Origin of the sequence: Enterobacter sp. Ap-1006 (assembly GCF_011752835.1) — a bacterium.
GTDB lineage: Bacteria > Pseudomonadota > Gammaproteobacteria > Enterobacterales > Enterobacteriaceae > Cedecea.
The window spans coordinates 1-55,384 of the sequence record NZ_VWWU01000003.1; the positions used below are offsets into that span (position 1 = coordinate 1).

General features: G+C 56.0%; 59 protein-coding genes and 1 other annotated feature (1 of these 60 cut by a window edge). Of the genes, 23 read left to right on the forward strand and 36 right to left on the reverse strand.

The features are described 5' to 3' along the window. From F3J28_RS08145 to F3J28_RS08160, 4 genes are all read left to right on the forward strand, one after another. The coding region (locus F3J28_RS08145) for a ChuX/HutX family heme-like substrate-binding protein (RefSeq protein ID WP_286178053.1) at positions 1-307 on the forward strand (307 nt) is incomplete at its 5' end. Further along, the gene (locus tag F3J28_RS08150; protein WP_166874845.1) at positions 304-1,119 is read left to right on the forward strand and encodes a heme/hemin ABC transporter substrate-binding protein; all 816 of its coding nucleotides are present in this window, start codon (positions 304-306) and stop codon (positions 1,117-1,119) included. The genes F3J28_RS08145 and F3J28_RS08150, both read left to right, overlap by 4 nt. Before the next feature lie 35 nt (positions 1,120-1,154). Then, positions 1,155-2,114: a FecCD family ABC transporter permease gene (locus F3J28_RS08155; protein WP_166876484.1), complete on the forward strand. Its 960-nt coding sequence runs from the start codon at positions 1,155-1,157 to the stop codon at positions 2,112-2,114. After that, positions 2,111-2,890, forward strand: coding sequence for a heme ABC transporter ATP-binding protein (locus tag F3J28_RS08160; protein WP_166874848.1), 780 nt, complete (start codon positions 2,111-2,113; stop codon positions 2,888-2,890). The genes F3J28_RS08155 and F3J28_RS08160 overlap by 4 nt, the downstream gene beginning before the upstream one ends. On the opposite strand, the gene selO is transcribed toward F3J28_RS08160, so the two are convergent. From selO to F3J28_RS08250, 18 genes are all read right to left on the reverse strand, one after another. Continuing rightward, positions 2,891-4,336, reverse strand: coding sequence for a protein adenylyltransferase SelO (selO, locus tag F3J28_RS08165; protein ID WP_166874851.1), 1,446 nt, complete (start codon positions 4,334-4,336; stop codon positions 2,891-2,893). A 64-nt stretch (positions 4,337-4,400) separates the two neighbouring features. Next, positions 4,401-5,183 (reverse strand): EAL domain-containing protein, encoded by a 783-nt coding sequence (locus F3J28_RS08170; RefSeq protein WP_166874854.1) that lies wholly within the window; start codon positions 5,181-5,183, stop codon positions 4,401-4,403. Positions 5,184-5,300: 117 nt separating this feature from the next. Continuing rightward, positions 5,301-6,275 carry a LacI family DNA-binding transcriptional regulator gene (locus tag F3J28_RS08175; RefSeq protein ID WP_008456550.1) on the reverse strand — a complete coding sequence of 325 codons (975 nt, stop codon included), beginning with the start codon at positions 6,273-6,275 and terminating at the stop codon, positions 5,301-5,303. A 125-nt stretch (positions 6,276-6,400) separates the two neighbouring features. Beyond that, entirely contained in the window at positions 6,401-6,862 is a 462-nt protein-coding gene (locus tag F3J28_RS08180) for a C40 family peptidase (RefSeq protein WP_008456552.1), read from the reverse strand. Between the two features lie 76 nt (positions 6,863-6,938). Then, positions 6,939-7,676: a vitamin B12 ABC transporter ATP-binding protein BtuD gene (btuD, locus tag F3J28_RS08185; RefSeq protein WP_502706904.1), complete on the reverse strand. Its 738-nt coding sequence runs from the start codon at positions 7,674-7,676 to the stop codon at positions 6,939-6,941. Between the two features lie 10 nt (positions 7,677-7,686). Then, entirely contained in the window at positions 7,687-8,238 is a 552-nt protein-coding gene (locus tag F3J28_RS08190) for a glutathione peroxidase (RefSeq protein ID WP_039292394.1), read from the reverse strand. Positions 8,239-8,264: 26 nt separating this feature from the next. Then, entirely contained in the window at positions 8,265-9,245 is a 981-nt protein-coding gene (gene btuC / locus F3J28_RS08195) for a vitamin B12 ABC transporter permease BtuC (RefSeq protein ID WP_166874860.1), read from the reverse strand. A 102-nt stretch (positions 9,246-9,347) separates the two neighbouring features. Beyond that, positions 9,348-10,307, reverse strand: coding sequence for a bifunctional helix-turn-helix transcriptional regulator/GNAT family N-acetyltransferase (locus tag F3J28_RS08200; RefSeq protein WP_166874863.1), 960 nt, complete (start codon positions 10,305-10,307; stop codon positions 9,348-9,350). 134 nt (positions 10,308-10,441) lie between these two features. Continuing rightward, complete coding sequence (ihfA, locus tag F3J28_RS08205) at positions 10,442-10,741, reverse strand: integration host factor subunit alpha (RefSeq protein WP_001229265.1); 300 nt, start codon at positions 10,739-10,741, stop codon at positions 10,442-10,444. A 4-nt stretch (positions 10,742-10,745) separates the two neighbouring features. Further along, on the reverse strand, positions 10,746-13,133 hold the full coding sequence (gene pheT, locus F3J28_RS08210) for a phenylalanine--tRNA ligase subunit beta (protein ID WP_166874866.1): 2,388 nt from the start codon (positions 13,131-13,133) through the stop codon (positions 10,746-10,748). Positions 13,134-13,147: 14 nt separating this feature from the next. Beyond that, positions 13,148-14,131, reverse strand: coding sequence for a phenylalanine--tRNA ligase subunit alpha (gene pheS, locus F3J28_RS08215; RefSeq protein WP_154186177.1), 984 nt, complete (start codon positions 14,129-14,131; stop codon positions 13,148-13,150). 60 nt (positions 14,132-14,191) lie between these two features. Then, positions 14,192-14,315: a sequence feature (Phe leader region), on the reverse strand. After that, a complete protein-coding gene (gene pheM, locus F3J28_RS08220) occupies positions 14,266-14,310 on the reverse strand; it encodes a pheST operon leader peptide PheM (RefSeq protein WP_106120997.1) in 45 nt (14 codons plus the stop codon). (Overlaps the previous feature by 45 nt.) A gap of 240 nt (positions 14,316-14,555) precedes the next feature. Next, positions 14,556-14,912, reverse strand: coding sequence for a 50S ribosomal protein L20 (gene rplT / locus F3J28_RS08225; RefSeq protein WP_000124850.1), 357 nt, complete (start codon positions 14,910-14,912; stop codon positions 14,556-14,558). 44 nt (positions 14,913-14,956) lie between these two features. After that, positions 14,957-15,154 carry a 50S ribosomal protein L35 gene (gene rpmI / locus F3J28_RS08230; protein WP_006118955.1) on the reverse strand — a complete coding sequence of 66 codons (198 nt, stop codon included), beginning with the start codon at positions 15,152-15,154 and terminating at the stop codon, positions 14,957-14,959. Between the two features lie 91 nt (positions 15,155-15,245). After that, positions 15,246-15,788: a translation initiation factor IF-3 gene (gene infC, locus F3J28_RS08235; RefSeq protein ID WP_071530481.1), complete on the reverse strand. Its 543-nt coding sequence runs from the start codon at positions 15,786-15,788 to the stop codon at positions 15,246-15,248. A 3-nt stretch (positions 15,789-15,791) separates the two neighbouring features. After that, the gene (gene thrS, locus F3J28_RS08240; protein WP_008456585.1) at positions 15,792-17,720 is read right to left on the reverse strand and encodes a threonine--tRNA ligase; all 1,929 of its coding nucleotides are present in this window, start codon (positions 17,718-17,720) and stop codon (positions 15,792-15,794) included. Positions 17,721-17,977: 257 nt separating this feature from the next. Continuing rightward, a complete protein-coding gene (locus F3J28_RS08245) occupies positions 17,978-18,232 on the reverse strand; it encodes a hypothetical protein (protein WP_008456587.1) in 255 nt (84 codons plus the stop codon). A 124-nt stretch (positions 18,233-18,356) separates the two neighbouring features. Further along, on the reverse strand, positions 18,357-19,115 hold the full coding sequence (locus tag F3J28_RS08250; protein ID WP_008456590.1) for a DUF481 domain-containing protein: 759 nt from the start codon (positions 19,113-19,115) through the stop codon (positions 18,357-18,359). 291 nt (positions 19,116-19,406) lie between these two features. On the opposite strand from F3J28_RS08250, the gene pfkB reads away from it, so the two are divergent. From pfkB to F3J28_RS08265, 3 genes are all read left to right on the forward strand, one after another. Continuing rightward, positions 19,407-20,336, forward strand: a complete 930-nt coding sequence (gene pfkB / locus F3J28_RS08255; RefSeq protein ID WP_166874869.1) for a 6-phosphofructokinase II — start codon at positions 19,407-19,409, stop codon at positions 20,334-20,336. A 99-nt stretch (positions 20,337-20,435) separates the two neighbouring features. Beyond that, positions 20,436-20,717 carry a type V toxin-antitoxin system endoribonuclease antitoxin GhoS gene (gene ghoS, locus F3J28_RS08260; protein WP_166874872.1) on the forward strand — a complete coding sequence of 94 codons (282 nt, stop codon included), beginning with the start codon at positions 20,436-20,438 and terminating at the stop codon, positions 20,715-20,717. Between the two features lie 98 nt (positions 20,718-20,815). Then, entirely contained in the window at positions 20,816-21,676 is an 861-nt protein-coding gene (locus F3J28_RS08265) for a fructosamine kinase family protein (RefSeq protein WP_166874875.1), read from the forward strand. Between the two features lie 36 nt (positions 21,677-21,712). Here the strand turns inward: F3J28_RS08265 and F3J28_RS08270 are convergent, their stop codons facing one another. After that, a complete protein-coding gene (locus tag F3J28_RS08270) occupies positions 21,713-22,249 on the reverse strand; it encodes a YniB family protein (RefSeq protein WP_166874878.1) in 537 nt (178 codons plus the stop codon). A 168-nt stretch (positions 22,250-22,417) separates the two neighbouring features. On the opposite strand from F3J28_RS08270, the gene hxpB reads away from it, so the two are divergent. The 3 genes from hxpB to F3J28_RS08285 all read left to right on the forward strand — a co-directional run bounded on the left by hxpB (position 22,418) and on the right by F3J28_RS08285 (position 25,322). After that, a complete protein-coding gene (hxpB, locus tag F3J28_RS08275) occupies positions 22,418-23,086 on the forward strand; it encodes a hexitol phosphatase HxpB (RefSeq protein WP_166874881.1) in 669 nt (222 codons plus the stop codon). Between the two features lie 121 nt (positions 23,087-23,207). Next, the gene (locus F3J28_RS08280; protein ID WP_008456602.1) at positions 23,208-23,798 is read left to right on the forward strand and encodes a metal-dependent hydrolase; all 591 of its coding nucleotides are present in this window, start codon (positions 23,208-23,210) and stop codon (positions 23,796-23,798) included. A 132-nt stretch (positions 23,799-23,930) separates the two neighbouring features. Continuing rightward, entirely contained in the window at positions 23,931-25,322 is a 1,392-nt protein-coding gene (locus tag F3J28_RS08285) for an L-cystine transporter (RefSeq protein ID WP_085542739.1), read from the forward strand. Positions 25,323-25,368: 46 nt separating this feature from the next. Here the strand turns inward: F3J28_RS08285 and cedA are convergent, their stop codons facing one another. Both cedA and osmE read right to left on the reverse strand, forming a co-directional pair. Next, complete coding sequence (gene cedA, locus F3J28_RS08290) at positions 25,369-25,605, reverse strand: cell division activator CedA (RefSeq protein ID WP_008456606.1); 237 nt, start codon at positions 25,603-25,605, stop codon at positions 25,369-25,371. A 150-nt stretch (positions 25,606-25,755) separates the two neighbouring features. Next, entirely contained in the window at positions 25,756-26,097 is a 342-nt protein-coding gene (osmE, locus tag F3J28_RS08295; RefSeq protein WP_166874884.1) for an osmotically-inducible lipoprotein OsmE, read from the reverse strand. Between the two features lie 267 nt (positions 26,098-26,364). Between osmE and nadE the strand changes: the two genes are divergently transcribed. The 3 genes from nadE to cho all read left to right on the forward strand — a co-directional run bounded on the left by nadE (position 26,365) and on the right by cho (position 29,079). Continuing rightward, positions 26,365-27,192 carry an NAD(+) synthase gene (nadE, locus tag F3J28_RS08300; RefSeq protein WP_166874887.1) on the forward strand — a complete coding sequence of 276 codons (828 nt, stop codon included), beginning with the start codon at positions 26,365-26,367 and terminating at the stop codon, positions 27,190-27,192. 66 nt (positions 27,193-27,258) lie between these two features. After that, positions 27,259-28,149 (forward strand): aromatic amino acid DMT transporter YddG, encoded by an 891-nt coding sequence (gene yddG / locus F3J28_RS08305; protein WP_166874889.1) that lies wholly within the window; start codon positions 27,259-27,261, stop codon positions 28,147-28,149. Positions 28,150-28,215: 66 nt separating this feature from the next. Next, complete coding sequence (cho, locus tag F3J28_RS08310; RefSeq protein WP_166874892.1) at positions 28,216-29,079, forward strand: excinuclease Cho; 864 nt, start codon at positions 28,216-28,218, stop codon at positions 29,077-29,079. A 30-nt stretch (positions 29,080-29,109) separates the two neighbouring features. Here the strand turns inward: cho and hutH are convergent, their stop codons facing one another. From hutH to F3J28_RS08350, 8 genes are all read right to left on the reverse strand, one after another. After that, the gene (hutH, locus tag F3J28_RS08315) at positions 29,110-30,654 is read right to left on the reverse strand and encodes a histidine ammonia-lyase (protein WP_166874895.1); all 1,545 of its coding nucleotides are present in this window, start codon (positions 30,652-30,654) and stop codon (positions 29,110-29,112) included. 262 nt (positions 30,655-30,916) lie between these two features. Further along, on the reverse strand, positions 30,917-31,462 hold the full coding sequence (ves, locus tag F3J28_RS08320) for an environmental stress-induced protein Ves (RefSeq protein ID WP_008456615.1): 546 nt from the start codon (positions 31,460-31,462) through the stop codon (positions 30,917-30,919). A 473-nt stretch (positions 31,463-31,935) separates the two neighbouring features. Then, positions 31,936-32,421 (reverse strand): ATP-independent periplasmic protein-refolding chaperone Spy, encoded by a 486-nt coding sequence (gene spy, locus F3J28_RS08325; protein ID WP_166874898.1) that lies wholly within the window; start codon positions 32,419-32,421, stop codon positions 31,936-31,938. 334 nt (positions 32,422-32,755) lie between these two features. Continuing rightward, positions 32,756-33,721, reverse strand: coding sequence for a succinylglutamate desuccinylase (gene astE / locus F3J28_RS08330; protein ID WP_166874901.1), 966 nt, complete (start codon positions 33,719-33,721; stop codon positions 32,756-32,758). Between the two features lie 10 nt (positions 33,722-33,731). Further along, positions 33,732-35,063 (reverse strand): N-succinylarginine dihydrolase, encoded by a 1,332-nt coding sequence (gene astB / locus F3J28_RS08335; RefSeq protein WP_166874904.1) that lies wholly within the window; start codon positions 35,061-35,063, stop codon positions 33,732-33,734. Next, positions 35,060-36,538 (reverse strand): succinylglutamate-semialdehyde dehydrogenase, encoded by a 1,479-nt coding sequence (astD, locus tag F3J28_RS08340; RefSeq protein WP_166874907.1) that lies wholly within the window; start codon positions 36,536-36,538, stop codon positions 35,060-35,062. The genes astB and astD overlap by 4 nt, the downstream gene beginning before the upstream one ends. Further along, complete coding sequence (gene astA / locus F3J28_RS08345; RefSeq protein ID WP_039302203.1) at positions 36,535-37,569, reverse strand: arginine N-succinyltransferase; 1,035 nt, start codon at positions 37,567-37,569, stop codon at positions 36,535-36,537. Before astA ends, astD begins: the two co-directional genes overlap by 4 nt. Next, a complete protein-coding gene (locus F3J28_RS08350) occupies positions 37,566-38,786 on the reverse strand; it encodes an aspartate aminotransferase family protein (protein ID WP_166874910.1) in 1,221 nt (406 codons plus the stop codon). The genes astA and F3J28_RS08350 overlap by 4 nt, the downstream gene beginning before the upstream one ends. Positions 38,787-39,230: 444 nt before the next feature. On the opposite strand from F3J28_RS08350, the gene xthA reads away from it, so the two are divergent. Together xthA and F3J28_RS08360 are read left to right on the forward strand one after the other, a co-directional pair. Next, complete coding sequence (gene xthA, locus F3J28_RS08355) at positions 39,231-40,037, forward strand: exodeoxyribonuclease III (protein ID WP_166874914.1); 807 nt, start codon at positions 39,231-39,233, stop codon at positions 40,035-40,037. 78 nt (positions 40,038-40,115) lie between these two features. Continuing rightward, positions 40,116-40,784: a TVP38/TMEM64 family protein gene (locus tag F3J28_RS08360; protein WP_166874917.1), complete on the forward strand. Its 669-nt coding sequence runs from the start codon at positions 40,116-40,118 to the stop codon at positions 40,782-40,784. A 30-nt stretch (positions 40,785-40,814) separates the two neighbouring features. Here F3J28_RS08360 and F3J28_RS08365 read toward each other — a convergent pair whose 3' ends face one another. Beyond that, on the reverse strand, positions 40,815-41,243 hold the full coding sequence (locus F3J28_RS08365; protein WP_008456632.1) for an organic hydroperoxide resistance protein: 429 nt from the start codon (positions 41,241-41,243) through the stop codon (positions 40,815-40,817). 207 nt (positions 41,244-41,450) lie between these two features. On the opposite strand from F3J28_RS08365, the gene F3J28_RS08370 reads away from it, so the two are divergent. From F3J28_RS08370 to F3J28_RS08390, 5 genes are all read left to right on the forward strand, one after another. Next, a complete protein-coding gene (locus F3J28_RS08370; RefSeq protein ID WP_353620576.1) occupies positions 41,451-42,113 on the forward strand; it encodes a TVP38/TMEM64 family protein in 663 nt (220 codons plus the stop codon). Between the two features lie 51 nt (positions 42,114-42,164). Then, positions 42,165-43,322: an ABC transporter substrate-binding protein gene (locus F3J28_RS08375; protein ID WP_166876490.1), complete on the forward strand. Its 1,158-nt coding sequence runs from the start codon at positions 42,165-42,167 to the stop codon at positions 43,320-43,322. Further along, positions 43,319-44,893, forward strand: coding sequence for an ABC transporter permease (locus F3J28_RS08380; protein WP_166874920.1), 1,575 nt, complete (start codon positions 43,319-43,321; stop codon positions 44,891-44,893). Before F3J28_RS08375 ends, F3J28_RS08380 begins: the two co-directional genes overlap by 4 nt. Then, positions 44,893-45,516 (forward strand): ATP-binding cassette domain-containing protein, encoded by a 624-nt coding sequence (locus F3J28_RS08385; protein WP_166874923.1) that lies wholly within the window; start codon positions 44,893-44,895, stop codon positions 45,514-45,516. Before F3J28_RS08380 ends, F3J28_RS08385 begins: the two co-directional genes overlap by 1 nt. Positions 45,517-45,600: 84 nt before the next feature. After that, positions 45,601-46,890, forward strand: coding sequence for a sulfurtransferase (locus F3J28_RS08390; RefSeq protein WP_166874925.1), 1,290 nt, complete (start codon positions 45,601-45,603; stop codon positions 46,888-46,890). A gap of 127 nt (positions 46,891-47,017) precedes the next feature. Here the strand turns inward: F3J28_RS08390 and F3J28_RS08395 are convergent, their stop codons facing one another. Then, positions 47,018-47,644, reverse strand: coding sequence for a CDP-alcohol phosphatidyltransferase family protein (locus tag F3J28_RS08395; protein ID WP_166874928.1), 627 nt, complete (start codon positions 47,642-47,644; stop codon positions 47,018-47,020). Further along, entirely contained in the window at positions 47,645-48,211 is a 567-nt protein-coding gene (locus tag F3J28_RS08400; RefSeq protein ID WP_166874930.1) for a carboxymuconolactone decarboxylase family protein, read from the reverse strand. A gap of 70 nt (positions 48,212-48,281) precedes the next feature. Between F3J28_RS08400 and F3J28_RS08405 the strand changes: the two genes are divergently transcribed. Further along, entirely contained in the window at positions 48,282-48,692 is a 411-nt protein-coding gene (locus F3J28_RS08405) for a pyrimidine (deoxy)nucleoside triphosphate diphosphatase (protein WP_166874933.1), read from the forward strand. Here F3J28_RS08405 and F3J28_RS08410 read toward each other — a convergent pair. From F3J28_RS08410 to selD, 3 genes are read right to left on the reverse strand one after another with little or no spacing between them, the layout of a single operon-like run. Next, the gene (locus F3J28_RS08410; RefSeq protein WP_286178059.1) at positions 48,658-48,903 is read right to left on the reverse strand and encodes a YnjH family protein; all 246 of its coding nucleotides are present in this window, start codon (positions 48,901-48,903) and stop codon (positions 48,658-48,660) included. The two genes, F3J28_RS08405 and F3J28_RS08410, sit on opposite strands and share 35 nt — an antisense overlap. After that, entirely contained in the window at positions 48,860-50,854 is a 1,995-nt protein-coding gene (locus tag F3J28_RS08415; protein WP_166874936.1) for a DNA topoisomerase III, read from the reverse strand. Before F3J28_RS08415 ends, F3J28_RS08410 begins: the two co-directional genes overlap by 44 nt. A gap of 3 nt (positions 50,855-50,857) precedes the next feature. Then, positions 50,858-51,898: a selenide, water dikinase SelD gene (gene selD, locus F3J28_RS08420; protein ID WP_166874939.1), complete on the reverse strand. Its 1,041-nt coding sequence runs from the start codon at positions 51,896-51,898 to the stop codon at positions 50,858-50,860. Between the two features lie 230 nt (positions 51,899-52,128). Between selD and phoC the strand changes: the two genes are divergently transcribed. Further along, a complete protein-coding gene (gene phoC, locus F3J28_RS08425) occupies positions 52,129-52,878 on the forward strand; it encodes an acid phosphatase PhoC (RefSeq protein WP_166874942.1) in 750 nt (249 codons plus the stop codon). A 44-nt stretch (positions 52,879-52,922) separates the two neighbouring features. Here phoC and F3J28_RS08430 read toward each other — a convergent pair whose 3' ends face one another. Then, positions 52,923-53,474 (reverse strand): NAD(P)H nitroreductase, encoded by a 552-nt coding sequence (locus tag F3J28_RS08430; protein ID WP_166874945.1) that lies wholly within the window; start codon positions 53,472-53,474, stop codon positions 52,923-52,925. Positions 53,475-53,706: 232 nt separating this feature from the next. Here F3J28_RS08430 and sppA point away from each other — a divergent pair, with 232 nt between their 5' ends. Further along, positions 53,707-55,384, forward strand: partial view of a signal peptide peptidase SppA gene (sppA, locus tag F3J28_RS08435; protein WP_166874948.1) — the 5' portion only. 173 nt of this gene lie beyond the right edge of the window; 1,678 of the gene's 1,851 nt are visible here — the first part of the coding sequence; it begins with the start codon at positions 53,707-53,709; its stop codon lies off the right edge, out of view.

A 55,384-nucleotide genomic window follows, 5' to 3' on the forward strand; every position in this document is an offset into this window, starting at 1 on the left:
GATTTTCGTCGGCAACCGCGGCTGCGTACAGATCTTCACCGGTGAAATCCGCAAAGTGGTCCCGATGGAAAACTGGGTCAACGTGTTCAACCCGGAATTCACCCTGCACCTGATGGGCGACACCATCGCCGAAAGCTGGGTAACCAGCAAACCAACCGCCGACGGCCACGTGACCAGCCTCGAGCTGTTTGCCGCCGACGGCACGCAAATTGCCCAGCTGTACGGCCAGCGTACTGAAGGCCAGCCGGAGCAGGAGCAGTGGCGTCTGCAAATTGAAGCCCTGATCGGCAAAGGGTTAGCGGCATGAAACGTCTGCTGCTCGCTATCCTCGCCCTGCCATTGATGGCAGGTGCGGCCGAGCGCGTGGTAACCATCGGTGGCGACGTCACCGAGATTGCCTGGGCTCTGGGTGCGGGTCAGGATGTGGTGGCTCGTGATAGCACGAGCCTTCATCCCGATGCCGTGAAAAAACTGCCGGATGTGGGCTACCTGCGCCAGCTTAATGCCGAGGGTATTCTAGCCATGCGCCCGACGCTGGTACTGGCCAGCGCTCAGGCTCAGCCATCCATGGCGCTGAAGCAGGTTGAGGCCAGCAAAGTGAAGGTGGTTACCGTTCCGGCGGAAAATAACCTCGAGAGCATTGATGTCAAAGTGGCTGCCGTGGCTAACGCGCTGGGTAAAACAGCCGAAGGCGACAAGCTGCGCAAAACGCTTCACGACCAGCTAGCGGCGATCCCGGCCAAACCGCTGGGCAAAAAAGTGCTGTTCATTATGAGCCACGGCGGCATGACCGCCATGGCTGCCGGGCAGGAAACCGCCGCGGATGCCGCGATTCACGCCGCCGGACTGGACAATGCCATGCAGGGCTTCAAGCGCTACCAGCCGCTGTCTCAGGAAGGCGTGATCGCCAGCAAACCTGACCTGATCCTGGTCACCACCGATGGGGTGAAAACCCTCGGCGGAGAAGCCAAAGTCTGGGCATTGCCAGGACTTGCGCAAACGCCAGCCGGGAAAAATAAACAGCTGATGGTCGTCGATGACATGGCGCTGCTCGGCTTTGGCATTGATACCCCGCAGACGATCCTCGCCCTGCGCAAAAAAGCGGAGCAACTGCCGTGATACGCCGACCTTTGCCTCACCATGCTCTGTGTTTGATGGGGCTGGTTTTGCTGGCAATGGCGCTTATTGCCGCTAACCTCGGCGCCATGCGGCTGTCCGTGGCCGTGCTGTGGCAGGCGCATGACGACACGTTGCGCGACATCTGGCTCAACATCCGTCTGCCGCGGGTGCTGCTGGCGGCGCTGATCGGCGGCGCGCTGGCGCTGTCGGGCTGTGTGATGCAGGGGTTGTTCCGTAACCCGCTTGCCGATCCGGGTCTGCTTGGGATCAGCAGCGGGGCCGCGCTGGCAGTGGGTCTGTCGATTGTTATGCCGCTGGCTCTGCCGGCGGTTTTGGCGCTTTATGCCCCTATGCTGGCAGCGTTTGTAGGCAGCCTGGCGGTGACGCTGGCGATTTTCCTGCTTAGCCGGAAAGGCACCAACAGTTTATCACGCCTGCTGCTGGTGGGCATCGCCATCAATGCACTGTGCGGCGCGGCGGTTGGCGTGCTGTCGTGGATAAGCAACGACACTCAGCTGCGCCAGCTTTCTCTCTGGGGCATGGGGAGCCTGGGCCAGGCGCAATGGTCCACGCTGCTCGCCACCGCGTCGCTTATTCTTCCTGCAAGCCTGGGCATCTGGCTGCTTTCAAAGCGCCTGAACCTGCTCCAGCTTGGCGATGAAGAGGCGCATTATCTGGGCGTGGATGTCAAAACGACCCAGCGGCATTTGCTGATCCTGAGCGCCTTGTTGGTTGCCGCCGCGGTGGCCATCAGCGGCGTTATTGGCTTCGTTGGCCTGGTGGTTCCGCATCTGGTGCGCATGTGGCTTGGGTCCGATCATCGCTGGCTGGTGCCCGGCTCCGTGCTGGCCGGTGCCATGCTGCTGTTGGTAGCCGATACGCTGGCGAGAACGATTGTCGCGCCAGCAGAAATGCCTGTAGGCCTGTTGACCAGCCTGATAGGCGGCCCCTGGTTCCTGGCGATGATCTTTCGCAGCAAGGAGAGCGCGAGATGAATGAAGTTTTGTCCACGCACGATATTTCGCTGAAGCTGGGCCACCGTTATCTGATTGATAACGTCAATGTCAGCCTGAAGCCGGGTGAAGTTGTGGCGCTGATTGGCCCAAACGGCGCGGGCAAATCCACGCTGTTGCGGCTGTTAACCGGGTTTCAACAGCCTGACAGCGGGCACGTTGCGCTGGCAGGCCAGGATTTGAATCAGTGGTCCAACGAAGCGCTGTCCCGCAAACGCGCGGTGATGCGCCAGCAAAGCAGCATGGCGTTTAGCTGGACGGTAGAAGACGTGATCGCTATGGGCCGTGCGCCGTGGCCGCAGGCGTCAACGGCCGGCGTCGTGGCGGAAGTCATGGCGCTGACCGGGTGCGACTCTCTGAGCGGCAGAGATTTTTGTCGTCTGTCAGGCGGCGAGCAACAGCGGGTGCAGCTTGCCCGGGCGCTGGCTCAGCTTTGGTGCGACGGGCAGCCTCACGGCTGGCTGTTCCTGGACGAGCCTACGTCGGCGCTGGATCTCTACCACCAGCAGCATGTGCTGCGCCTGCTGCGTCGCCTGGCGCAAATGGGGACGTTATCGGTCTGCGTTGTGCTGCACGATTTAAATCTGGCGGCACTCTGGGCCGACCGTATCGTGCTGTTACATAAAGGCAGGCTGGTGGCAGACGGAACGCCTGATGAAGTGCTGGAAGAGCAAACGTTGCAGCGCTGGTATCAGGCCGATCTTCGGGTGTTCCGACATCCGGAACACCCGGTTCCTCAGGTAGGCCTGCGCCAGTGATCAGCTTGAACAGCTGACTTCCAGCCGTTTTCCCCAGTCAGGTGGGCGCTGCGTCATATCGTCCTCACGATCGGAGAACGGCTGGAGCAGCGCCTCGTGGAGTTTAGCCAGTTCACGAGTCTCGCCCTTTTCGGCAGCTTCGATTGCCCGCTGCGCCAGCCAGTTGCGTAAGACCAGCGCCGGGTTCACCGCCTGCATTTTCTGCTGGCGTTCGGCATCACTCACCTGCTCCGCCTGAAGCCGCTCACGATAGCGCCCAAACCAGGCATCAAAACTTGCCCTGTCGATAAATTCATCCCGCAGCGGCGAAGCCGCGCTGAGCTGCTCCGTCACGCTCAGCATACGGAAGGTACGCGTGTAATCGCTGCCTTCTTTGCTCATCAGGGCGAAGAGCTCACTCAGGATTAGGTTATCGGCCTGCTGTTCGGTGAAAAGCCCCAGTTTGGCGCGCATACGCTGGCCAAAAGCACGCATAATTGCCGGCTGGTAGCCATCCAGAATCGCGTTCAGCTTCTCGGCCGTAATAAACGGCGACAGCGTCTGCGCCAGGCGCTGCAGGTTCCACAGCCCTACCGCTGGCTGGTTGTCGAAGGCATACCGGCCCTGGTAGTCGGAATGGTTACAGATAAATTCAGGCTGATAGTCGTCGAGGAAGCCATACGGGCCGTAGTCCATGGTCAGGCCAAGAATCGACATGTTGTCGGTGTTCATTACCCCGTGGGCAAAGCCCACCGTTTGCCAGCTGGCAATGAGCGCGGCGGTACGCGCCACCACGTCGGTAAACCACAGCTCATAGCGTTCTTCAAGCCCCTGCAAATGCGGCCAGTGGTGACGAATGGCGTAATCGGCAAGCTGCTGAACTTTTTCCGGCTCGCGGCGATAGTAGAAATGCTCAAAATGCCCAAAACGCAGATGGCTTTCGGACACCCTCAGCAGCATTGCCCCCTGCTCAACCGTTTCACGCTGTACCGGCGTATCGCTGGTGACTATAGTTAACGCTCGCGTCGTCGGAATGCCTAAAGCATGCATGGCTTCGCTGGCGAGAAATTCGCGAACAGTGGAACGCAGCACGGCCCGGCCATCGCCCATGCGAGAGTACGGCGTCAAGCCAGCGCCTTTGAGATGCCAGTCAACCTTGCGCCCGTCCGCCAGCTGCTGCTCTCCCAGTAAAATACCGCGCCCGTCCCCCAGTTGCCCTGCCCAGACGCCGAACTGGTGCCCGCTATAAACCTGGGCGAGCGGCTGCATGCCGGGCAGCAGCGTTTCGCCACTCCAGATCCCCTGCTGTGGTGCAGCAAAAAACGAGGCGTTAATCCCCAGATCGTCTGCCAGCGGTTGGCTGTGATAAAGCAGCCGGGCGTTTTTCAGCGGCGTGGGGGTTAATTCGCTGTAGAACCCCGGCAGCTCATCGTGCCAGGTATTCAGAAAAGCTAAAGTATTGGTCATGGTTCCTCCGCCCGACAGTGTAGCCCCAGTAATGCATTTTAAACACAGTCGAGCAGCAGGGGCTTTAGTGAACCAGACCTTCATGAGGGGGGAAAAGTGAGGCCAGTTCTTCCGGCGGCACCAGCGGCCAGAGTTTGCCCTGCATCGCGGCAAAGCCTAAACCCTGCACTTTACGCCGCGCGCTGGCGGTATCTATCCCGGCAATCAACAAAGCCTGACAAAACGGCGAAACCTGCCCAAGAATGGCAAGCATAAAGGGCGAGAAAGTGCGGCCCGGAAGCTGTTTCTGAACAAAAAATCGGTCCATGATCACATGCCGGAACAGACCATCAAAAATAGATTTTGTGGTGGCATTGCCTGCACCAAAGTCAGCCAAACCGAGTGGGAAACGTTCAGCCAGCCAGGCCAGTCTTAAATTCGTTTTGCCGCTATTTAAATCAGGAAAGCTTTCGCTAATCATTAATTCAATAAACGGCAAAGCCTTTAGCCGGATATATAAATCCTGGTTGTTAATTAGCGCGTCAACAATAGTTTCATTAATATGAACCCAGACAACAAGGTACCGGGTGATAAAGAAATGCTGATGTTCTTCTATTTGCGTTAATTTTTCTCTAAACAGTTCGAGATGCTGTTCAGGCGCAAGATGAGGAATTAACAATTCGGTTGGAATACGAACCGGCGCGTCGGCACCCACGAAGTTAGCAACGATTTCGACGCCCAAAATGCTATCGTCCGGCCTGACGGCGGGGCGATAGTAGAGGTGAGAACAATAAACACTATCAAGTGAAACAATCATTTTGCCAGCCCTGTGGATTTCTGGTTGGACGGCAGAGAGATACAGCGCCAATCCGAAAATAGTCGGATAGCTGCTATCGCTGTGAATTTCACACTCATCCCTGAAACGGTTAAGCTTTATGTTTTAATAACTTTTAGCTTATCCTGGATATCCGTACATAGCCAGTTTTTAACGTAAATTCCGAACGGAATCACGAGCAATGATGCAAGGTAAAAAAGATTCATTCTCACAATGCTCATTCAGTAATTTACGCGTGGCAAAGCGGGCCATGTCGCCTATTGGGAAATAAACGCTGGTTAACGCCGGGCGGACAAATGCCGCACGATCGCCACTGTCATAACAAATAAGGGATATATCCAGAGGAATGCGTAAGCCCCGCTCGGTAATGGCCAGCATCGCCCCGACGGCCATCTCTTCGTTACAGCAATAAAGGGCGCTGATTTTATATTCATCCAGCAAGGCCGAGGTTTGCCGATAGCCGCTGGGCATATCGTACTCGCCTTCCACCACCGCCACCGGGGTAATGCCCTGCTCTTCCATGGCATCGAGAAAGCCCTGGCGTCGTAAGAGGCTGGAGGCGCGCTGGGTCGGGCCATGCAGGCAGGCGATTGCCAGGTGGCCGGCATCCAGCAAATAGCGGGTGGCCATGTGGCTGGCAAGACGATGATCGAAGACCACGCAGCGCGGGCTTAATGCGGGCACGTCTCTATCGAGGATGATAAATCGGTTACCTCGTTCCGCCAGTTGAAGCAGCGTTTCGTCCGCGATGGCACGGACATGGAGAATCAAGCCATCACAGCGCAGATTGTAGAGTCGCTGAATGGCATTGCGCTCGTTCTCTTCTACGCCACGCCCCTGCGTCACCAGCAGTTGCTTGCCGTGGGATTCAGCTTCACTTTGCACCGTATCCATCAGCGTCCCGAAGAAACCCCCGGTGTATGACGTGGTTACCAGACCAATGGAATGGCTCTGGCTGGACGCCAGCGCTCTGGCTGCAGGATTGGGGGAATAGCCCAGTTCAGCAATCGCGGCCTCCACTTTAACGCGGGTTTGCGATTTAACCTTAGTGTCGCCATTCACCACGCGGGATACGGTGGCGCGGGAGACGCCGGCGTGGGCAGCAACATCTTCGAGGGTGACCATGACACAATCCTTAGCGGGAAAAGCACAATGCATCCCGATATTACCTGATATTGCCAATACCGTTGACGTTGCCCGCAGATTTGCGGGAACGGTCACGATTTTCAGTCAAGAACAAACAGGAAAGGCTATATGCGGCGGGCTTGCCAGAATTTTTTACGCCAGTAGACGTTGTCCAGAGAGGAACGCATAACGCCGCGACTGGTAGACGCGTGAATAAAGGTGTTGTCGGTGTCATAAATGCCGACGTGCAGGCCGCTTTCGCCCGAGCCGGTTTTGAAGAACACCAGATCGCCAGGCAGCAGGTCGTCTTTATCGATTTTTGTGCCGATTTCTGCCTGCTCGCTGGTCATGCGCGGCAGCATCAGATCGAACCTGTCGCGGAAGGTCATCAGCACGAAGCCCGAACAGTCCACGCCGCGTCGACTCATGCCACCGTAGGTGTACGGCGTGCCGTGCCAGCTGCGGAGCTGATCGTTTAGCTGAGCGATAACGGTGATGGAATCGGAAAGCCTGGCGTTCGGATGAGGAGCATTATGACTACACCCCACCAACACTATGCATGCCACTGCAATAAGCCACAAACGCATTTTCAGACAACTCCCGGTCTTGCTGTTTCCAGTAATTTAGCCTGTCGCCCGGAATTATTGCAAGCTTTCCACGATGTTATAACGGGCTTATCAGCATACTGTGCCCTTCGATGCGCAATAGCCGAAACGGCATCTGGTAAGCTGCAGACAAATTTTTCGGCGTCAGCACTTCATCCTTCGGCCCCTGAGCGATCATTTTTCCCTCACGCAAGAGCCACACTTTATGGGCATGACGCAGGCTATGGTTCAAATCATGGCTGCTCATCACTACCGCAATACCCGCCTCACAAAACGCAAGCAACAGGCGATCTAATGCGGCCTGCTGGGCGACATCAAGGCTGTTCATCGGTTCATCCAGCAGCAAAAGCTGCCCTTCGGGATTGGCCGAGGGATCAATCTGCAGCAGCACGGCGGCAAGGCGAACGCGCTGCCATTCACCGCCGGAAAGCTGGTTGACCGACCGGGTCAGTTTGTCTGAGAGCCATAGCGACGCCGCGAGACGCAGCATTGCCGCTTCGGACTCAGGCGAGGATTGATGCAGCTGCAGGTAATGCCAGACGGGCATTGCAAAAGGAGGAAGCTGCTGCTGGCTTAACCAGGCACGATGTCGGGACAGCCCGGCAGGCAACCAGTCGTCAAGCGGCTGCTGGTTAAACAGAAGGCTGCCTTGCCCGGCACTTAACCCTGCCATTCGCGTGAGCAGCGTACTCTTGCCTGCCCCGTTCGGCCCGACAAGATGGATAAGTTCTCCGGGCTCCACCGCCGCAGATATTGGCCCAACCCGGCCCGCGACGGTGACGCCTGTCAGCTGCAGCAGGGACAACTTATTTAGCCAACGCCTGTTTAATGGCGTCCAGCACCACAGGATCTTCCGGCGTCATGTCCGGAGAGAAACGCTGAATCACTTTACCATCACGGCCAATCAGGAATTTTTCGAAATTCCACAGGATGTCGTCAGGGTAAAGCGGGCCACGCCCTTTGCTGCTCATTCGCTCCAGAAAACCGCTACCTTCCGGGGCAACGGCTGCCGGGCGCGCATCAATCAGCTTCTGATAAAACGGATGGCGGTGCTCGCCGTTGACATCGATTTTGCTAAACAGTGGGAACGTCACGCCGTAGGTAGTGCTGCAGAAGGTTTTAATTTCTTCGCTGCTGCCAGGCTCTTGCCCCAGGAACTGATTACATGGGAAACCAAGCACGCTGAACCCCTGAGCTTCAAAGTCTTTTTGCAGGTTTTCCAGTTGCTCATACTGCGGCGTCAGGCCGCATTTGGAAGCGACGTTCACCACCAGCAGCACTTTTCCCTGCCAGCTCTCCAGCGTGGTGTTTTCGCCGTCAATGGTGGTGACTTCGGTATTCAGAACATTGCTTTGCATATCATCCTCTTCCTCTGTGAGCCGAATTAACGTCCGGCTTTCAATAATAGCCAGATAAACACCGGCGCGCCGAGCGTAGCGGTGACTACGCCAATGGGCAGCTCGGCAGCACTTAGCGCAAGCCTTGCCACCACATCCGCGCCGGTTAAGATCGCGGCCCCAGCCAGCGCACTGGCAGGCAGCAAAACGCGATGATCGGTTAACCCCGCGAGTCGCAGCATGTGCGGGATGACCAGACCGACAAATCCAATCGCGCCGGCAAGCGCCACGCTGACGCCAACCAGCCAGCCGGTAGCCACAACCAAAATATTGCGCCACAGCCAGACGGAAAGCCCCAACTGCCGGGCTGAGTTTTCACCGAGCGCCATCAGGTTGAGCGGCACATGCTGTCGGCACAGCCAGACCACCACCGGCAGCAGCGTCACCATCAGCCAGCCCTGACGCCAGTCCACCCCGCCAAAGCCGCCCATCATCCAGTACATCAGCTGGCGCAGGTCGAGACTTGAGCTAAAGTAGACCGCCCAGGTCATCAGGGCACTACAAATAATGCCGAGGGCGACACCTGCAAGTAATAGACGACTGGTGGAGAGATGACGACGGGAAAAACGTAACAGAATAAAAGTGATCGCTAAGGCACCGAGAATGGCGCACAACCCCAGCACCCAGCCCGGCAGCATCCCCTGCCCGAGCAACAGGGCAACAACCAGCGCAACGCCGGCGCCGTTGGAGACGCCAAGTAAACCGGGCTCGGCCAGCGGATTTTCAAACAGCGACTGCATAATCGTGCCGGTCACGGCCAGAGCCGCCCCCACCAGCAGGACGGCCAACGTTCGCGGCAGACGGATTTGCCAGATAAAGAGCCGGGCCTCATCATTCCACCAGGAAAGAGGGGAAAACCAGACATCCCCGGCGCACAGGCTCAAGGCCAGCATAGTCGCCGTGGCAAAGACCAGGGCAGCTAGCCAACGTCGCTCAAACCTGCGTTGTCTGGTTACAAAATTCAGCATTCCGTAAAGGCTCCCCCTGCCCCGTTTATGCGCCTGATTTTACGGGGAGTTCGCCGAAGAGAACAAGCAAAGAAAAGGCCTTAATACCACGCCTGTCCCGAATTACTTTTTTACTGGCCGTTTACGAGTGAACTGCTGCTCCAGCATTGAGCTTCCCCATTGCTCGCCCTGCCATTCCCTGGTTAGCTTGAATCCCATCGACTCATAAAGATGGCGAGCTGCATTCAGTCCGCTAAAAGTCCACAGCTGCACGGCGGAAAACCCATACTCATCGCAAAAGCGCATAGCCTCACGTAAAAGCGCTCGCCCGATACCGCTGCCACGGCACTCATCGTCGAGAATAAACCAGCGTAAATGGGCTTCGTGATTGCCCAGATCCTCACCATCGATGGATACAGAGCCCACTATTTTGCCGTTGTGGAGCACCACCCAGATGCGGTTACACGGGCGATCCAGCCGCCCTGAAAACTCCGCCAGCCCGGCGGCGACTTTCCCTTCAAAAAAATAGCCGAAGTTATAGTGCTTTGAGTAATAGTTAGCGTGCATTTCCGCCACGCGGCCAATTACACCCGGCTGATATCCCGTCATTATCTCGAAGTTTTTTCTTCCCTCGTCAGCCGTCAACTCACTACGACAGGCTTTCAGCGCCTGAGCATAGTTAGACAGGCCAGCAGCTACAGATTGCTGTGCCGGAGTATTCAGGTGCGCCAGAGCCTTCTCTACGCGCATTCTGCCGTATCTGTGGATTTCCCTGACCGTTTGTTTACCCTGGGTGGTCAAGCGGAGTCGCCTGGCTCTGGCGTCTTCGTCTGAAACGCTCTCGGACAGCTCTCCCGCCTTTCGCAGTTTGCCTATCATTCGGCTGACGCTCGACTTCTCCAGACCAAGAATCTGGACCAGGTCGGCCGCAGTGACGTTCTCCCGGGAATCAATTTCCAGCAAAGCATGAACCGCAGAAGCAGAGTAGTTCGTGGCGGCAAGCGTTGAGTTCAGAAAACCAAGCTCGCGTACAACCTGGCGCGACGAGGCGCGTATAGATTCGATTAGGGTGCTGTCAGACATGATCGATACCGTTGAAATATGGTTGTACAATACAACCATTTGAAAGAAATGTTTGTCAAGCAAATGTCGTTAAGCACTGGGACTTAAAAGCAAAAGAAAAAGGCCGCGAATGCGGCCTTTTTTGTTAACTCAGGTTACTCGTCTTTTGGCGACGCGTTTTCAACCCGACTTTTTAGCTTCTGACCAGGTCGGAAAGTCACCACACGGCGCGCCGTAATGGGAATATCTTCACCGGTCTTCGGGTTGCGCCCGGGACGTTGGTTTTTATCGCGTAAGTCAAAATTACCAAAGCCCGAGAGTTTAACCTGCTCACCGTTTTCCAGAGCGCGACGGATCTCTTCGAAAAACAGCTCTACCAGCTCTTTGGCATCTCGTTTGCTAAGCCCAAGCTTATCAAACAGATATTCTGACATTTCAGCTTTTGTAAGCGCCATACGTTCAATCCCTCAATGATGCCTGGAATCGCTCTTTTAATGCCTCTACACATTTTGCAACGGTAGCGGCCATCTCCTCTTCTTCGAGTGTACGGCCCGTATCCTGAAGGATAAGGCTTATGGCCAGGCTCTTGTAGCCATCGGCTACGCCCTTGCCACGGTACACGTCAAATAAGTTTACGCCAACTACCTGATTTGCGCCAACTTTCTTACACTCGGCCAAAACATCTGCTGCCGGGACGTTTTCAGCCACCACAACAGCGATATCGCGGCGGTTTGCCGGGAAGCGTGAAACGTCCTGCGCCTCAGGCACCGCGCGGTCTGCGAGCTTGCTCCACAGCACCTCAAACACCACCGTGCGGCCGTTAAGGTCCAGTTTACGCTCCAGTTCCGGGTGAACAACACCAATGAAACCAATGCATTCACCTGCTAAATAAATGGCAGCACTTTGCCCAGGATGCAAGGCCGGATTTGCCTGCGCTCTGAATTCGATGTCTGAAAGTTTACCGGTCAGGGCCAGAACGGACTCCAGATCGCCTTTCAGATCATAGAAGTCAACGGTGTTGCGCGCCAGATCCCAGTGTTCTTCATAGCGGTTGCCGCAGATAGCCCCCGCCAGCATAAGATCCTGACGAATCCCAAGGTCTGCCTGAGTATCAGGCACAAAGCGCAGGCCGGACTCGAAAATACGCACGCGGCTTTGCTGGCGATTCTGGTTATAAACCACGGTTGTCAGCAGGCCGCTCCACAGCGACAGGCGCATAGCAGACATGTCGGTAGAGATCGGATTAGGAAGAATCAGATTTTCTTCGCCAGGGTGCAAAAGCTGCTGAATTTTCGGGTCGACGAAGCTGTAGGTAATGACTTCCTGGTAACCTTTGTCCACCAGCATGGTTTTCACACGCTTCAGAGAAAGGTCGGCTTCGCGATGGGTGCCCATCACCAGACCTGCCTGTACCGGGCTGTTTGGAATACTGTTGTAGCCGTAAACGCGGACCACTTCTTCCACCAGGTCTTCTTCAATTTCCATATCGAAACGCCAGCTCGGCGCCACGGCAGTCCACTGCGCCTGACCTTCGGTCACTTCGCATCCCAGACGACGCAGAATGTCGCTAACCTGAGCATCTTCGATGTGGTGACCAATCAGACGGTCCAGTTTGCTGCGACGGAGCGTGATCGTAGCGCGCTTAGGCAGGTGCGCTTCGCTTGTGACATCGATAACTGGGCCAGCTTCACCGCCACAGATATCCACCAGCAGGCGAGTCGCTCGCTCCATCGCTTTATACTGCAGCACAGGATCGACGCCGCGCTCATAGCGGTGGGAAGCATCGGTATGCAGACCATGGCGGCGCGCACGACCTGTGATGGACAGCGGGCTGAAGAAGGCACATTCCAGCAGCACGTTCTGGGTTTCGTCGTTAACGCCTGAATGCTCGCCGCCGAAGATACCGCCCATGGCCAGCGCTTTATTGTGATCGGCAATAACCAGGGTGTCGGCATTGAGCTTCGCTTCGCTGCCGTCCAGCAGGACCAGGGTTTCGCCCTCTTCCGCCATACGCACCACGATCCCGCCTTCAATACGGTTCAGGTCGAAGGCGTGCATCGGCTGACCAAGCTCCAGCAGCACATAGTTGGTCACGTCAACCACCGCATCAATGGAACGAATACCGCAGCGACGCAGCTTCTCTTTCATCCACAGCGGCGTGGGTGCCTTAACGTTGATGCCTTTCACAACGCGGCCCAGATAACGTGGGCAAGCTTCTGCGGCGTCTACGCGAATAGGCAGCGTGTCATTGATAGTCGCAGCAACGGCGGTAATTTCTGGCTCAACCAGAGGCAGCTTGTTCACCACCGCCACGTCGCGAGCTACGCCGATAATACCGAGGCAGTCGGCACGGTTTGGCGTGACGCTGATTTCAATGGTGTTGTCGTCCAGCTTCAGGTATTCGCGGATGTCAGTGCCGATTGGCGCGTCCGCTGGCAGCTCGATAATGCCATTATGATCGTCGGAAATACCCAGCTCGGAGAAGGAGCACAGCATCCCTTCGGACGGCTCACCGCGCAGTTTGGCCGCTTTGATCTTGAAATCTCCCGGCAGCACGGCGCCAACGGTCGCCACGGCAACTTTCAGGCCCTGACGGCAGTTTGGTGCGCCGCAGACGATATCCAGCAGGCGATCGCCACCGACGTTAATTTTTGTTACGCGCAGTTTGTCGGCGTTTGGATGCTGACCGCACTCGACCACTTCCCCGACCACAACGCCGTGAAAAGCCCCTGCTACGGCATCGACACCGTCAACTTCAAGCCCGGCCATAGTTATCTGGCTGGAAAGTTCGTCACTGCTGTTGGCTGGGTTTACCCATTCGCGTAACCAGAGTTCACTGAATTTCATTGGATATCCCGCCTTTATTTGAACTGTTTGAGGAAACGTAAATCATTTTCGAAGAATGCACGCAGATCGGTCACGCCATAGCGCAGCATGGTCAGACGCTCCATGCCCATACCGAAGGCGAAGCCGGAGTAAACTTCCGGATCGATACCTACGTTACGCAGCACGTTCGGGTGCACCATGCCGCAGCCCAGTACTTCCAGCCACTTGCCGTTTTTACCCATCACGTCCACTTCAGCGGACGGCTCGGTGAACGGGAAGTAGGACGGACGGAAACGAATCTGCAGATCTTCTTCAAAGAAGTTATTCAGGAAATCGTGCAGCGTTCCCTTCAGGTTGGTGAAGTTGATGTTGGTATCAACGATCAGGCCTTCCATCTGGTGGAACATCGGGGTGTGGGTCTGATCGTAGTCGTTACGATAGACGCGGCCCGGGGCAATAATACGAATTGGCGGCTGCTTGTCTTTCATGGTGCGGATCTGCACACCAGAAGTCTGGGTACGCAGCAGACGGGTCGCGTCAAACCAGAAAGTATCGTGGTCCGCGCGCGCCGGGTGGTGACCTGGAATATTCAGCGCATCGAAGTTGTGGTAGTCATCTTCGATTTCAGGGCCAGTTGCTACGGTGAACCCCAGCTCGCCGAAGAAGCTTTCGATACGATCGATGGTGCGGGTTACCGGGTGCAGGCCACCGTTTTCAATCCGACGACCTGGCAGAGAAACGTCAATTGTTTCCGCGGCCAGACGTTCGTTCAGTGCGGCGCTTTCGAGTGCGGCTTTGCGGGCGTTCAGGGCTTCCTGAACCTGCTCTTTAGCAACGTTTATCACCGCGCCCGCAGCCGGACGTTCTTCCGGTGGCAGTTCACGCAGGGTGGTCATCTGAAGGGTCAGATGCCCCTTCTTCCCCAAATATTCGACGCGTACATTATCTAACGCGGCAACATCCTGGGCATCGTTTATGGCTGCTTTGGCACTGGCAACCAGCTCTGCGAGATGTGGCATGGTATTCCTCTTATGCCGGCAAACTGCCGGGGTAGTTGGTCTGATTCGAAAACGAAACGCAAAAAAAAAGCCTCCGTACAGGAGGCTTTCGGCGCTGTTTTTCGTTTCTTTTCTTACGCGCAAAGCCCCCTGAATCAGGCGCTAAAGTAAAAAAAGAAGCGGAAAATAGCAGCATTCATGCTTGCAGTTACCTTGTTTTGACAAATTTCGCTTTGGCTATTGAACGAGCTACGGCGTTGAAAGTCAATAAATTGATTGTGTTATGCCCTAATAATTCGATTTGTAGTAAGGCGACAAGCTCGATTATCCCCGGGAGTTTACTTAAGTAAGTGACCGGGGCCAGCAAGTGCAGTTAACGCAGCTACAGATTGAACTATGACGGGGATAAATTAAAAGAGGGAGCAAGCTCCCTCTTTTAACTGGCTTATGCCAGAGCTGCTTTCGCTTTCTCAACCAGGGCAGTGAATGCCACTTTGTCGAATACGGCGATGTCAGCCAGGATCTTACGGTCGATTTCAACAGAGGCTTTTTTCAGGCCGTTGATGAATTTGCTGTAAGAGATACCGTTCTGACGAGCTGCAGCGTTGATACGTGCAATCCACAGCTGGCGGAACTGACGTTTACGTTGACGACGGTCGCGGTAAGCGTACTGACCAGCTTTGATAACAGCCTGGAAGGCAACGCGGTATACGCGAGAACGCGCACCGTAGTAGCCTTTAGCTTGTTTGAGGATTTTTTTGTGACGAGCACGTGCGATTACACCACGTTTTACGCGAGCCATTTAGCTCTCCTGTTTCTATTCTGAATTAATTAAAAAAAGTTTACTTATGCGTACGGCAGGCAAGCGACAACCAGGCCCAGATCCCCTTTGGAGACCATGCCTTTCGGACGCAGATGACGTTTACGTTTGGTAGACTTTTTAGTCAGAATGTGACGCAGGTTAGCGTGCTTACGCTTAAAACCGCCAGAAGCAGTCTTTTTGAAGCGCTTAGCGGCGCCGCGTACTGTTTTGATCTTTGGCATTTCAATTTCCACTTCGCATTGTTAATAAAACGAACCAGTAGGCGAACAAAACCCGCGAGGCCTAAGCCCCGCGGTCTGTTACTTGATGGCCTTACTGTTTCTTCTTCGGAGCAAGCACCATGATCATCTGGCGGCCTTCGATCTTCGTTGGGAAGGATTCGACCACTGCCAGTTCACTCAGATCGTCACGGACGCGGTTAAGCACTTCCATACCAATCTGTTGGTGTGCCATTTCACGCCCACGGAAACGCAGGGTGATTTTGGCTTTGTCTCCGTCTTCCAGAAAGCGAACCAGGCTGCGGAGTTTTACCTGATAGTCGCCATCATCGGTACCAGGTCGGAATTTAATTTCCTTAACCTGAATAACTTTTTGCTTCTTCTTCTGTTCCTTAGAAGATTTGCTTTTCTCGTAGAGGAACTTGCCGTAGTCCATGATGCGGCAAACAGGCGGCTCGGCGTTTGGACTGATTTCGACTAAATCAACCCCAGCCTCTTCGGCTTTTTCTAAAGCTTCATTCAGACTGACAATACCAATCTGCTCGCCATCAATACCGGTCAGACGAACCTCAGTGGCACGAATCTCTCTGTTAATGCGATTAGGACGCGCCGGTTGAACTCTTTTTCCGCCTTTAATACTTTATTCCTCCAGTTGATGAAGATTGCGGCTGCGAATTTCTTGCTGCAGCTTTTCAATCAATTCGTTGACGTCCATGCTCCCCAGGTCTTTGCCGCGGCGGGTACGAACGGCAACTTTGCCTGCTTCGACCTCTTTATCGCCACAAACCAGCATATAAGGGACACGACGTAACGTGTGTTCACGGATTTTAAAGCCTATCTTCTCATTTCTCAAGTCTGCTTTTACGCGAATGCCCGCATTTTGGAGTTTACGAGTCAATTCGTTAACGTATTCTGCCTGGCCGTCGGTGATATTCATCACCACCGCCTGCACCGGAGCAAGCCAGGTTGGGAAGAAACCAGCAAACTCTTCGGTCAGAATACCGATAAAGCGTTCCATTGAACCTAAAATGGCGCGGTGAATCATTACCGGCACCAAACGCTCGTTATTTTCGCCAATATAGGAGGCGTTCAAGCGGGTTGGCAGGGAGAAGTCAAGCTGAACGGTACCACACTGCCATGCACGATCCAGGCAGTCATACAGCGTGAACTCAATTTTCGGGCCGTAGAATGCACCTTCACCCGGCTGATAGTCAAACGGGATATTGTTTTCCTGCAATGCAACAGCCAGATCCGCTTCCGCGCGATCCCACATTTCGTCACTGCCGATGCGTTTTTCCGGACGGGTAGACAGTTTCACAACGATTTTCTCGAAACCGAAGGTGCTGTACATGTCGTAGACCATGCGGATACAGCTGTTTACTTCATCGCGAACCTGCTCTTCAGTACAGAAGATGTGGGCGTCGTCCTGAGTAAAGCCGCGTACACGCATCAGGCCATGCAGCGCGCCCGAAGGCTCATTGCGGTGGCAGCTACCAAATTCCGCCATACGCAGCGGCAGGTCGCGGTAGGACTTCAGGCCCTGGTTGAAGATCTGTACGTGGCCCGGGCAGTTCATCGGTTTGATGCAGTATTCACGGTTCTCGGAAGAGGTGGTGAACATCGCGTCTTTGTAGTTGTCCCAGTGGCCCGTTTTTTCCCACAGAACGCGGTCCATCATGAACGGACCTTTCACTTCCTGGTACTGGTACTCTTTCAGCTTGGAACGGACAAACACTTCCAGCTCGCGGAAAATAGTCCAGCCGTCGTTATGCCAGAACACCATACCCGGCGCTTCTTCCTGCATATGGTACAGGTCAAGCTGCTTGCCGATTTTACGGTGATCGCGCTTGGACGCTTCTTCCAGACGCTGCAGATAAGCATTCAGCTGCTTTTTATCCGCCCAGGCGGTGCCGTAGATACGCTGCAGCATCTTGTTGTTGCTGTCACCGCGCCAGTATGCGCCGGAGGTTTTCTGCAGCTTGAAGTGATGGCAGAAACGCATGTTTGGCACATGTGGCCCGCGGCACATATCCACATATTCTTCATGATGATACAAACCTGGTTTGTCATCATGGCTGATGTTTTCATCAAGAATGGCAACTTTGTAGTTTTCGCCGCGGTTGACGAAAGTCTCACGCGCTTCCTGCCAGCTCACCTTTTTCTTGATAACGTCGTAATCTTTCTCGGCCAGCTCGTGCATACGCTTCTCGAGCAGCTCAAGATCTTCCTGCGTCAGGGTGTGGTCCAGATCAACGTCGTAGTAGAAACCGTTGTCGATAACCGGGCCGATCGCCATTTTAGTGTGCGGCCACAGCTGCTTGATGGCATGACCGAGCAGGTGAGCACAAGAGTGGCGAAGAATTTCCAGACCCGCTTCGTCTTTAGCGGTGATAATGGCGAGCTTCGCGTCGTTTTCGATAATATCGGAAGCATCAACCAGTTCACCGTCTACGCGGCCAGCGATACACGCTTTGGCAAGACCTGGACCGATGTCCAGCGCAACGTCCATTGGGCTAACGGGTTTGTCGTAATGGCGTTGGCTGCCATCAGGAAGAGTAATAACAGGCATGTTAAGTCCTTATCTGCAGTGGTGACCCACACGAAAGATCACATACAGTAGAGAAATTGGATTTAGAACAACTCGTTGCGTAACCATTTGACCAACAATCGCCGAATTGGTACGCAGTCTGGTGTACAAATGAAAATGGCATCACCGCCATCTCACCTGAATCGCAGATGGTAACACTAACAGAAAGGGGAATACATCCCTTGTTGCCGTGAACGAGCTTGATAAATAAGGTCGTCGCCCACCCTTTTCAAGGCGCGTTATGCCGCTTTGTCTTTCTCTTCCACCAGCACCAGCGGGCATTTTTTTACCTTACAAGCCTGGGAGTAAGCCAGGTCGCACACCGCACAAAGGTCTCTCAGTTCCGACTCATATTCGTATTCCATAAAATAGCGAAAAGTCCCACCGCCGGACTCAGTACGCCAGAATCGCTGCGGCTCCAGAATTTCATCAAGCTGCCTGAAGGTCAGGGCTGAAGGGTTATGAAACCCCACTCGTACGCGATAGATAGTCATGCACGATTATTCTCAGGGCGCTATGCGTTTTGCCAGGTGGTTTTGGTTCTCAAAAGGATAGGAAAAAACGAAGAGTGGGCGCACGAGGAAAAAACAAAGCCGGATATTGTCCGGCTTCTTAATCTTACATTTTATACCCGAGCGTAATTTGCGTACGTCTGTCGGTATGGTTTGGTGCAGTAGACGGCGGATCGGAGTTCCAGGTCACGTTATAGCCCACTTTCAGGCCAAAGTGCTCACTGATAGCCACATCCAGCGCCGTTTCGGAGTTCACCGTGGTGTCGTCACTGCCCAGCACGGACACGCCCTGAATAAACTTAGCGTTGTCGGTCAACTGCCAGTTGTAAGTCGCAGACGCATAGCCCAGCGCCTGAGTCTCGTTTTTACCATCGGTAAATTCGTCATAACGCACACCAGGACCGAATTCCACACGCAGACTGTGAACTGGACCGTTCAGCAACTGGCGACCATAACCCGCAGTGAAGACATCGCGCGCATGATAGCCGTTGTACCGGTCAGTCAACCAGCTGGCCTGACCAAAGAGATAGTCATAGTCAGTCATGTTGTAACGACCACGCCCACCCGCTGAGTATTTCTCGGAAGAACGCACATCGTTGGAAGAGGTGTTACTGGCGGTACCCCAAATTGACCAGGCGGTAGCCGTGTTGTACCAGGTCATATTGGTGTTAGCAGTCAAGTTGGAACTTTTGGTATTGCCTGCCTGCGCGAGATAGCCTGCATTCAGATTACCTTCGAAGGGTTTCTTCGCGGTAGTCGGGTCATCCATGACAGTAAATACTGAGTCATCTGCCACTGCGAAATGGCTAAAGAACGCTCCACCGGTGAGTAAAAGCGCAACCGGCACTGTCTTTAAAAGCTTCATTTATTAATCCGTACAACACAAAAAAGAAACCATTAAGGTTCCGGAATCTTTCCTCGGGATCAAATCGAAGTCGCCCAGGAAAGGTTACAAATTATAAAAACTCCGCAATAACATAGCAATGGATTCTTGTTTCATTTTTTGTATAAGAGAGCTCTTAAAATATCTTTATTTTCATAAGGATACGAAGGTTATGGTTTTTGGATAATCATTCGATAAATCATGATTTTAATTAACTTTTCACTTCCCGCTTCGGTGCTACGCTTTAGGACAATGGCTAAAAAAGGAGGAGACATGACAGCTATTTTTACACTCACCCTCGCCCCTTCCCTCGACAGCGCCACCGTCACGGCGCAAATCTATCCTGAAGGGAAACTTCGCTGCACCTCGCCCATCTTTGAACCCGGCGGCGGCGGTATAAACGTTGCCCGTGCCATTGTCCATTTGGGGGGACACGCCACGGCGATATTTCCGGTTGGCGGCGCGACTGGCCAGCACCTTCGCGATCTGCTGCTTGAAGAGCATGTCGCCGTGGACACCGTGGAAGCGAAAGACTGGACTCGCCAAAACCTGCACGTTCATACCGAATCTACCGGCGAACAATATCGATTCGTTATGCCTGGAGCCGCCCTGACGGAGGATGAATTCCTGCAACTGGAACAAAAAGCCCTTGCCCTTCATTCCGGCGATATTCTGGCGATCAGCGGTAGCCTGCCGCCGGGCGTTGATCTCAAAAAGCTCTGCCGCCTGGTAAAAATGGCTCAGGAGAAAGGCATTCGCTGCATTGTGGACAGCTCAGGAGAGGCACTGAAAGCCACACTCGCGTTAGGCAACATCGAACTGGTGAAGCCAAACCAAAAAGAGCTGAGCGCCTTAGTTCAGCGCGAACTTACGCAGCCGGACGATGTGCGAGCCGCCGCGCAGCACCTTGTCGACAGCGGCCAGGCAAAACGCGTCGTGGTTTCTCTGGGAGCCCAGGGAGCCCTGGCGGTTGATACACAAGAATGTGTGCACGTTGTGCCGCCGCCGGTCAAAAGCCAAAGCACCGTCGGCGCCGGAGACAGCATGGTTGGCGCCATGACGCTCAAGCTTGCGGAAAACGCGCCTCTGCTGGATATCGTTCGCTATGGCGTGGCTGCCGGCAGTGCCGCTACGCTGAACAAAGGCACCCGCCTCTGCTCGCTGGAAAATACGCAGAAGATCTACGCCTGGCTACGAGGCTAACGTTTCGTTGCAGAATAAACGGGCTGCTGCAGGGCGAGAATATCGCCATTCCGGCAGCATGAACTATGCTAAAACCTTCAGGATAACAACGGGGTGACTATGAGCGAAGTTGAACGCTATCTGATAACGGTGCAATTTGAAGAGCAAAGCCTGGCCGACATCAACGAGCTGAACAACCAGCTCACGCGCGGCGGTTTTACCCTCACGCTCACCGATGATCAAGGCAAAATTCACGAACTTGGCCCGGGCAGCTTCGGGCTAATCAGTCCGCTTGATGAACAAGACGTTGCAGCGTTGGCCAGAGGGCTGGGAAGCGTAGCGCTTGGCACGGAACCTGACGTCGTCGTTACCCGCTGGGAAGCCTGGCAGAAACAAAAGTAAGCTCTGGCCGGGGTTGTGCGTCAGCGCGTGTTTTTGCCCGGCAAACGGCGATAAGCTATTGATTGCAGTGTCTACCAGCCAACCTGGGGAGAAAAGTCATGTGGCAAGCCATCCGTCATTTGTTAAGCGAGCAGTTAGGCGAAGCAGAGATTGAACAGCGCACTGAGCTACCCGGCGGCGAAATTCACGCGGCATGGCATATTCGTTATGCGGGCCACGAGATTTTCGTCAAGTGTGACGAGCGCGAAATGCTGCCCATCTTCACGGCAGAAGCCGATCAGCTAGAGCTCCTGTCGCGCAGTAAAACCGTCAGAGTACCCAAGGTCTGGGCGCTCGGCAGCGACAGGGATTACAGCTTCTTGCTGCTGGAGTATCTGCCTTCTAAACCCCTCGATGCCCATAACGCGTTTCTCCTCGGTCAGCAGTTGGCCCGGCTTCATCAATGGAGCGATCAGCCGCAGTTCGGTCTGGACTTCGACAACGATCTCTCCACCACCCCGCAGCCCAACGCCTGGCAGCGACGCTGGTCGACCTTCTTTGCCGAGCAGCGCATTGGCTGGCAGTTGGAAATGGCGGCGGAAAAAGGCATCGACTATGGCGATATTGATTTGATCGTTGATTTTGTCCAGCAGGCGCTGGCCTCGCATCAGCCTCAGCCTTCCCTGCTGCACGGCGATCTCTGGTCGGGCAACTGCGCCCTCGGGCCTGACGGGCCCTTTATTTACGACCCCGCCTGCTATTGGGGTGACCGGGAATGCGACCTGGCCATGCTGCCGCTGCACAACGACCAGCCGCCGCAAATTTACGACGGCTATCAGTCCGTCTCTCCTCTTCCGGCGGGCTTCCTGGACCGCCAGCCCATTTACCAACTTTATACCCTGCTTAACCGGGCGATTCTGTTCGGTGGGCAGCACCTGGTGACGGCGCAAAAAGCGCTTGAGAAAGTATTAGCGGCGTAAAAAGCAGGCCGCGCCTGAACGGCGTGGCCCGTTATTTTATAAAAAGCCGAGCAGCTTGAAGAAGAAATAGCCCACCACGATGACAATCACCGGCAGGACATAAAGCGGAAAAATCTGCAGTAAGATCGTGTGATGCGGCACAACCACTTTTGCATCAAGCTGCGCTTTGCTGAGTCCCTCCGGCCCTTTCGCCTGTTCAAGAATCAACTGATCCTGCACGCCCTCGCGCAGGAATTTTGCCTGACGGCTCATGCGGGCCCCGGAGTCCTGTAGCGCCAGACCGATAAAAATCAGCGCAAATATTAGCCAAAAGAAGACGTTCACCTGGCCGTTAAAATCCGGCAGCGGCGAGTTGTACCAGAAGAGATTCAGGAACGGCGTATTGAACCGCATCATCTCAATCATCACGTGGGCGAAATCCATCATTACGGCGTCAATGCCCGGCTGTTTTTCGCTGTGCTGATACATAAATTTCAGGATGGAAATTACCGTCGACAGAAGCGCCGGGATAAAAATAATCCAGCCCGCCACGCGCTTTAAAATCGCAATGCGTCCAGCTTGTTGATACGTCATGTACTCCCCTTTATTAGGACGTAACGTTATACGCTCAAAGTCTACCCTGTGTGGCGCTATTTCGCCTGAGCTTTGCGGGCTAAATTCGCAAAAGCGGTAGCTTCGGGCTTTGTTTCCGGCTAAAGATACACAAACATTTTATTTTGACGAACAGAAAGGAGTCATTTTATGGCCGAAACGCGCCAAATTCTCGCAGCAATTTTTGATATGGATGGGCTGCTGATAGATTCCGAACCGCTTTGGGATCGTGCGGAGCTGGACGTGCTGGAGAGCATCGGCGTCGATATTACGCGTCGTCACGAACTGCCCGACACGCTGGGATTACGCATCGACCTGGTGGTTGAACTTTGGTATTCACGCCAGCCGTGGACCGGACCATCTCGTGAGGAAGTGACCGCGCGCGTTATCGAACGTGCTATTGCGTTGGTTGAGGAACAGCGCCCGCTGCTGCCTGGCGTTATTGAAGCGGTGAAGCTTTGCAAAACGCTGGGCCTGAAGGTTGGCCTGGCCTCTGCGTCTCCGCTGCACATGCTGGAAAAGGTGCTTGAAATGTTCGACCTGCGCCAGGACTTCGACGCTATTGCCTCCGCCGAACATCTGCCTTACAGCAAGCCGCATCCACAAGTGTATCTCGATGCGGCCGAGAAGCTGGGGATCGATCCGCTCTCCTGCGTGACGCTCGAAGACTCCGTCAACGGTATGATCGCCACTAAAGCGGCGAGGATGCGCTCCATTGTGGTGCCTGCCGAGGAGAACTTTGCGGACCCACGCTGGTGCCTGGCGGACGTCAAACTTCCTTCTCTGGCTCAGTTAACCGAAACAAGCCTGAAAGGCTAAACCTGTCGGGCGGCTCAGGCCGCCCGTTTTCCTGACAAAATGTTACACCGTCACCTCTTCCGAATACTGTACAAAAACCCTATACTGGATGAATCGACAGTTTCTTCATTCAGGTTGTATCATGACGGCGGAAGGCCACCTGCTCTTTTCTATTGCCTGCGCAGTTTTTGCCAAAAACGCCGAACTGACGCCCGTCCTCGCCCAGGGTGACTGGTGGCATATTGTGCCGTCCGCGATTCTGACCTGCCTGTTGCCGGATATTGACCACCCAAAATCCTTTCTGGGCCAGCGGCTAAGCTGGATCTCAAAACCGGTGGCGCGAATGTGCGGCCACCGGGGGTTTACCCACAGCCTGTTCGTAGTATTCGCCGGGCTGGCACTGTTTTACCTCAAGGTACCAGAAAGCTGGGTCATTCCAGCCGATGCGCTGCAGGGCATGGTGCTGGGTTACCTCAGCCATATACTTGCCGACATGCTAACGCCTGCCGGGGTGCCGCTATTGTGGCCGTGCCGCTGGCGTTTCCGTTTTCCCATCGTTCGCCCACAAAAAGGCAATCAGCTTGAGCGCGCCCTGTGCATGGCGCTGTTTGGTTTTGCGGTTTGGATGCCCCAGGGCCTGCCCGAAAACGGTGCAGTACGCTGGTCTTCGCAGATGATAAATTCGCTGCAAACCACCTTTAATAGCTTTATAACTCACCAGTCTGAGCGTTAAACAGCCAATATCATCCATTTGGTAATAATCAATTCCTTTTGAATATAAGCCAACGCCCTGCCATCTGTTACGCTTTGCAACATAACGGTCGCCCCTGCGCGGCCGCGTGACAATAAATCAGGAGATACGGGGATGAATTTTCCACTGGTAGCGAACATTGTGGTGTTCGTTGTATTGCTATTGCTGCTGGCGCAAACTCGCCACAAGCAATGGAGCCTTGCCAAAAAAGTGCTGGCAGGTCTGGTACTGGGCGTGATCTTTGGCCTGGCGCTGCACACCATTTATGGTTCCGACAGCGCGGTGCTGAAAGATTCCATTCAGTGGTTTAATGTTGTCGGTAACGGCTATGTGCAGCTGCTGCAGATGATTGTCATGCCGCTGGTCTTCGCCTCAATTCTGAGTGCCGTAGCCAAACTGCATAATGCATCTTCGCTGGGGAAAATCAGCGTTCTGTCTATCGGTACACTGCTGTTTACCACGCTGATTGCTGCGCTGGTCGGGGTGCTGGTCACCAATCTGTTTGGCCTGACCGCTGAAGGCCTGGTGCAGGGCAATGCAGAAAACGCCCGTCTGGCGGCGATTCAATCCAACTACATTGGTAAAGTTGCTGACCTGACCGTCCCGCAGCTGATCCTCTCCTTCGTGCCGAAAAACCCGTTTGCTGACCTGACCGGTGCCAACCCGACGTCTATCATCAGCGTGGTGATTTTTGCCGCCTTCCTGGGCGTCGCGGCGCTGAAGCTGCTGAAAGATGATGCGCCAAAAGGCGAGCGTGTGCTGGTAGCTATCGACACCCTGCAAAGCTGGGTCATGAAACTGGTTCGCCTGGTAATGCAGCTGACGCCATACGGCGTGCTGGCGCTGATGACCAAAGTGGTAGCAGGTTCAAACCTGCAGGACATCATCAAGCTGGGCAGCTTTGTGGTGGCATCTTACCTTGGCCTGGCGATTATGTTTGGCGTTCACGCCATTCTGCTGGCGTTCAACGGCGTTAGCCCGGTGAAATACTTCCGCAAAGTCTGGCCGGTGCTGACCTTCGCATTCACCAGCCGCTCCAGCGCGGCGAGTATCCCTCTGAACGTGGAAGCGCAAACCCGCCGTCTTGGCGTACCAGAATCTATCGCCAGCTTCTCCGCCTCCTTCGGTGCAACCATCGGCCAAAACGGCTGTGCAGGTCTCTACCCGGCGATGCTTGCCGTGATGGTGGCTCCGACCGTAGGGATTAACCCGCTGGATCCTGTCTGGATTGCGACGCTGGTAGGGATTGTGACCGTTAGCTCCGCAGGCGTAGCCGGCGTGGGCGGTGGTGCAACCTTCGCCGCGCTGATTGTGCTGCCCGCGATGGGGCTGCCGGTAACGCTGGTCGCGCTGCTGATTTCCGTTGAGCCGCTGATTGATATGGGCCGTACCGCCCTGAACGTTAGCGGGTCGATGACCGCCGGGACCATTACCAGCCAATTAATGAAGCAGACCGACAAAGAGATTCTGAACAGTGACGATGAAGTGGAATTAGCCCACCGTTAATCTGAACTGAAAAACAAAAAAGGCCGCTATCACTAGCGGCCTTTTTTTATACTTCGTTTTCCTGCCGAACCTGTTTCGCCCAGCGCTGTGCCGACTCGGGCAAAGTAAACGGCGGTGACTGGCGGAAGGCATCACCCAGTAAAACAAACGCTACATACTGCCCGCGCAGCAGATAGACATCTTTAAACCCGTCTACTCGCCACGCATGAGAAGGCGGAGCTGGTTCCACGCGGGGCGTGTAGGTAATGATTGGACGTGTATTCGGTTGGCGCAGTGGTTTCATAGGCAACGGGATTGGAACTGAATTAGTGAACAACCTCACCATGATAGCGGATCTCACCCTTCCTCGTCGCCCCCTCTTCTCTGCCTCCGCCCGTAAGGCAAAAAAAACCCGGCGCAGAGACTGCAGCCGGGCCCTTTACAGCGTACTCGCTTAGGCTTTAGGTGCCTGCGGATCGGTGTCGTATTCAGCGCAGGTCTGGTAGCCTGAATTCATCACGCGACCGGTGTTATCCAGCGCGACAAAATAGGTTTCAGCTTTACCGTTACGCTGGCCCAGAATATAGGTCTGGCAGGTCCCTTTGGCGTGGATCATGGTGATTTCGGAAGACGGTTTACCCGCAATCTGCTGTACCTGGGCACGGGTCATGCCTTTTTTCACATCTTTCACCACCGGCTCAGTCACCAAATCTTTGGTGCGATCGTAAGCGGTACACCCTGCCAGCATAGTCATTACCGCTGCCGCGCCTAAAAATCCTGCAAATTTATTATTCATAATTATCCTCATCAATGAATGTATTGATCCTGCGTGTCAGATAAGCCTGGAATATAAAAGAACATTTTTCAACTCGTTACCCTTAATGCGTGAAAATTCGGACAATAAGAGTATTCATAAGGATCCTGTCTGATTTGCAGGAAAACTCGCCGTCTACAGGCCGGGTAAGCCTTTGAGCCTTGTCGTTTTCAGCGCAACAGGGTAAGTTTTAGGGCAGCTAAATTTTGCGGCCTGCGCGTTGCGGGTACAGCTTATTGGAGGGGTTAAATGGCTCTGCAACAAGAGATTATTCAGGCACTGGGCGTCAAGCCACAGATCGACGCCAGCGAAGAGATCCGCGTCAGCGTAGATTTTCTTAAATCGTACCTTAAAACCTACCCGTTTATTAAGTCTCTGGTACTGGGGATCAGCGGTGGCCAGGACTCCACTCTGGCGGGCAAACTCTGCCAGCTAGCAATCAGCGAACTGCGCGATGAAAGCGGCGACGACAGCTATCAGTTTATCGCCGTTCGCTTGCCGTTTGGCGTACAGGCCGACGAGCAGGATTGCCAGGATGCCATTGCGTTTATCCAGCCGGATCGCGTGTTAACGGTGAACATCAAGGGCGCCGTGCTTGCCAGCGAGCAGGCGCTACGCGAAGCGGGTATCGAGCTGAGCGATTTTGTTCGCGGCAATGAAAAAGCCCGCGAGCGCATGAAAGCGCAGTACAGCATCGCCGGGATGACCAAAGGTGTCGTCGTGGGGACGGACCATGCCGCGGAAGCCGTCACCGGCTTCTTCACCAAGTATGGCGACGGCGGCACCGATATTAATCCTCTTTTCCGCCTCAACAAACGCCAGGGCAAACTGCTGCTGAAAACGCTCGGCTGCCCGGAACATTTGTACCTGAAGGCCCCGACGGCCGATCTCGAAGACGATCGCCCTTCTCTGCCGGATGAAGCGGCCCTGGGCGTAACCTACGTGCAAATTGACGATTATCTGGAAGGCAAAACCGTTCCGGCTGAAACCGCAAAAATCATCGAAGGCTGGTATCTGAAAACGGAACACAAACGCCGTCCGCCGATTACCGTATTTGATGATTTCTGGAAAAAATAGTCAGAAACAGCTTTGCATTAGCATTTTTTCAGGGCGGCGTAGTGCCGCCTTTTTTACAGGATGGATATGGACACCTCTTCGCAACGCGCCACGCTTATCGGCCTTATCGCAATCCTGCTCTGGAGTACCTCCGTTGGCCTGTTGCGCAGCATCAGCGAGCACTTTGGCGCAGTCGGCGGCGCGGCCCTGCTCTACACCGTCAGCGCGCTGTGTCTTTGCCTCGTCCGAGGTTTGCCCAAAATACGCGAACTCCCACCCCGTTATCTCTGGGTTGGCGGGCTGCTCTTTGTGGGCTATGAAATAAGCCTGGCGCTTTCAATTGGCCTGGCGCACACCCGCGCTCAGTCCCTGGAACTGGGGATGATCAATTATCTCTGGCCCTGCCTGACCGTTTTTTTCGCCCTGTTTATTAACGGCCAACGCAGCAATTTATGGCTGTGGCCTGGGCTCGCGCTTTCCCTGGCGGGGATTGTGCAGGTAATGAAGGGAGACGGCGGCTGGTCGCCTCTCGTGATGTGGCACAACATTCTCGATAACCCACTGGCCTACGGCCTGGCTTTTGCCGCCGCCATCATCTGGGCGCTCTACTGCAACCTGACTCGCCGCTGGAGCGAAGGTAAAAGCGGCGTCAGCCTGTTTTTCTGCGCCACCGCGCTGGTGCTGTGGATTAAGTTCGTCTTTGTGGCACATCCAACAATGCATTTCACGCTATCTGGTACGGCACAGCTGTTATTTATGGGGATTTCTACCGCCGTCGCCTATTCAGCCTGGAATGTTGGTATCCAGCGGGGAAACATGACGCTGCTTGCCACGGCTTCCTACTTCACGCCGGTATTATCGGCCCTGCTCGCCACGCTTTGGCTGGGTCTGCATCCCGGCTTTGCTTTCTGGCAAGGTGTACTGATGGTTGTAGGCGGCTCTCTGCTTTGCTGGCTTGCCACGCGGCACTATGGTTAAGGGCGATTCCCTCTTCACCTTCACGACTGCTATACTGGTGAAATAAACAGTACTCAGGAGTCCGATGTGGTCAGGCGTGCAAATACGCCGCGGTTAGAGTTTGAAGCCGCGGCGGTCTATGAATATCCGGAGCATCTCAGGCCATGGCTTGATGACCTGCCCAAAAAACCCGGCGTCTATGTTTTTCACGGTGAAAGCGACGTTATGCCGTTGTATATCGGCAAAAGTGTCAATATCCGCACACGCGTGATGTCCCATTTTCGTACGCCTGATGAAGCCGCACTCTTGAGGCAGTCTCGCCGGATCACCTTCATCCGCACTGCCGGCGAACTCGGAGCGCTGCTGCTCGAAGCGCAAATGATCAAAGAGCAACAGCCTTTGTTCAACAAACGCCTGCGTCGTAACCGCCAGCTTTGTTCCCTGTCTCTCCAGGGGGACACACCGCAGGTTGTATATGCCAAAGATGTCGATTTCTCCCGCCAGCCGGGCCTGTATGGGTTGTACGCTAACCGCCGGGCCGCGCTGCAAACGCTGCAAGGGCTGGCCGATGAGCATCGCCTCTGTTACGGCCTGCTGGGCCTGGAATCACTGAGCAAGGGCCGGGCCTGTTTTCGCTCCGCGCTTAAACGCTGCGCCGGAGCCTGCTGCGGGAAAGAGACTCAGGCCGAGCATCATGCCCGCCTGTTTCAGGCTCTCGAACAGGTTCGCCTGATTTGCTGGCCATGGAAAAACGCCGTCGCCATCGTGGAACGCAGCCCGGAGATGACCGAGTATCACCTGATCGATCACTGGTTTTATCTTGGCTCCGTGCAGCAGTTAACTGACGCGACAACCCGCCGCCAGCCGCCGGAGGGCTTTGATAACGACGGCTACAAGATCCTTTGCAAGCTGATGCTGAGCGGGGAATATGAGGTGATAGAACTGGAGTAGACTCCCCCCCAGGAGAGGAGTCTAAAAGTGCTATGCCGCCGACGAAGGCAGAAGCTTCGTGATAGCTTCCGGCCAGCCGTCGCTGCAGCCCCAGAGGCGCATTCGCTCGATATCCGGTGCCAGCAGGCGGTCTTTTTCCAGGAACGCGACACGCTCTCGAATATCCCCGAAGACCTTTTCAAGCAGCGGCGAGCTGCGCAACGGCCGGTGAAATTCAATGCCCTGAGCAGCGGCCATCGCCTCAATCCCGACCACTGCCGCAGTGTTAAAGCACATGGAACCCAAACGACGAGCCGCATAGGTCGCCATCGAAACATGGTCTTCCTGATTCGCAGACGTTGGCAGGCTGTCTACGCTGCCAGGGTGAGCGAGCGATTTATTCTCTGAGGCCAGAGCGGCAGCGGTGACCTGCGCAATCATAAAGCCGGAGTTAATCCCGCCCTCTTTCACGAGGAACGGCGGCAAGCCTGAGAGTCCAGTGTCCAGCAACAGCGCCAGACGACGTTCTGAAATCGCGCCAATTTCCGCCACTGCCAGCGCGATAATATCGGCGGCAAAGGCAACGGGCTCTGCGTGGAAGTTGCCGCCGGAAATCACTTCTCCGGTGTCGCTGAACACCAACGGATTGTCCGAGGCGGCGTTGGCCTCAATCTGCAGAACACGCGCCGCATGGCGCAGATTATCCAGACACGCGCCCATAACCTGCGGCACGCAGCGAATGGAATAAGGATCCTGCACACGGCCACAGTGGGCGTGGGAATCAACGATTTTACTGTCTGCAAGAAGCGCAGTGACCGCAGCAGCCACATCAATTTGTCCCGCCTGGCCGCGAGCCTGGTGGATACGCGCGTCGAATGGTTTCACGGAGCCTTTGATAGCCTCCAGCGACAAGGCCCCCGCCACCAGCCCGGCAGCAAACACCTTCTCGCCCTCAAACAACCCTCGCAGCGCAAGCGCCGTCGAAACCTGAGTCCCGTTCAGCAGCGCCAGGCCCTCTTTTGGCCCCAGTACCAGCGGCTTTACGCCTGCCAGCTTCAAACCTTCACCGGCAGGGATCTGTTCGCCGTTCACCCTGACATTCCCTTCCCCGAGCAACATCAGCGACAAATGCGCCAGCGGGGCCAGGTCGCCGGATGCCCCCACAGAGCCTTTCTCCGGGATCACCGGTATTACGCCCGAGTTAAACAGCGCAATGAGACTATCAATCACCAGCAGACGAACGCCGGAATGCCCGCGTGACAGGCTGATAATTTTACTGGCCATCACCAGTCGGACAACATCATCCGGCAGCGCTTCGCCAAGCCCCACGCTGTGAGAAAGCACCAAATTACGCTGAAGTTCAGCCAGATGATCGGTAGCGATGGTGGTTTGTGCCAGCTTGCCAAAACCGGTGTTAATACCGTAAACCACGTCGCCGTGGGCAACAATCGCTTCTACCGTGCCGAGCGCACGCTCAACGGCGGCAACCGCCCCGGGGTCAAGCCTGAGCAGCACGTTTCCATGGTAGATCTCGCGCAGAGTGGCCAGTGAAACGGAACCTGGAGTGAGACTGCATAGCTTCTTTTGCGTTGACATGTCAGCATCCTGTTTGCATCGGGTTTCTGTCTATATTTGTATATACAACTTAACTAATAAACCAAATAATCCGCCAGCGGGTCATAGGACTTTTTTATCGTTCGGTGAGCCGGATCGCGCTTGTGAAATTTTTCCAGCATGGGATGCTGCCGGGCGTTTACAGGAAGGGGAAATGAAGAACAAAACCGCAGTTGCACAGCAGTTTCTGAGGATATTCATCAGGAAGAAAGAGCATCGCCCGGCAGTTTTCCGGGCATTCGGTCTACAAATAGGTAATTTCGCTGAACAGCAGTTGCCCTTCGTTTTTTAACAGCCGCAGCGTGTGGCTGCCCTCCTGCCACCAGGCGCCCTGGTCCGGTGAAAGCAGCTTATCTTCAAGCTGCCATTCCCCGCTCAGGACATAAACAACGCCGCCTCGGGTACCAAAAGTGGTAAAGGTTCTGTCCGCCACCCGCACCTGGGCCCGGCATCGGTCCCGGCGAGTCATCACGTTAAAGTCCATCGACATGCCGCGAGTCAGCTCGGCTTTTACGGGCTGCTCACCGGCAAAAGTAAAAGGCTGATGGCGCTTGAGCGTATGCCTGAACGCCTTTCCGCCGTCGAGAACGACCTCGCTCCCCTCCAGCAGAGTCATTACCCGGTCAACCTGCGGAAAGACCGGAAACTCGCCGTTGTGGGCCAAAGAGGCGATACTGGCACGCCAGTTGAAATCTCGCGTCGCGGGTGGAAAACAGCATATTTCTCGCGTTTCCCCGGCGCCGTTGCGCCAGAGGTTAACCGGCACCTTTCGTATATCAAAGAATTCCATCACCACTCCTGAGGACGCACGGCATCCGTGCGCCCTGGCATTTGCTCTTTAAATTGAGCGACCCCAAAGGAAGAGCTCCCCCGGCGGCCTGCTCATCAGTTCTCTGTTTTATTCGTCAGATCTGTGCCTGACGCCAGTGTTATCGGCAGCCGTGGCCGGTTGCTGTAGCCCTGGTTCTATTTTTGTGACAATGATTTAGCGGCTTTTTTATCGGGAAGCAAAGTAAATTTATCGCCCTCAATACCGGTCGGTAAAATCTGCGGAGTGAACTGCAATTTTGAATGTAAGCTGCTGAAATTGAGTGTTTAAAATGGCTTGTCCCGTCGGCGTGATTATCGCCGGGCGGTATTATCTGAGTCGAGCGAAGGGGAAAGAGTGGAGTGACATGATTAAACGAGAAAACCGCCGATCCTGTTCACAGCGTACCTCGCTATTGTGAACAGGACCGGCGGTCTTAATTTAGTCGCTCAGGCTTACTGAGCAGCTGGCATTTTACCTTCATGCGCAGGACGTTCTGTCAGACGCTTCTCAAAATTCGCATTAAACTGTTTTTTCTGATCCGGGGTCAGAATGTTGTAGATTTTGTTCTGAGTTTGCAGATGCGCCAACATGCGCGCTTTGTTCTGCTCGGCCATTTTATCGATCTGCGCCTGGGCTTTGGCCTGATCGAAGCTGTCGCTGGCAATCACGTCGTGCATGGCGCGGCGTTCGTCAACGGATGGGCGCTGCATCTTGCCGCGCTGTTCTTTCATAATGTCTTTAATTTGCTGTTTCTGCGCATCGGTCAGGTTCAGGTCTTTAAACATCATGTCGTGCATCGGGCCGCGCATCATTTTATGGTGCATCATCGGAGCATCGGTTTGTGGAGCCGCAGCCGGGGTTGCGTCTGCAGCATGCGCCAGGTTAGCGGCACCCAGAGCCAGGGTAGAAGCGACGAACAGTGCAGTTAATTTACGCATATTTTTAACCTTCTCTTTTCATTAAATTGACGGCTCGCTTAAAACGACGATGCCGTGTTGACGAGAATGAGTTTACGAGTCTTATCGTCAAGGAGACGGTGGCATCCGTAAATCATTGAAAGGGTATAAAACAAGAATGCATCAATTATGAAGAAAATAAGGATTAAGGCGGGAAATAGTGCAACTAAATATAACAAACCATTGATTATAAAGACAATATGGAAAGTGTACAGCAATCAACCTAACGAATAAACCCTGCACCCAGGAATTATCCGTAAATAAATTAACAACACGAAATGATTAAGCAGCTCAATTATTAAGAGCTGCTTAAAGTTTAAATTTCCTCCAGCATCAGGCCCGCTCTCAGCCCCAGCGCCACATCCGGGTTGGGGAATAAAACGTACTCTTTTTCACCGGCAACGACATAACGCTTCTCACCATCTTCAGCCAGCAGGGTGCCCTTCGAAAACGCGGTAAAGTTCTGCGTTTGGCCGGACATGTGCAGCACGAATTTCTCCGACTGTCGGGTGATTTGCTGCGCGACGCGGTAACGCTGCGGTTCTATCTCCATGACCGGCGGCTCTGTCCCGCTTAACAACGCTGAGATTGCTTCTTTAGTTATCGCAAACTGACCAAGATCGTTCTGCCCAAACGGCCTGGCTTTTCCCAGCTCTAGCGTGCAGCTCAGCGCCCCGAAATGCTCGCTGCTGAAATGACTAAAGGTGCCACCGGGTTTTTGATGAAACACCAGCGCCTGCAGCCCGGCGCAGCCCAGCCAGGTTAAAAAGCTCTCGCTATAAGGCAGCGGCCTCGCAGGAAGCACGCCAAACCGGGGGTGATAAGAGCCACGAATGGCGGTATGCATATCCAGATGCCAGCGGGTTTGCTCCTCACTTCGCGACCAGAATTGCTCGAGGGCATGTTCAAGTCTGGCCGCACGTTGGGTTTCTACGCTTTCAGGAAACTGCTGCCAGCGCCCGCCAAACATACGGTTCATGTCGCTATGGGTATAACGCTTATCCGCGCGCAGCGCCGCTGGGTTACCCAGAATAATCATTGTGCGCCACTGCAGCGGAAGCTGCCCCGCGATCAAGCCGTTGGTCAACTGGCCAAGGATCTCCACCGGGGCGGTTTCGTTGCCGTGAATCCCGGCCGATATGACCAGCGCTTTCCCTGCCGCCTCACGCGGCGTCAACGTCAGAATACCTTCATCCCACCAGCGCCAGCTGAGATAAGCATTCTCCCCGGAGGTTTGTTCAGGCGCCTTGCCGGCCAGCGTCTGCGCCAGAAAATCAATCATTATTTCTCCCCTATTGCTGGAACGGGTACACGGAACCTAAATCCAGAATGTGCGTCAGTTCATCCAGCGCTTCACGCCCTTCGCGCAACAGCTGCGGATCGGCTAAATCAGCCTGGGTTAAACGGTCACGATACCAGCGATCAACCCAGCCATTGAGCGTCATAAACAGCGTGTCGTTCATCATCACCGCCGGATTAACGGCTTTAAGCTCCTCGTCCGTCAGTACCACTCTCAAACGTAAACACGCCGGGCCACCGCCGTTAGCCATGCTTTCCCGCAGATCAAACACCTGCAGCTCACGGACAGGGTTATCCGCCTCCAGCAGTTGGTTAAGGTAGCGCCAGACGCCTGGATGCTGGCGAGACTCTTCCGGCAGCACGAGCATCATGCCGCCGTCGGCGCGACTCAACAGCTGGCTGTTAAACAGATAGGTCGAAACCGCATCGGCCACCGAAACCAAATCGTCCGGGACTTCCAGGGCCGTAAAGCCCGGGACTTTTTCGCGCAGGCGCTGATAAAGCCCCGGCTGATCCACAAACGCATGCTGGTGGCAGAAGAGCACCTCGCGGTTAGAGACTGCGATAACATCATTATGGAAAACGCCCTGGTCGATCACCGCCGGGTTTTGCTGAGCGAAGATAACCTGCTCAGAACGTACCTGATTCAAACGTGCCACGGCCTGGCTGGCCTCCAGCGTCTGACGAGCGGGATACCGCGCCGGTGCCTGCCCGCTTTTCGAGTCTTCGCGACCATAAACAAACAGCTGCACGCCCGGCTCGCCATACTCGCCGCCTAAACGGTTATGGTTGGCGGCACCTTCGTCACCAAACATCGCCACCTGCGGCAGCGCGCCGTGCACGGCAAAACACCCGGTATCCCGGAACATCGCCCGCAGCACGCTTTCCGTCGTCGGTGCTTCGCTGGCGCGGTGGAACTTATTGTTCAGGTTGGCGACGGTGAGATGCACTTTGCCGTCCAGCGTATCGGCTGACGGTGATACCGTCGCCGCATTGGCCACCCACATCGAAGAGGCCGAGCTGGCGGCGGACAGCAGCTGCGGAGCTTGCCGAGCTGCACGCTCAACAACCTGCTCGTCGCTGCCGCTAAAGCCTATCTGACGCAGCACGCCGATATTCGGACGCTCCTGCGGGGCAATCACACCCTGCGGATAACCCGCGTCCGCCAGCGCTTTCATTTTCAGCAGCCCCTGCTTCGCCGCCAGCTTCGGGTTAGACACGCGAAACTGGTGCTTCGTCGAGGCTTCATTGCCGAACGACAGTCCGGCGTAATGGTGGGTCAGCCCCACCAGTCCGTCGAAGTTGGCCTCACGTGCTTTCTTCATGGCTGCTCCTCGCGGCTAAAATCGAGCCCTGGACTCAGGGTTGCTGGCAACGCGAAGCTCGTACTTTCCAACGAGGCCATCGGCCAGGCGCAGTAATCCGCCGCATACCAGGCGCTGGCACGGTGGTTACCTGAAGCGCCCACGCCGCCGAATGGCGCAGTGCTGGCGGCTCCGGTCAGCGGTTTATTCCAGTTCACGATCCCGGCTCTGGCTTCCAGTAAAAGCTGGTCAAACTGTTCGCGGGACGGTGAAATCAGCCCGCTCGCCAGGCCGTAGCGTGTGTCGTTCGCCATCCGAATCGCGTCGTCAAAGCTGTCATAGCGGTAAATCGCCAGTAGCGGGCCAAACACTTCTTCATCCGGCACGTCGGCCACGCCGCTAAGCTCAACGATGCCCGGCGTCAGTAAAGAGGTGCCTGGACGAATCATTTTTGGTTCAAGCAGCGGTTTACCGCCGCGGGCTACGTGAGCCTGAAACGCGGTCAGCACCCTTTCAGCCGCCTGTACCGAAATCAATCCGCCAATAAACGGCTGCGGCATAGCATCCCACTCACCCGGCTGCAAACGAGCAGAGACTTCAACCAGGCGACGAATAAACGCATCCCCCTGCTCACCCTGCTTCACCAGCAGACGGCGGGCGCAGGTGCAGCGCTGCCCGGCGGTGATAAACGCCGACTGGATAGCCACGTGAACGGCGCCGTCGATATCCCTCGGATCTTCGACGATCAGCGGGTTGTTCCCGCCCATTTCCAGGGCAAGGATCTTCTCAGGTTGCCCGGCAAACTGCCGGTGAAGGTGGTAGCCGGTGCCCGCGCTGCCGGTAAACAGGAGCCCATCAAGCTCCGACTGATTAGACAGCGCCTCGCCGGTTTCGCGTCCCCCCTGCACCAGGTTCAGCACGCCAGCCGGGATACCAGCCTCCTCCCACAACTTCATCACCAGCTCACCGATACGCGGCGTTAGCTCGCTCGGCTTAAACACCAGGGTGTTGCCGGCCAGTAGTCCCGGCACGATATGGCCGTTGGGCAAATGGCCAGGGAAATTGTAGGGGCCAAAGACCGCCAGCACGCCGTGAGGGCGATGGCGTAAAGTGGCAGCCCCGTCCGGCATCGCGGTGTGCGTTTCGCCCGTTCTGGTGTGGTAAGACTTGATGGAAATGGCAATTTTATTAACCATCGCGGTCACTTCAGTGGCCGCTTCCCAGCGAGGTTTACTGGTTTCTTGCGCAATTGCTTCAGCGAGTGCAGTTTTATTCGTCTCTAGCAGGCCGGCAAAACGCTCCACAATCTCCTGACGTTCTGCAAACGGGCGTTTCGCCCAGGCGGGAAACGCCGCACGAGCCGCACGGCAGGCTTCTTCTACCTGCGTTTTATCCGCCACCAGCCCTTCCCACAGCAGCGAGCCGCTGACAGGGTTATGTTTTAACAGCGCTTCGCCACGGCCCGGCACCCATTGTCCGTTGATCCAGTTAGTCATACTTTTTTCTCCTCAGGGCACAGGCGCACCACGCGCACGGTATCGCCGCTGGCGCACTTCAGCGCATCGGCGGTGGCGGCATCAATAACCAGTTTCTCGCCTTTGGGATCGGCTTTGATCAGCATCACGCGGAACTGGTGGTAATTTTCGTTGGCGACCAGACAAACGGGTAGTTCGTCGGTAGCAGGCTGGCCGACAGCGACGGTTTGCAGGCGGCTCTTGCGGATCGCCCGCACGCGGTCGATATCGCACTCCAGAGTAGGACCACCGTCGAAGATGTCGACATAGTTACGATAGCGGAATCCTTCGGCTTCAAGCACGGTGCGCGCTGGCGCCGTTTGCGGATGCACCTGGCCAATAACCGCCTGAGCCTCTTTGGAAAGGAAGTCGGTATAAATCGGGTGTTTTGGCATCAGCTCGGCAATAAAAGCTTTCTGCCCGGTGCCACACAAGTAGTCGGCGCGAGCGAACTCCATAGAGAAGAAGCGATTCCCAAGGCTTTCCCAGAACGGTGAATGCCCGTGTTCATCGATTACCCCGCGCATCTCGGCAACCACTTTGTCGTTGAAGCGCTCGCGGAAGGCAGCCATAAACAGAAAACGAGACTTGGATAACAGATACCCGTTGCCCTCTTTACGCCAGGCCGGGTCGAGGAACAGCGTGCAAAGCTCGCTCGCTCCGGTGTGGTCGTGGGTGAGAAAAAGCGTCGGCAGTGCGTTATAGATATTCAACTCTTTGGAGGCATGAACCAGCGTCCCGACCCGGTAGTTGTACCAGGGGTCATTCAGGCCCACGGCCACCTCAATGGCGCAAATCCCCACCATCTGGCCGCTGCTGGTGTCTTCCAGCACAAAAACATAGCCCTGATCGCCCTTCGGCAACCCGCCCTGCCAGGTCTGCAGCGAGCGTTCGATTCGGTCGGCCAGCGTTTTTTCGTCGGCGGGGAGCGAGGTCAGCCCGCCGCCGGTTTTCCCGGCAAGCTTAAGCAACCCCGGCAGATCGCCTCGTTCAATCGGGCGGATTACCATCATGATGAAACTCCCGCGAGGAAGCGTTCGCAGGCACGCTCGAAGCGATCCAGGCCCAGCTGAACTTCTGCTTCGCTGACGATGAGCGCAGGGGCAAAACGCAGCACGTTAGCCCCGGCGATCAGCATCATCAGGCCTTCCTGCGCGGCAGCCTGCAGAATAAGTTTCGCTTTACCGGCATGTTCAGGGCGCAGGGCACAGCCGATCAGCAGCCCTAAGCCGCGTACTTCGCTGAACAGCTGGTGCTTCTGGTTAATGTGGTTCAGGCGCTCAACAAACCAGTCATGGCGCTGCTTCACGCCGTTGAGCACCTCCGGCGTATTAATAATTTCCAGCACGCGTCCGGCCACAGCAGAGGCCAGCGGGTTGCCGCCGTAGGTGGTGCCGTGGGTGCCCACCACCATCACTTTGGCAAAGCGATCGGTGGTCAGCAGCGCGCCGATCGGGAAGCCGCCGCCCAGCGCTTTGGCCGTTGAGAGTACGTCCGGCGTCACGCCATAATGCATATAGGCATACAGCGAGCCGGTGCGGCCCACGCCGGTTTGTACTTCGTCAAAAATCAGTACGGCGTTGTGTTTGTCGCAAAGTTCGCGCAGCCCCTGAAGGAACTCTGGTGTCGCTGGAACGACCCCGCCTTCACCCTGCATAGGCTCGACGATCACCGCACAGGTTTCGTCGTTAATCAGCTCACGGGCAGACTGTAAATCGTTAAATACCGCGTGGTTAATCTGGGGCGGCAGCGGCGCAAAGTCCTGAGAATAAGCGGGCTGACCACCGGCCGTGACGGTAAACAGCGTGCGGCCATGGAACGCGTTCTTGAACGCTACGATGCCGCTTTTCTGTGCGCCAAAATTATCATGGGCATACTTACGCGCCAGCTTCAGCGCCGCCTCGTTGGCCTCGGCCCCTGAGTTACAGAAGAACACTTTCTCCGCAAAGGTAGCGTCGATGAGCTGCTTCGCCAGCTTCAGTACCGGCTCATTGGTGTAGCCATTGCCGGTGTGCCAGAATTTTGCCGCCTGCTCCTCCAGCGCTTTGCGCATTTCAGGGTGAGCATGCCCCAGGGCATTAACCGCGATGCCACCGGCAAAGTCGATGTAGTCTTTTCCCTGCTGATCCCACAGGGTGGAACCCTCGCCGCGAACCGGAATAAAAGGCGCAGGGGCATAAACCGGCATCATCCATTCGTCGAAATGTTGGCGTGTAATTGACTGCGACATAGTGACCCCTCACGGTAAACAAAAAGTTTATTAAATGTTAAATAATTGAGTGTTTGCGCTGTAAATGTAGATTGCAGGCATCGTGCCAGCCAGCGATAAAAATGCATAAACCGGAGGGTGAAACGTAAAATCAATAACTTAAAAACATCCATCATTCACATAAAGTGAATAAAAAGTGCATAGTTTTAACGTGCCGCCTGATTTTCGACACGAAAACAAGAAATATTATGCAGTGGTAAAATATAATGCTGGAATTGTGATCGCCTTCGGGATTTGCCTGCCGTTTTCGCCCCCTTTTTGCGCATCGAGATCAATTTTGGTGCAAATGTTGCTTTATTTTTGCCCGTCAGACGCGCCTATGGCAACGATTAGCTTCAGCGCAGCAACCTGCGCCGTTTTCTGCTACCATCCTGCAACAATTAACCTGACAACCTGGCAGCGACTATGAAATTTGTCTCTTTTAATATCAACGGCCTGCGCGCCCGTCCTCATCAGCTTGAAGCCATCGTGGAACAGCATCAGCCGGACGTTATTGGTCTGCAGGAAACCAAAGTGCACGACGATATGTTCCCGCTGGAAGACGTGGAGAAACTCGGCTATCACGTGTTTTATCACGGCCAGAAGGGTCATTACGGCGTGGCGCTGCTGACCAAAGAGAAGCCGATTTCGGTGCGAAAAGGCTTCCCGACCGACGATGAAGACGCCCAGCGGCGCATTATCATGGCGGAAATCCCGTCTGAATTTGGCAACCTGACGGTGATCAACGGCTACTTCCCGCAGGGCGAAAGCCGCGATCATGAAACCAAATTCCCGGCCAAGACTAAATTTTACCAGGATCTGCAGGACTTCCTGCAGGGTGAACTGCGCCCGGAAAATCCGGTGCTGATCATGGGGGATATGAATATCAGCCCGACGGATCTCGACATCGGGATCGGTGAAGATAGCCGCAAGCGCTGGTTGCGCACCGGGAAATGCTCGTTCCTGCCGGAAGAGCGTGAGTGGATGGCTCGTCTGCTAGGCTGGGGCCTGGTGGATACTTACCGCCACGCTAACCCGGAAGCACAGGATAAATTCTCGTGGTTTGACTACCGTTCAAAAGGCTTCGACGATAACCGTGGCCTGCGTATAGACCTGATGTTGGCAAGCCAGGGGCTGGCGCCGCACTGCGTGGCAACCGGGATCGACTACGACATTCGCGGCATGGAAAAACCGTCCGACCACGCCCCTGTTTGGGCGCAGTTTAAGCGATAAGGGAAATACTGAAGGTAGACACATCTTCAGACAAGGACAGCGAGATGCCGTTTTTCCCCCTGACGAGGCGCGAACAGAATGCGTAAAATCCTGTTTTTGCTGCTGGCCACGCTGGTCATCTCGCTGTTAATCCTGCTGCCACCGGGCACCCTTAGCCTGGCGACGCTGCAGAAATATCACGCTCAGCTTAGTCTCTGGCACGCCGAACGCCCGGCGCTGGTGATGAGCGCCTTCTTCCTTGGTTATTTCCTGATTTCCGCCCTTTCCATCCCCGGCACGCGCATTATGACCCTGATGGGCGGCGCGCTGTTTGGGTTGATTGAGGGCACCGTACTGGTTGCCACGGCTGCTGCCAGCGGCGCAACCGTGGCGATGTTGCTGAGCCGTTATTTCTTGCATGACTGGGTACAGCGGCGCTTTGCCACCACCATGGCAAAGATCAATGAGGGCATTAAGCACAATATTACACACTGCCTGTTTGCCCTGCGCCTGGTGCCGGTTCTGCCCTTTTCCATCATCAACCTGCTGATGGGGCTGACGCCGATTTCCGCCGTTCGCTTCGCGATAGTCACGCTGCTTGGCCTGCTGCCGTCTATCGTGCTGTACATCAGCACCGGCCGTCAGCTTAGTCAGGTAGAAAGCCTGCGGGACATTATTTCCCCCACCATGCTGCTGTTATTGGCGCTGATTGGCCTGCTGCCGCTCCTGTCTCACTGGCTGATAAAAAGAACCCGCTTAAAAAGTTAAACGCACCCGGCTATCGAAGGCGTTTTGTCGTTACCCCTGTGAAAGCAGCGTCACGTCAACATTGCCGCTAATCGCACGTGAGTAAGGGCAAGTGGCGTGGGCGGTCGCGAGCAAAGTTTCCCGCTGGGCCTCGCTCAGCCCAGGCAGCCTGACGTGAAGCGTCACCGCCAGCGCAAACTGGCTGTCGTTATCGACTTTTCCCAGCGAAACACTGGCGTCCACGGCGGTTTCCTCTGGAATGCGGATAGCCAATTTTTTCCCCGCCAGCCCAATCGCCCCCATAAAGCAGGCGGAATAACCGACGGCAAAAAGCTGTTCGGGATTCGTCCCCGGCTTGCCGGACCCCGGCGTGCTGAGCTGCACGTCCAGGCTGCCGTCGTCCGAACGCCCGTGCCCGCTGCGAGCGCCAACGGTAGTGGTATGGGCGGTATAAAGCACTTTCTCGAGTTTGCTGGACATCGTGATTCCTCAATCGTGGGTAAGAAGAGCCGCCATTTAACTACCGCTATGTATCTGCCATATGTTCTCCGCCAGGCCAAAATGTATAAGTCTGTATCCGCTTCATGACCTGGCTCAAGCTGGCTGCCACTCTCTCTCCGCTATACTCCACGCCTTTACGGCAGCGGCACGGTATGAAGATGGACAAACCGAAGAGAAGAGGTAGATGTGCGTAAGGGGATCTTTGCGCTACTGGTCATCATGGCGGGGTTGTTTTTGTATCTGCTTCCGCCGGGCACGATAAGCCTGTCGGCACTTCAGCATTCTCAGGCTGAATTTGCGCACTGGCATGCGCAACACCCGGTCCTGGCGGTTATGGCTTTTTTTGGCTGCTACTTTCTTACCGCCGCCTTTTCCATTCCAGGCGCAACCCTGCTCACGCTGCTGGGTGGCGCTATCTTTGGTCTGGTGCAGGGCACACTGCTGGTCGCCCTGGCGGCCACTGCAGGTGCGACCGTCGCCATGTTAATCAGCCGTTACCTGCTGCGGGACTGGGTGCAGCGCCGTTTCTCGCGCATGATGGAAAAAGTGAATCAGGGCATACGGCGCGACGGCGGCCATTACCTCTTTGCCCTGAGGCTCGCGCCGGTCTTCCCTTTTGTGCTGGTGAATTTATTAATGGGCCTGACGCCAATGGGCGTCGTTCGCTATGCCGCGATCAGCCTGCTCGGCATGCTGCCTGCCATCGTGGTCTACATTAACACCGGCAGGCAGCTGAGCCAGCTACAAAGCCTGGGCGATATCCTCTCCCCTGGCATGATGCTGGTGTTTGCCCTGTTAGGGCTATTGCCGCTGGCCGCGCGCTGGCTGGCCAGACGAACCGCCCCATAACACGCTGAGGACTTTCTCTTGCAACGCTTAATATCTGGCATACGGGCGCTGATGGTTGCCCTGACGATGATCGGCTTTAGCGCCGTCGCCCAACCTCAGTCCTGGCAGAATATTCGCCAGCAGGCCAACGGCCAGAAGGTTTATTTCAACGCCTGGGGCGGCGATCCTGCCGTTAACGGCTATCTGGACTGGGTCAGCCGTGAGGTAAAAACGCATTACGGCGTGACGCTTAAAGTGGTGAAGCTGGCGGACGCGGCCGATGCGGTGAGGCGCATTCAAAGCGAAGCGACTGCGGGCAGAAAAACCAACGGATCGGTAGATCTGCTTTGGGTCAACGGTGAAAATTTTAGCGTGCTCAAGCAGGCAGGATTTCTCAGCGAAAACTGGGCCGAAAATCTGCCAAACTGGCGATATGTTGACGTGAAAAAACCTGTGCGGGAAGATTTCTCGGTACCGGTTGACGGGGCAGAAGCGCCCTGGGGAAGCGCCCAGTTGATGTTCATCGGCGATAAGAAACGCACGCCGACCTTCCCACAAAATGCAGAACAACTGTTGGCCTTCGCCAAAGCCCATCCCGGCAAGCTCAGCTACCCTCGCCCGCCGGATTTTACCGGCACGGCGTTCCTTGAACAGCTTTTGATTGTCTTGACCGAAAAACCGGCCGCGCTGAAAACTGCCCCGGATCCCGGCACCTTCGAGCAAGTCACCGCCCCGCTCTGGCGCTACCTTGACCAGCTTCATCCATTCCTTTGGCAAAAAGGTAAAACGTTCCCGCCGACGCCGGCGCGCATGGATCGTATGCTGGCCGACGGCGAGCTGCTGCTGTCAGTGACCTTCAACCCGGCGCACGTCGACAATCTGATCGCTCGCCGCCAGCTCCAGCCGTCGGCAGAATCCTTTGGCTTTAGCGCCGGTATGCTGGGCAACGTGCATTTCGTCGCTATTCCGGCGAACAGCAGCGCCAAAGCCGGAGCGCTGGTGGTGGCTAATTTTCTGATGTCGCCGGAAGCGCAAATCCGCAAAGCCGATCCGGCAGTCTGGGGGGACGCGAGCGTGCTGAGCAGTCACGCGCTGCCGCCACCGCAAAAAACGCAGCTTGAGGATCTGGTGCCCAAAAGCCAGCGTCCGGTTCCTTTCCTGGCGGAACCTCACGCCGCCTGGGTCAGCGCGCTGGAGCAAGCCTGGCTTAAACGTTACGGATCGCGATGAGTCGCCGCTTTACCGTTGCCGGAGTATTGGCTGTGGGGCTGGTTTTTGTGCCGGTGCTGCCGGGGCTTGCCCTTTTAGCGCCGCCATTACTCCAGGGCGACACCTGGCTTGCTCTCTGGCAGGACCCGCAGTGGCCGGAAGCGGTAATTACCACGCTGGTTTCAACCACTCTCAGCGTGGGCGGTGCGCTGCTGTTGACGTTAATCCTTCTCTGCACCCTGTATCCCGGTGAGCGCTGGCAGCGCTATCTTCAGCGCCTGCCGCTGCTGCTTGCGCTGCCGCACGTCGCCCTTGCCAGCGGTTTTTTCTTCCTGTTTTCGGACAGCGGCTGGCTGGCGCGCCTTCTCAATCTCTCCCCACCACCGGATAACTACGGCTTTACCCTCGGCCTCATGCTGGCGCTAAAAGAAGCCTGGTTCTTGCTATGGTTCTCAGCCGCACAGCTACAAAGCGAACACCTGAGCCAGCAGATAACGTTTGCCAGAACGCTCGGCTACGGCGAGCTACAATCCCGTCTCTACGTGCTTGTGCCGCAGCTCTTGCCGCGCCTGGGCTGGGCTTTAGTGGCGGTGACGGCATACAGCCTTTCGGTCGTGGATGCCGCGCTTATTCTTGGCCCCGCTAACCCGCCCACTTTTGCCGTGCTGGCCTGGCAATGGTTAACGGACAGCGATACTTCTCGGCAGAACATGGGCCTGGCGGCCTCCTGCGTGCTGCTGCTTTTGCTGGGCGGTTTTATGGTTTTCGGGCGGTTAGCGTGGGGAGCATTTAAACTGCGAATCGGGCGTTTTTCAGGCAAGCGATATGCCCTGAATCTTACCTTAGCAGGCACTGTGGCCAGCGCTTCACTTTCTCTGTTCGGCTTTATGGCTCTCGCCATGCTTGTGACCTGGTCCTTCGCTGAAGGCTGGTTCTATCCGGCGCGCTGGCCTGAAAGTTTAACGCTTAGCGGTTGGCAGCAGGCTGAACTGGTGCCGGTCTGGACAAGTTTTATGGCCGGTTTTATCAGCGCTTTGCTCGCGCCAGTCGTGACAATATTGTGGCTAAAGGGCTGCCCGCGCCGGTACGATCGCTGGCTGTATCTGCCGCTGCTGCTGCCTGCGCTGCCGCTGGCCGCCGGGCAGTATCAACTCCTGCTCAGGCTGAACATGGAAGGAAGCTGGGCCGCGCTCATCTGGAGCCATTTACTGTGGGTCGTGCCTTATACGCTGTTGATTCTGGCCCCAGCCTGGCAGCGGATCGACGCTCGTCTGGTGCTGACAGCGCAAACTTTCGGCTGGTCGCCAGGGAAAATTCTCTGCCTTATCCAGATCCCATTGCTTGTCCGGCCTTTGCTGGCGGCGCTGGCCGTCGGTTTTTCGGTCAGCATCGCGCAATATTTGCCTACGCTTTATGCCGGGGCGGGCCGGTTTGCCACCGTCACAACGGAAGCCGTAGCGCTCAGCAGCGGCGGCGATCCACAGCAGTTTGCAATCCAGGCCCTGCTGCAAATGCTGCTGCCGCTGGCCGTATTTATCGCCACAATCTCAGCCAGCCGCCTGGCTGGCACCCACAGAAAAGGATTGCGCTAATGCTCAGCGTGCGAAATTGCTCCCTCTCTCGCAATGGCGAACCACTGCTGGCGGATATCAGCTTTGACGTCGCGCCGGGTGAGATTGTTACGCTGATGGGCCCGTCTGGCGTGGGTAAATCGACGTTTCTGAACTGGATGATCGGCGATTTAGCCCCGGAGTTTAGCGCCCAGGGCACGCTGCGGCTTAACCAGCGCAGCCTGACTTATTTGCCCGTTGAACAGCGCCGCATCGGCATTTTGTTCCAGGATGCGCTGCTATTTCCTCACCTCAACGTTGTGCAAAATCTGTTGATGGCGATTCCCGCCTCCGTCGCTGGGCGCTCGCTGCGGCAGCGTGTTGTTTCGGAGGTCCTGGAAAGCGCCGGGCTGGCAAACTATGCCCGCAGAGATCCGGCCACGCTCTCCGGCGGGGAACGAGCGCGCATCAGCGTCCTACGCGCCCTGCTGGCTGAACCCGAAGCTTTGCTGCTGGATGAGCCCTTTTCCCGGCTCGACCTGCCGCTGCGCCAGAGCTTTCGGGAATTTGTCTGGCAAAAAGCCCAACAGCTCAAACTGCCGGTCGTGCTGGTTACTCACGATGAGCAGGATGCGCCGGCCCACGGCCAGATTATCCAGCTTTAGCCCATCGAACATGAGGTATCGCAAAGAAGCCAACGCCAGCGAGGACTAAACTTGCGGCTCTTTTGCTATCCTTCAGGTTATTAGATGAAACGTGTTTCTCAGCTAACCACCGCCCTGCTGCTTGCCGGGCTGTCCCAGGTCACTTTTGCCGCCTCGGTACCCACTGAAATGAACCTCTCCAGCGTAAAAGCCGTAAACGGTGCCGTGATTGATACTCGGCCGAGCGCGTTTTACAACGGCTGGCCGCAAACCTTAAACGGCAGCGGCGGCCATGAACCCACTGCCTTGAATCTTTCGGCCTCCTGGTTGGCGCTAATGAGCGATGAGCAGCTTTCAACGTGGGCTAAGCAGCATCAGTTGACCAAAACCGGATTGATGGCGCTGTATGGTAGCGACGCTCAGTCCGTGAAAACTCGCTTAGAAAAGCTGGGGTTTACGCAGATTTCAATCCTGACGGACGCCCTGCAGGATCCTTCCCGCCTGCAAAAGCTGGCGCATTTTGAGCAGCTGGTGTACCCGCAATGGATCCATGATTTACAGAATAAAAAACTCGTCACCGCCGCCCCTGCCGGGGACTGGAAAGTGGTTGAAGCGGGCTGGGGCGCGCCAAAAAAATACCTGCTCAGCCATATTCCTGGCGCGGGCTACATCAACACAGAAGAGGTGGAGAGCGAGCCGCTGTGGAACAAAGTGTCCGACGACAAGCTGAAGGCCATGCTGGCTAACCACGGCATCAGGCACGATACGACCGTCATTTTGTATGGACGGGATGTATATGCGGCGGCGCGCGTGGCGGCGATCATGCTGTACGCTGGCGTGCAAGACGTCCGACTCCTGGACGGAGGCTGGGCAACGTGGAGCGCAGCTGACCTGCCCGTTGAACGCGGCCTGCCCAACAAAACGACGCCGGAGCCCGACTTCGGTGCCTCCATTCCCGGTCAGCCTCAGCTTATGCTGGATACGGAGCAGGCTCGGGCGCTGCTGCACCGCAAAGATGCTTCTCTGGTCAGCATTCGTTCCTGGCCGGAATTTATCGGCACCACCAGCGGGTACAGCTACATCAAACCCAAAGGCGAGATTGCAGGCGCCCGCTGGGGCCACGCGGGCTCTGACTCCACGCATATGGAAGACTTCCATAACCCGGACGGTACCATGCGTTCAGGGGACGACATCGCCGCAATGTGGCAAAACTGGAATATCTTGCCGGATCAGCAGGTTGCTTTTTACTGCGGAACCGGATGGCGCGCTTCCGAAACGCTGATGTACGCGCGGGCAATGGGCTGGAAGAATGTCGGCTTGTATGACGGCGGCTGGTACGAATGGAGCGCTGACCCTAAAAATCCTGTTGTGAGCGGCGAGCGTAAACCGAACTGATGCTGACTTGAGGGCTTCCCCCCTCACCCTCTCCCCAACGGGGAGAGGGGATAAATAGCACCTGTATTCTCCCCCAGAGCGGGATTGTTTTCTTCCTCGCCCCCTGGGAGAGGTCGGAGTGAGGGGGTTAATCTGCGGAGTCATCCAGCCGTTTTAACGTCTTATACCCGCCCCAGATGCGGTTGAACGTTGTGAGCCAGCACAGCGAACCGAAGATCCACGCCAGCCAGGCAAAACCGTCCGGGAACAGGCAGCCAAGCACAAACAGCAGGAGAGTTTCGGTACCTTCCGTCAGTCCCCCCAGATAATAAAACGATTTATAGGCGTAGCCTGGATTCGCAATATCGTGCTTCTGCGCCAGGGCAGCAAACGCCAGAAAGCTGCTACCGGTGCCGATGAAAGAGAACAGCAGCCACGCGCCTGCGAGAGCATTTTGCGCCGGGTCCGCGAGAATAAAGCCAAACGGCACAAGGGCATAAAAAAGAAAATCCAGCGTAATATCGAGGAAGCCACCGGCATCGGTTAGCCCTCTGCGTCTCGCCAGCGCGCCGTCCAGGCCATCAAACAGCCGGTTAAAGACAATGGCAACCAGCGCCGGGACATACCAGTGCAGTGCCAGAAAAGGCAAAGTGAGCACGCCAATCGCGAACCCTGCCAGCGTCAACCTGTCCGGCGTGATAGCGGGCTTATCAAGCACGGCCGCCAGGCGATTAAGCACGGGTTTGATGCGTGGGTGAAGGTAGCTGTCGAACATCTAGCGTTTTTCCTTCATCGGGCATAAACCCTGGGAGGGAATATCCAGTGCGGCGTTAAAGCGAGCCGAAAGGTTCTGAAAGGCAATCAGCGCGGTGAGTTCGGTCCCCGCCTGGTCGTTGAAATGCTGCTTAAGCCTGTTTTTTAACTCGTCGGACACCTGTGGCGGCGTGACGGTCATCGCTTCGGCGTAGGCCAATGCGATCCGCTCCTTCTCGCTAAATATCGGCTCATTTTGCCAGTTGGCCACCGCCAGTACTTTATCCATCGACTGACTACGCTCCGCGAGACGCAGGCTGTTGGCGTCGATGCAAAATTCACAGCTACAAAGCTGCGAAACACGGGTCATCACCAGAGAACGGGTCACCGGGTCGATCTTTGCCCGACGTCTTTCCAGAAAGCCGACAAACAGTGCCACCAGCCAGAATAAATACGGCAGTCGCCCCCACCAGCGGGTCGGGTTCAGCACCGCGCCAAAATGTTTCTCCTGCATCGCCACAATCGGGCGCAGGCTTTTGGGCAGCGTTTTAAGGGGGGCAATCCAGGGCTCGCTTTTCGTTTCCATCATTCAGTTACTCTTTTGCTGGCATCTCCAGGCGGGTATTATGCCACGCCTGCCCCACTGAGAATGGACACCCATGCTAAAAAACCTTGATGTTGTCGCGGCTATTGTCGAGCGTGAAGGCAAAATTCTGCTCGCCCGTCGCCCTGAAAATGGCGATCAACCCGGCCTGTGGGAGTTTCCGGGCGGGAAAGTAGAAGCGGGAGAAACGCAGCCGGAGGCGCTGGCGCGGGAGCTACAGGAAGAGCTGGGAATTGCCGCACAAATTAGCGGCTATGTGGCCAGCCATCAGCGCGAAGTGTGTGGGAGAATGATTCATCTGCACGCCTGGCATGTTGAGGCCTTTAGCGGCGAACCCATCGCCCATTGCCACAGCGAGCTGGTCTGGAGTGAACCGCCGGAGGCGCTTGACTATGCCCTCGCCCCGGCGGATATCCCACTGCTGCAAGCGTTTATGGCTTCACGCGGCGCCAGACCAGCGGATTAGTCCCTAAGACTTTGTCATCACGCTGGCATTGCAGCAAAATGCCTTCCGTTTTCACCACCGCCCCTTCGGAATAGTTTTTGTTTTCATAAACACAGCACTGGTTGCAGGGCGGCGTCTGCGGCTGATTGCTGTTGGTGAACACTTCCGGCGGGATCACCACGTCAACGTCAGGCTGACGGGGCTGCACCGCCATCGCTGGCAGACTCATCATTAGCCCCACGACGGCGGCGAGCAGGTTTTTTACTGGCATCATCACTTCCCTCTTTTTTGGCCCAACGTTTTGCTTTTTTTCCGTCATCCTGGGCTTTGATGCCCTTAAATGCGTGCCGCACCGGCGTGGTTCGCGCCTGATGAATCAGCTCATAAAGCGTTTGCACCAGCGGCTGCATAAAGTCCTGATAGCGGCACTGCTTTTCGCTGATTTGCGTCAGCGTTGATTCCCAGTGCGCGGTCATGTCCGGCCTGGCAGCCAGCTCCGGCAGCGAGTGGATCAGCGCCCGCCCGGCTTCCGTAGAATGAATATAGCGCCCTTTCTTGACCAGAAAAGCGCGTTTGAATAACAGTTCGATGATCCCGGCTCTCGTCGCCTCGGTGCCTAATCCGTCCGTGGCGCGCAGGATCTTTTTCAGATCTTTGTCCTGCACAAAGCGCGCAATCCCGGTCATCGCTGACAATAATGTCGCATCGGTAAAGTGGCGCGGCGGCTGAGTTTGCCGTTCAACCACTTCGCCATGCTCGCACAGCAGTTCGTCCCCTTTCGCCACCACCGGCAGCGGCGTGCCGTCGTTCTCTTCATCGCGCTCTTTATTGCCCAGCAGCGCCCGCCAGCCCGCTTCGGCAAGGAAACGTGCTTTAGCGATAAATTTGCCTCCGGCGATATCCAGATCGATGGTGCATTTACGGAATACGGCGTCGGCACAGAACTGCATTAAGTATTGACGGGCGATCAGGCCATAAACTTTAGCCTCATTTTCACTTAATGAAATTGAAGCGCTGCGGGCGGTAGGAATAATCGCGTGGTGGGCGTCCACTTTTTTATCGTCCCAGCAGCGGTTACGCAGATCGGCATCCACCGCGGGCTGCGGCAGCAAATCCGGCTGATGCACGCTGATGGCGTTCATCACCGCATGCCGCCCGGCAAAGTGCTCTTCGGGCAGATAGCGGCAATCCGAACGCGGATAGGTAATGAGTTTGTGGGTTTCGTACAGCTTCTGGCAAATATCCAGCACGTTCTGGGCGCTCAGCCCAAAGCGTTTCGCCGCCTCGATTTGCAGGCTGGAGAGCGAAAACGGCAGCGGCGCGGTTTCCGATTCCCGTTTATCGTTATAGGCGGTGACCAGCGCCGGGTGGCCGTTGATACGCGCGACGACGTGCTCCGCCAGCTTGCGGTTCAGCAGGCGGCCTTCTTCGTCCTGATGGGGTTCGCAGGACTCGCTCGGCTGCCACACCGCCACAAAGCGTTCGTCGGCGGGCGCCACGATGTGGGCTTTTACTTCGAAATAATCTTTGGCGACAAAGTTTTCAATCTCTTCATCGCGGCGCACGACCAGGCCCAGCACCGGCGTCTGGACGCGGCCTACGGACAGTACGCCCTGGTAGCCCGCATTGCGCCCGAGAATGGTGTAGGCGCGGGTCATGTTAATCCCGTACAGCCAGTCGGCGCGGGCGCGGGCCAGCGCCGAAACGCAAAGCGGAATAAATTCGCTGTTGGCGCGCAGGCGGGAAATAGCCCGCTCCACGGCCTGCGGGTTAAGGTCGTTGATCAGGCAGCGCTGCACCTGCTGGCGCTTTTCCGGGGCAAGCTGGAGATAGTCCAGCACTTCATCCACCAGCAACTGCCCTTCGCGATCGGGGTCACCCGCGTGAACCACCTCGGTGGCCTGAGCCAGCAGCTTTTTAATCGCGTTGAGCTGTTTAGTCACGGAGGGGCGAGGCTGGAGCTGCCACTTTTCCGGCACAATGGGCAAATCAGCGAGGTTCCAGCGGGCATATCGCCCGTCGTAGGCGTCCGGCTGCGCCTGCTCCAGCAGGTGGCCAATGCACCAGGTCACCACCTGGCCATTGCCGCATTCAATAAACCCATCGCCGCGACGATGGGGCTTGGGCAGCACGTCGGCAATGGCTCGCGCAAGGCTTGGTTTTTCCGCAATAAACAGCCGCATGAATTAACGGATCTCGATCATTGGGCGGCCAGCGCGGGCCTCTTTCAATTCACCGATGGCGCTGAGCTTAATGCCGTTCCGCTCGGCAGCCGCAAAGACCTCGGCTTCGGCATCCGCACGAACCGCCAGCAGCAGGCCGCCGGAAGTTTGTGGGTCGCACAGCAGGTTACGCCATGCTTCTGGCATCTCGCCAATCAGTTGACCGTAGCTGGCAAAGTTGCGGGAGGTGCCGCCGGGCACACAGCCCTGCTGGATGTAGCTTTCCACACCCGGTAATTTTGGCACGCATTCAAACCAGACATCAGCTTGAACGCCCGCGCCTTCGCACATTTCGCTCAGGTGGCCCAGCAGGCCAAAACCAGTCACGTCCGTCATCGCGGTCACGCCCGCAATATCGGCAAACTCCGCGCCGACTTTGTTCAGCTGGCACATAGTCTCCGCCGCCAGGCCTTTGTGCTCTGGCAGCAGCAGGGATTTTTTCTCGGCGGTGGTCAATACGCCAATGCCCAGCGGTTTAGTCAGGTACAGTTTGCAGCCGGCTTCAGCAGAGCTGTTTTTCTTCACTCGCTCGGTAGGCACAACGCCGGTCACCGCGAGGCCAAAAATCGGTTCAGGTGCGTCAATCGAGTGGCCACCGGCGAGCGAAATCCCCGCCTGCTGGCAGACAAAACGCCCGCCTTCGATAACCTCACGAGCAATTTCGGGCGCCAGCGTATTAATCGGCCAGCCGAGAATAGCGATCGCCATAATCGGTTTCCCGCCCATGGCGTAGATGTCGCTGATGGCGTTGGTCGCCGCGATACGGCCAAAGTCGAAGGGATCGTCCACGATCGGCATGAAGAAATCGGTGGTGCTAATGATACCGGTGCCGTTGCCCAGGTCGTAAACCGCCGCATCGTCGCGGGTTTCGTTCCCCACCAGCAGATTAGGATCGACAAACTTCGCCTGCTCGCTGTGCAGGATGGTTTCCAGCACCTTCGGGGAAATTTTGCAGCCGCATCCTGCGCCGTGGCTGTACTGGGTCAAACGAACGGTTTGCTTCATGGACTTTTCCTTTCTTTGCCAAATTCTGTACCCAACATGGTAGCGCTCAAACGCCCTGGTGGTAAGTCTGGCAGTCCTAATTCGCGTGCCGTTGCTCACTAAGCAGGCAAAGCGGAAGTTTTTTGAAGCCAGGCCGCATTTTGCCGATGCGCTCTTTTACTCAAACATGACAGTAATGTTACAACCATCAAAGCAACTATCTGGACAACTCACGCATGTAAGGAATAACAATGAAAAAACGCGTAATTGCTTTCTGTATTGCCGGCCTGTTCTCCTCTGCGGCCTTTGCCCTTGCACCTCCGGGAAATGATGCCACCACCAAGCCCGATCTCTATTACCTGACCAACGCCCAGGCCATTGACAGCCTGGCGCTGCTGCCACCGCCGCCGGAAATCGGCAGCATTGCGTTCCTGAACGATCAGGCGATGTATGAGAAAGGCCGCCTGCTGCGCGCCACTGAACGCGGCAAACAGGCGGAAGAAGATGCCAACCTGAGCGGCGGCGGCGTGGCTAACGCTTTCTCCGGCGCGTTTGGCTCGCCAATTACCGAAAAAGATGCGCCGGAACTGCACAAGCTGCTGACCAACATGATTGAGGATGCCGGTGACCTCGCCACGCGCGGCGCAAAAGAAAAGTACATGCGCATCCGCCCGTTCGCCTTCTACGGTGTGCCAACCTGTAACACCAAAGAGCAGGATAAGCTGTCGAAAAATGGCTCTTATCCGTCCGGGCATACCTCAATTGGCTGGGCTACCGCGCTGGTGCTGGCGGAAATCAACCCGCAGCGCCAGAACGAGATCCTGAAACGCGGGTTTGAGCTGGGGCAAAGCCGGGTGATTTGCGGTTACCACTGGCAGAGTGATATTGATGCCGCTCGCGTCGTGGGATCTGCCGTAGTGGCCACGCTGCATACCAACGCTGCCTTCCAGCAGCAGCTGCAGAAATCGAAAGACGAGTTTGCGAAACAGCAGAAGAAATAAGAAATGGAACCTGCCGGGTCAGCGCCCGGCAGGATAATGTCCAATCAGAAGCGAGAAACGAACGCAGAAGTATCCGGGGTGCTGATGGTCGTCGACGCTTTCAACTGCGGCGTGCCCAGGTAAAGGAAGCCCACCACTTTGTCCTGCTCGCGCCCACCCAGTCCTTCGCGCACCAAATCATTTTCAGTCCACGCGCCGCTGCGCCAGATACCGTTAAAGCCCTGGGCCACCGCCGCCATTTGCATCGCCATCACCGCACAGCCTGCGGAAACCACCTGCTCCCACACCGGCACTTTATGATTAGTCTCGCAATGTGCGACCACAGCAATGATTTGCGGGGCGCGGAACGGCGATGTACGCGCCTTTTCAACGCTTTTTTCGTCCATGCCGGCCGCAAGGGCCGCTTTCTCTAAAAGCTGAGCAAAGCGCTCGCGCCCTTCCCCTTCAATAACAATGAAGCGCCACGGCTGGAGCGTACCGTGGTCCGGCGCGCGCATCCCGGCACGCAGAATATTTTCCAGCACTTCACCCGCCGGAGCCGGCTCGGCCAGGCGGGACGCGCTGCGGCGGTTAATCAAAAGTTCAAGTGCATCCATTTAAAAGCCCCTTACTGACATGAAATGACTGGCAAAGCGCGGAGGTTGCCCCAGTCCGTTAAATGATTTTCATTCACAAAATTAACACAGCCGTAGTTTTTGTTACAGCGCCGCCCCGATTTCCTGCTGACATTTCCTCGCCCTCTCTTTAGGATAGCCTTTACTTTCGCCGCTTTAGCCAGCTTCATTGCGGCGTGCGGGTAATACCCCTGTTGAAGGTTATGGAGAAAACATGCGCACCATTGGGCGATTTATTAGCGGCTTTTTTAAGTGGACCTGGCGTCTGCTTAATTTTATTCGGGAATTTATTCTCAACTTGTTCCTTATCCTGCTGATCCTGGTCGGGGTCGGCATCTGGATGCAGGTAAAAAGCACGCCTGCAGAACCCGCGCGCGGGGCGCTGCTGCTGGACATCACCGGCGTGGTAGTGGACAAACCGTCGGTCAGCAATAAGCTGGGCGTGATTGGCCGCCAGCTGGTGGGTGCCAGTTCTGACCGTCTGCAGGAAAATTCCCTGTTCGACATCGTCGACGCCATTCGTCAGGCGAAAGATGACCGCAATATCACCGGCATAGTGCTGGACCTGAAAGATTTCGCCGGAGCCGACCAGCCTTCGATGCAGTACATCGGTAAAGCCCTGCGCGAGTTCCGCGACGGCGGCAAGCCGGTTTATGCCATGGGCGACAGCTACAACCAGAGTCAGTACTACCTGGCAAGCTTTGCCAATAAAATCTGGCTCTCGCCGCAGGGCATGGTTGACCTGCACGGGTTTGCCACCAACGCGCTGTATTACAAAACCCTGCTGGATAAGCTGAAGGTCTCAACGCACGTCTTCCGCGTCGGTACCTATAAATCAGCGGTTGAGCCGTATATCCGCGACGATATGTCCCCTGCCGCGCGGGACGCGGACAGCCGCTGGATTGGCGAGCTGTGGCAAAATTACCTGAACACCATCGCGGCAAACCGCCAGATCACCGCTCAGCAGGCTTTCCCCGGCGCTCAGGCGCTGCTGGATAATCTGCAAAAACTGGGTGGCGACACCGCAAAATATGCGCTGGACAATAAACTCGTGGACGAGCTGGCAAGTAGTGCGACTGTGGACAAAGCGCTGGTGAAGCAGTTCGGCTGGAGCAAAGCCAACAAAGACTTTAGCTACACCAGTATTTACGACTACACCGTGAAAAAACCGTCTGAGCAAGGCGATGCCATCGCGGTGATCTTCGCCAACGGCGCGATCATGGACGGGGAAGAAACCCCGGGCCAGGTCGGCGGCGATACTACGGCCATGCAGATCCGTGAAGCGCGTCTGGATCCGAAGGTGAAAGCCATCGTCTTCCGCGTGAACAGCCCTGGTGGCAGCGTCACTGCGTCCGAAACCATCCGTGAAGAGCTTGTGGCTGCGCGTGAAGCCGGGAAGCCAATTGTGGTTTCCATGGGCGGCATGGCGGCATCCGGCGGGTACTGGATCTCCACCCCGGCGAACTACATCATCGCCAACTCAAGCACGCTGACCGGCTCGATTGGTATTTTCGGTGTCATTAACACCGTAGAAAACACCCTCGACGCGATTGGTGTGCATACCGACGGCGTATCAACGTCGCCGCTGGCCGACGTCGCCGTGACCAAGAAACTGCCGCCTGAAGTACAGCAGATGATGCAGCTCAGCATCGATAACGGCTACAAGCGCTTTATTGGCCTGGTGGCGGCGTCCCGTAAGAAAACGCCAGAGCAAATCGATCAGATTGCTCAGGGCCACGTCTGGACCGGGGAAGATGCCAAAGCCAACGGTCTGGTGGACAGCCTGGGTGACTTTGACGACGCCGTGGCTAAAGCCGCCGAGCTGGCGAAGCTGAAAAGCTGGCATCTGGCGTTCTGGCAGGATGACGCGACCTTCACCGACATGGTCTTTA

Excerpts from the sequence above, each read along its gene's own strand:
- F3J28_RS08150 (WP_166874845.1), top strand. The coding sequence starts at position 304 with ATGAAACGTCTGCTGCTCGCTATCCTCGCCCTGCCATTGATGGCAGGT.
- F3J28_RS08155 (WP_166876484.1), top strand. The coding sequence starts at position 1,155 with ATGGGGCTGGTTTTGCTGGCAATGGCGCTTATTGCCGCTAACCTCGGC.
- F3J28_RS08160 (WP_166874848.1), top strand. The coding sequence starts at position 2,111 with ATGAATGAAGTTTTGTCCACGCACGATATTTCGCTGAAGCTGGGCCAC.
- selO (WP_166874851.1), bottom strand. The coding sequence starts at position 4,336 with ATGACCAATACTTTAGCTTTTCTGAATACCTGGCACGATGAGCTGCCG.
- F3J28_RS08175 (WP_008456550.1), bottom strand. The coding sequence starts at position 6,275 with ATGGTCACCCTCGAAGATGTTGCTGCCCACGCCGGCGTCTCCCGCGCC.
- F3J28_RS08180 (WP_008456552.1), bottom strand. The coding sequence starts at position 6,862 with ATGCGTTTGTGGCTTATTGCAGTGGCATGCATAGTGTTGGTGGGGTGT.
- F3J28_RS08190 (WP_039292394.1), bottom strand. The coding sequence starts at position 8,238 with ATGCAAAGCAATGTTCTGAATACCGAAGTCACCACCATTGACGGCGAA.
- btuC (WP_166874860.1), bottom strand. The coding sequence starts at position 9,245 with ATGCTGAATTTTGTAACCAGACAACGCAGGTTTGAGCGACGTTGGCTA.
- F3J28_RS08200 (WP_166874863.1), bottom strand. The coding sequence starts at position 10,307 with ATGTCTGACAGCACCCTAATCGAATCTATACGCGCCTCGTCGCGCCAG.
- ihfA (WP_001229265.1), bottom strand. The coding sequence starts at position 10,741 with ATGGCGCTTACAAAAGCTGAAATGTCAGAATATCTGTTTGATAAGCTT.
- pheT (WP_166874866.1), bottom strand. The coding sequence starts at position 13,133 with ATGAAATTCAGTGAACTCTGGTTACGCGAATGGGTAAACCCAGCCAAC.
- pheS (WP_154186177.1), bottom strand. The coding sequence starts at position 14,131 with ATGCCACATCTCGCAGAGCTGGTTGCCAGTGCCAAAGCAGCCATAAAC.
- rplT (WP_000124850.1), bottom strand. The coding sequence starts at position 14,912 with ATGGCTCGCGTAAAACGTGGTGTAATCGCACGTGCTCGTCACAAAAAA.
- rpmI (WP_006118955.1), bottom strand. The coding sequence starts at position 15,154 with ATGCCAAAGATCAAAACAGTACGCGGCGCCGCTAAGCGCTTCAAAAAG.
- thrS (WP_008456585.1), bottom strand. The coding sequence starts at position 17,720 with ATGCCTGTTATTACTCTTCCTGATGGCAGCCAACGCCATTACGACAAA.
- F3J28_RS08245 (WP_008456587.1), bottom strand. The coding sequence starts at position 18,232 with ATGACTATCTATCGCGTACGAGTGGGGTTTCATAACCCTTCAGCCCTG.
- F3J28_RS08250 (WP_008456590.1), bottom strand. The coding sequence starts at position 19,115 with ATGAAGCTTTTAAAGACAGTGCCGGTTGCGCTTTTACTCACCGGTGGA.
- pfkB (WP_166874869.1), top strand. The coding sequence starts at position 19,407 with ATGACAGCTATTTTTACACTCACCCTCGCCCCTTCCCTCGACAGCGCC.
- ghoS (WP_166874872.1), top strand. The coding sequence starts at position 20,436 with ATGAGCGAAGTTGAACGCTATCTGATAACGGTGCAATTTGAAGAGCAA.
- F3J28_RS08265 (WP_166874875.1), top strand. The coding sequence starts at position 20,816 with ATGTGGCAAGCCATCCGTCATTTGTTAAGCGAGCAGTTAGGCGAAGCA.
- F3J28_RS08270 (WP_166874878.1), bottom strand. The coding sequence starts at position 22,249 with ATGACGTATCAACAAGCTGGACGCATTGCGATTTTAAAGCGCGTGGCG.
- hxpB (WP_166874881.1), top strand. The coding sequence starts at position 22,418 with ATGGCCGAAACGCGCCAAATTCTCGCAGCAATTTTTGATATGGATGGG.
- F3J28_RS08280 (WP_008456602.1), top strand. The coding sequence starts at position 23,208 with ATGACGGCGGAAGGCCACCTGCTCTTTTCTATTGCCTGCGCAGTTTTT.
- F3J28_RS08285 (WP_085542739.1), top strand. The coding sequence starts at position 23,931 with ATGAATTTTCCACTGGTAGCGAACATTGTGGTGTTCGTTGTATTGCTA.
- cedA (WP_008456606.1), bottom strand. The coding sequence starts at position 25,605 with ATGAAACCACTGCGCCAACCGAATACACGTCCAATCATTACCTACACG.
- osmE (WP_166874884.1), bottom strand. The coding sequence starts at position 26,097 with ATGAATAATAAATTTGCAGGATTTTTAGGCGCGGCAGCGGTAATGACT.
- nadE (WP_166874887.1), top strand. The coding sequence starts at position 26,365 with ATGGCTCTGCAACAAGAGATTATTCAGGCACTGGGCGTCAAGCCACAG.
- yddG (WP_166874889.1), top strand. The coding sequence starts at position 27,259 with ATGGACACCTCTTCGCAACGCGCCACGCTTATCGGCCTTATCGCAATC.
- hutH (WP_166874895.1), bottom strand. The coding sequence starts at position 30,654 with ATGTCAACGCAAAAGAAGCTATGCAGTCTCACTCCAGGTTCCGTTTCA.
- ves (WP_008456615.1), bottom strand. The coding sequence starts at position 31,462 with ATGGAATTCTTTGATATACGAAAGGTGCCGGTTAACCTCTGGCGCAAC.
- spy (WP_166874898.1), bottom strand. The coding sequence starts at position 32,421 with ATGCGTAAATTAACTGCACTGTTCGTCGCTTCTACCCTGGCTCTGGGT.
- astE (WP_166874901.1), bottom strand. The coding sequence starts at position 33,721 with ATGATTGATTTTCTGGCGCAGACGCTGGCCGGCAAGGCGCCTGAACAA.
- astB (WP_166874904.1), bottom strand. The coding sequence starts at position 35,063 with ATGAAGAAAGCACGTGAGGCCAACTTCGACGGACTGGTGGGGCTGACC.
- astD (WP_166874907.1), bottom strand. The coding sequence starts at position 36,538 with ATGACTAACTGGATCAACGGACAATGGGTGCCGGGCCGTGGCGAAGCG.
- astA (WP_039302203.1), bottom strand. The coding sequence starts at position 37,569 with ATGATGGTAATCCGCCCGATTGAACGAGGCGATCTGCCGGGGTTGCTT.
- F3J28_RS08350 (WP_166874910.1), bottom strand. The coding sequence starts at position 38,786 with ATGTCGCAGTCAATTACACGCCAACATTTCGACGAATGGATGATGCCG.
- xthA (WP_166874914.1), top strand. The coding sequence starts at position 39,231 with ATGAAATTTGTCTCTTTTAATATCAACGGCCTGCGCGCCCGTCCTCAT.
- F3J28_RS08360 (WP_166874917.1), top strand. The coding sequence starts at position 40,116 with ATGCGTAAAATCCTGTTTTTGCTGCTGGCCACGCTGGTCATCTCGCTG.
- F3J28_RS08365 (WP_008456632.1), bottom strand. The coding sequence starts at position 41,243 with ATGTCCAGCAAACTCGAGAAAGTGCTTTATACCGCCCATACCACTACC.
- F3J28_RS08375 (WP_166876490.1), top strand. The coding sequence starts at position 42,165 with ATGGTTGCCCTGACGATGATCGGCTTTAGCGCCGTCGCCCAACCTCAG.
- F3J28_RS08380 (WP_166874920.1), top strand. The coding sequence starts at position 43,319 with ATGAGTCGCCGCTTTACCGTTGCCGGAGTATTGGCTGTGGGGCTGGTT.
- F3J28_RS08385 (WP_166874923.1), top strand. The coding sequence starts at position 44,893 with ATGCTCAGCGTGCGAAATTGCTCCCTCTCTCGCAATGGCGAACCACTG.
- F3J28_RS08390 (WP_166874925.1), top strand. The coding sequence starts at position 45,601 with ATGAAACGTGTTTCTCAGCTAACCACCGCCCTGCTGCTTGCCGGGCTG.
- F3J28_RS08395 (WP_166874928.1), bottom strand. The coding sequence starts at position 47,644 with ATGTTCGACAGCTACCTTCACCCACGCATCAAACCCGTGCTTAATCGC.
- F3J28_RS08400 (WP_166874930.1), bottom strand. The coding sequence starts at position 48,211 with ATGATGGAAACGAAAAGCGAGCCCTGGATTGCCCCCCTTAAAACGCTG.
- F3J28_RS08405 (WP_166874933.1), top strand. The coding sequence starts at position 48,282 with ATGCTAAAAAACCTTGATGTTGTCGCGGCTATTGTCGAGCGTGAAGGC.
- F3J28_RS08410 (WP_286178059.1), bottom strand. The coding sequence starts at position 48,903 with ATGATGAGTCTGCCAGCGATGGCGGTGCAGCCCCGTCAGCCTGACGTT.
- F3J28_RS08415 (WP_166874936.1), bottom strand. The coding sequence starts at position 50,854 with ATGCGGCTGTTTATTGCGGAAAAACCAAGCCTTGCGCGAGCCATTGCC.
- selD (WP_166874939.1), bottom strand. The coding sequence starts at position 51,898 with ATGAAGCAAACCGTTCGTTTGACCCAGTACAGCCACGGCGCAGGATGC.
- phoC (WP_166874942.1), top strand. The coding sequence starts at position 52,129 with ATGAAAAAACGCGTAATTGCTTTCTGTATTGCCGGCCTGTTCTCCTCT.
- F3J28_RS08430 (WP_166874945.1), bottom strand. The coding sequence starts at position 53,474 with ATGGATGCACTTGAACTTTTGATTAACCGCCGCAGCGCGTCCCGCCTG.